This is a genomic window from Blautia glucerasea (assembly GCF_020537505.1).
GTDB lineage: Bacteria > Bacillota > Clostridia > Lachnospirales > Lachnospiraceae > Blautia_A.
The window spans coordinates 230685-288355 of the sequence record NZ_JAJBMO010000001.1 but is presented as its reverse complement, the minus strand read 5'-3'; the positions used below and the strand labels follow the sequence as shown (position 1 = coordinate 288355).

The following is a 57671-nucleotide window of genomic DNA, read 5'->3' as shown; positions in this document are numbered from 1 at the left end:
TGGAGAATGAATCACCCCTTGCTTCCCGTCTTCGTCCCACAAAGCTGGAGGAAGTGGTAGGGCAGCAGCACATTGTTGGAAAAGATAAATTGCTCTATAGAGCTATCAAGGCAGATAAACTGACCTCTGTTATTTTCTACGGCCCGCCCGGTACAGGCAAGACCACCCTTGCCAAAGTGATTGCCAATACTACAAGTGCAAATTTTACCCAGATCAATGCAACAGTGGCAGGTAAGAAGGATATGGAAGAGGTAGTAAAGCAGGCTCAGGATTCCCTTGGAATGTATGGGAAAAAGACCATTCTGTTTATTGACGAGATCCATCGCTTTAACAAAGGACAACAGGATTATCTGCTGCCTTTTGTGGAAGATGGAACCATTATCCTCATTGGTGCCACTACAGAGAACCCTTATTTTGAGGTAAATGGCGCGCTTTTATCCCGTTCTATTGTTTTTGAGCTGAAAGCGTTGGAGATCCCAGAAATCAAGGAGCTGATCCTGCGTGCAGTAAACGATAAGGAAAAGGGTATGGGAAGCTATGACGCTGTTCTGGATGAGGATGCCCTGGATTTCCTGGCTGATATGGCAGGAGGGGACGCCAGAAGCGCTTTAAACGCCATTGAGTTGGGTATTCTCACCACGCCCAGAGATTCTGACGGCAAGATCCATATTACCCTGGAAGTAGCTTCTGAGTGTATTCAGAAGCGCGTGGTGCGCTATGATAAGAATGGAGATAACCATTACGATATTATTTCTGCATTTATCAAGAGTATGCGTGGCTCCGATCCAGATGCCGCAGTGTACTATCTGGCGAAGATGCTTTACGCTGGGGAAGATGTGAAGTTTATTGCAAGGCGTATGATGATCCTGGCTTCTGAGGACATTGGAAATGCAGATCCCCAGGCACTTGTAGTTGCCACAGCAGCAGCCCAGGCGGTAGAGCGTGTAGGAATGCCGGAATCCCAGATCATTCTTTCACAGGCAGCAGCTTATATGGCATGTGCGCCGAAGAGCAATGCTGCAGTGAATGCGATTTTTGCAGCAATGGACAGTGTGAAGCGGACCAGGACCACGGTGCCAGCTCATCTCCAGGATGCCCACTATGGCGGTCATGAGAAGCTGGGACACGGAATCGGCTATAAGTATGCCCACAGCTATCCCAACCATTACGTGAAGCAGCAGTATCTTCCGGATGAAATTCAAGGAGAAACATTCTATGAGCTGTCAGATATGGGATATGAGAAGAAGCTGAAGGAGCATATGGAATTTATCCGAAGCCATGTGGAAGATGGGGAATAAACGAAAAAATTGGAGGAGCTTTATAAAAGCCCCTCCATTATTTTGTCATAAATTTCTTCGTATTTCTTCGGCCACTGCTTGCATATGGCTTTTGCAGCAGAAAGTGATGGCGCTGCAAGGGAAAGATCGATCACAGATGAGCCTTTCTGCAAAAGCTGAAGATGAACCACATATTCCCCCTGATTATTGATGTAATAATCGGCGGGAGCTTTCACCTGATTTCTTGTGGAAGCACCACGGACTGCCAGGTACTGAAGTACCTCGGTGCGGATGTCCTGGGAAATATCATTCTCGAAGTAGGTGAGGGTATTTTTGCCATCCTCAGTCAGAGAGTAATAGGAAGTATTGGAAATGGTACGCTTCTCAATCAGCTCTGTTTCCTCCAGCTCAGAAAGAGCCTGCTGCAGATGGAAATAATTGGTGTACTCGCGATCCAGAATAAATTCCGAAATCTCCGAATTGGTGATGGGGGACGAAGAATTCCGAAGCATATATAAGATGATCAGTTTGTAAACGGTAAATGGTGTAGCCATTTTCCAGCCTCCCTTCTGGTGAAAATGTGATAAACATATTATAGAATGGTAGGAGTGTCAAAAGGTCTTTTGCCACTGGTATCATAGAATGGCTTTTCAATATGTTTCAGGGGTTTCCCTGATCAGAGCCTTTCCTTGAAAACTATGGCGCTCTTTCAAACGATGGTGTAGCAGGTTTAGGACCTCTCTTTTCCGGCTTGCCCATAAAGGTGCGATCAAAAGATCCTTCGGACCATCGCCGGTAACCCGGTGGATCACAATGGAAGGATCCAGATGTTCCAGGCAATCTGCCACAAGATCAATATATTCTTCCCGTTCCAGCACCTTGAATTTACCGGCAAGATAATCATATGCAAGATCAGTGCCTTTCAGAACGTGGAGCAACTGAAGTTTGATGCCCCGAATGTCCTGGGCACTTAAATAATCCATGGTTGCCAGCATGTCCGCCCTGGTTTCCCTTGGAAGACCCAGGATCGTGTGAACCACCACTTCCAGACCTGCCTGGCGAAGTCTTTTAAGGGAATCTTCGAAACAGGACAGGGGATATCCCCTTCGGATGTAAGCGGCAGTAGATTCATGGATGGTCTGAAGTCCCAGCTCCACCCAGACCGGTTTGATTCTATTTAGACGGGAGAGAAGTTCCACCACGTCATCTCCCAGACAATCCGGTCTTGTGCCAATGGAAAGGGCGACAATTCCCGGATGGGAAATAGCCTCCTGAAAAATTTTTTCCAGATATGGCACTGGGGCATAAGTATTGGTATACGCCTGGAAATAGGCGATATATTTGTGGATTGGACGTTTAGCAGAGAGCATAGCGATCTGACTGTCAATTTGTTCCGCAATGGAAAGCGCCGCGCTTGCGGCAAAATCGCCGCTGCCTCCCTCGCTGCAGAAGATACAGCCGCCGTGTCCAATGGTGCCGTCACGGTTCGGGCAGCTCATACCGCCGTTTAAGGTGACTTTGTAAACTTTTTCCCCGAAGCGCTCTTTCAACATGTAGTCAAGAGAGTGGTAGGGTTTTCCATTCCAATTGGTGATCATAAATTCTTGTTGTCGGAATCAAGGCTGTGGTCTACTACGCTGTCCGGATTTGGTTCAGAAGTTTCTTCTGGAATGTATTTGTCAAAAACTTTTACAAAGAAGAAGGAATTGATGTATGCAATTCCGGAAAATCCGATGAGTACCAGCAGCAGTAAAACCATGGACTGTACCTGGGCACTTGGAATAAAGAATACAAGAACCGGGGCAGCAGTGATAAGGATCATAAGTGCTGTATACGGAAGATGACGGATGGACATCAAAAATGCGTTGGTAAAAGTATTCTTGATGGTATTGTAAAACTTGGCAAGTACCGGGTAGATGTACAGGAAGATCATCAGGTAAACTACCAGGATCATCATAAATAATACCATGAGAACCTTTCCGATGATGCCAGGAGTATTGCGGCAGATACTGATGTCAAAGTATAACAAAATTGCAGCCACAAGCATGATCAGGTTGATTACAATACCCTGCTTCAGGTTCTGTTTGAAGGATTTAAAAAATCCGCGGACGATGTAAGACTCTTCATTGCGCACCATTTTCAATGTAACATAGAACATGGCTGCGATGGAAGGTCCAATGGTGATCACCGGAATACAGCAGACAATGCACAGCAGATTCAGAATGATAAGATCTGCAACCCTGCTCATAAAGGTGAAAAATTTGTTATCCATGTTGAAAAAACGATCCATTCAAAATTTCCTCTTTTCTATTTGGTGTATAGCATCAATGAGCTTATCAATTAGTATAACGAATCTGTGAAAAAAAAGCAATTTGAAAATAGAAAACTACGTAAAAACTATAAATTCTTCACAAAAAAGAAAATGCCTGCAGCACTTTTACAGGAAAAATATTTCCAGAAAGTCCTTGCTTATCACACGTTAGCGTGTTAAAATAATAATTATTGAAAACAGAATAGAGAACATTAAATATAGAAAAAAGGAGTAGCGAAATGAGTAAAAATATCAGAACTGAGGCAGTTGACCATCTTTTTGAGGCCATACTTTGTCTGAAGGATAAGGAAGAATGCTACACTTTCTTTGAGGATGTGTGTACCATTAACGAGCTTCTTTCTTTATCTCAGAGATTTGAGGTTGCCAAGATGTTAATGGATAAGAGAACTTATCTTGACATTTCTGAGAAGACAGGTGCTTCCACAGCGACAATCAGCCGTGTAAACCGTTCTCTGAATTATGGTAATGACGGTTATGATATGGTATTTAAGAGAATGGAAGAGAAGAAGGAACAGAACCGTCCACTGGATCGGAAGGACGAGTAAGGATCTGGGAATCTGAGTTGAAAATAGAATGAAATGCACGAAAGAAGACCCGCGGAATTGTGATTGATTCCGCGGGTTTTATGGTGCATATGTGGCAATTATGCGGGCAGATAGTTCTTACACTATTTCTGCAATTGACATGTTTCCACCTGTTCATGCGTATTTTCTAAAACTGTATGAAAAAAAACCTCCGGCAGAACTATATATAACCGGAGGTCTGTACTATTTGTTTTTATTTTTCTTATGGTTATCTTCTGCCGGGGAAATATCGTCGATCATTTTCTCGATGATCATCTTCTTAATATAGACATCGAAACTCATCAGGCAGATAAAGCTGAACCGCTTAAGAAATTCCTGGTCTTCCTCATCTGCGTCCTGGAAGGTGGCGCTGGAGAAACGGTAATCCTTCAGAAGATTCTTGATCAGCTGGTCGATCTTGCGGTTCTCCATTCCGAAAACTTCATTGTATACATAGGTCATATCCTTACCAGGCTCGCCCTTAAAATATTTCTCTGTGATGGGGCCGAGAAGCTTCTGGATGTCTGTAATGGACAGAATATTTTTAAAATAATAGATGAAGATCAGCATGAGAAGATGATCCTTGGAATAACGCTTCTTCTCAGGGGATGGGAGAAGGTTATTCTTAGCGTAGTTGTTGATCATGGTCTTGGTCAGGATTTTGTCATCATCGTGGCGCTTGGTGGATGCAAGCTGATCCTCCATAAATGTGGTGACCTGATCCATGTACAGGTCGATGTTTGGAAGATCTTCTGGTTTTATATAATCCATTCCGGAAATGTGATCCAGAATGCCTTTTAATATGGATTTATCATCAGCTGTCATTTTTTATCACCTCTGCTCTCTATTATATAGTTTTTAAAACTACTTGTAAACTGTTTTTTTTAGTTTCTGTGAAAAAGGGAAAATCAAAGGCTACTGCTCATTCCGTTTACAGAAAACACCTCGCGGAAGGTGGTTCGTGACAGCAACAAAAACCGAATCTATGTTTGGGTTTTTGTAGTTCGGGGTTGTGGCAGACAGAGATTTCATGTATAATGAAATTTACCTATCTGAGAAGAGATTGATGACAAAAGGAGAACATAAATGAGCATATATGATAGATTAAATCCCCCTCAGCGCGAGGCGGTTGCACAGACTGAAGGACCGGTGCTAATCCTTGCGGGAGCTGGTTCTGGCAAGACCAGGGTGCTGACCCACAGGATTGCATACCTGATGGATGAGGTGGGCGTAAATCCCTGGAATATTCTTGCCATTACGTTTACCAACAAGGCTGCCCAGGAAATGAGAGAGCGTGTGGACAAGCTGATTGGATTTGGCTCAGAGAGCATCTGGGTGTCTACCTTTCACTCTGCCTGTGTGCGGATCCTGCGGAGACACATTGATAATCTTGGATATGACACAAATTTTACCATCTATGATACAGACGACCAGAAGTCTCTTATGAAGGATGTGTGCAGGAAGCTGAATATTGACACCAAGGTTTACAAGGAACGTTCCCTTCTTGCCCAGATTTCCCATGCCAAGGACGAGCTGCTTACGCCAGATGATATGGAGATGAAAGCGGCAGGGGATTATAATATGAAGAAAGTGGCATCTGTTTACCGGGAATACCAGGCTGCCCTTCGCAAGAATAATGCACTGGACTTTGATGACTTGATCGTGAAAACGGTGGAGCTTTTTCAGAACTGCGGTGCGGTGCTGGAGTATTATCAGGAGCGCTTCAAATATATTATGGTGGATGAGTACCAGGATACCAATACAGCTCAGTTTAAGTTTATTAGCCTTCTGGCACAGAGATATCAGAATCTTTGTGTGGTAGGTGATGATGACCAGTCCATTTACAAATTCCGTGGGGCAAATATTGGAAACATTCTTGGCTTTGAGCGGGTTTTCCCAGACGCAAGGGTAATCCGCCTGGAGCAGAATTACCGTTCTACCAGGAATATTCTGAATGCGGCGAACCAGGTGATTGCCAATAATACAGAACGTAAGGCGAAGACGCTATGGACAGAGAACGAAGAAGGAAGCAAGGTACATTTCCGCCAGTTTTTCAATGCCTATGAAGAAGCTGAGTATGTGGCTGGGGAGATTAGCAAGCTGAAGAGAGAGGGACTTGGAAGCTATCGGGATTGTGCCATCCTTTACCGAACCAATGCCCAGTCCCGTATTTTTGAGGAGAAATTTATTGCGGCGAATATCCCTTATAAGCTGGTTGGCGGGGTAAATTTCTATGCCCGTAAGGAGATCAAGGATCTTCTGTGTTATTTGAAAACGATTGACAATGCCAGAGATGATCTGGCTGTACAGAGGATCATCAATGTGCCAAAGCGGGGAATCGGTGCCACTACGCTGGGACGTGTCCAGGATTATGCAGATAATATGGGAATCAGTCTGTATGAGGCACTTCGTGTGGCAGAAGAAGTTCCTTCTATTGGAAGAAGTCTGTCTAAGATTGAAGGATTTGTTACTTTTATCCAGACCTTGAAGAGCAAGGCTGCAGTTTTGACTGTGGAGGAGATTCTCGGGGAGGTAATCGATTCTACAGGCTATGTGGCAGAGCTGGAAGCAGAGGACACAGAGGAATCAAGAGCCCGAATTGAGAATATTGACGAGTTGATTTCCAAGACCGCGGCTTATCAGGAGGCTATGGAAGAACAGAATCAGCCGGCCACTCTATCTGGTTTCCTGGAGGAAGTTGCGCTGGTTGCAGATATTGATACTGTGGATCCAGACCAGGATTATGTTCTTCTTATGACGCTACATAGCGCTAAGGGACTGGAGTTTCCCAGGGTGTTTATGGTAGGAATGGAAGACGGTATTTTCCCAAGCCATATGACTATCAGCTATGGGGATGATGGGGAACTGGAGGAAGAACGCAGACTTTGTTATGTGGGAATCACGCGTGCCATGAAGGAGCTGACACTGACCTGCGCCCAGCAGAGGATGATCCGCGGGGAGACCCAGTATAATAAGGTTTCCCGTTTCGTAAGAGAGATTCCGCGGGAGCTGGTAGATCTGGGACATACCATTCAGGAGAAGAAGCCGAAGGCAGAGGATTTGATCCCTACGCCGACGAAATATTCCAAGATGAAAGAAATTCTCCAGGGCAGAAATTACAAGCCAAGGGAATTTAAGGTGACGAAAGTCAATTCCCTGGACTACGAGGTTGGGGACACAGTCCGTCATATTAAGTTTGGAGTTGGCATTGTGAAAGAAATCGTGGAAGGCGGCCGTGATTATGAGGTTACTGTGGAGTTTGATAAAGTCGGTGTGAAGAAGATGTTTGCAAGTTTTGCGAAGCTGAAGAAGATCTGAGCAGAGCGAAAACCCTGTATATTCCGCGAAGGATACATGAACTAAGGTTACAGTTCACTCCGTGACCAGTAACGATTGTTTATAAAAAATTTGAAATTACCATATTAGCTATGGTAAAATAGTCGCAAAAGTGGTATAATAAGTAAACCTAATGAGTAGTAGTATGATATACTCATTCAGGCAAGAGTTGCTGGGCATGAAGTTAGCAGCAACATGAAAGCAGAACACAGCTACCAGATATTTTGCAGTATGATAGATCTGCAGGCTGTATGAAAGAGAGGATGGTATCACATGAACATTAAAATGGATAAGCTCGAGGAATTATTATCATTACTTAAGAAAAAAGAAGATGAGAAGCAGAAGAATACAGTCCTCTGGGTACTGGCTATTATTGGTGCTGTAGCTGCTGTTGCAGGAATCGCATTTGCAGTATACCGCTTCTTCGCACCAGATTATCTTGAGGACTTCGAGGAAGACTTCGACGATGATTATGATGATTATTTCGAGGATGAAGAGAAATAATTGAGGTGTTCAGCGAATTGTCCGCAGGCAGATATGCAAGGGCATGGGCTTTATGTGGATAATTTCAGAGATTTTTAATAAGTGAGTGAATATTGAATAAGAAGGTATACGGGCATATAGCAGTTATGCTCCCCCGTATACCTTATTTTTGATTTACGCGATAGGCGGGCAAAAGTTTGTGCCTGCATGAAAACTTGGCGACTGCCATGATAACGGGGGAAAATCGCAGAGGGTGTTTTATCCCGTTTATGTTTTTATTATGGAGGATTTATGAAAAAAGGTGAGATTTACGAAGGGATTATCGAGAAAGTTGAATTTCCTAATAAGGGATATGTGAATATAGATGGTGAAAAAGTTATTGTAAAAAACGGCATTCCGGGACAGAAGGTGCGCTTCATGATTAATAAGAAGCGCTCTGGCAGGGCTGAAGGCAGACTTTTGGAAGTTTTGGAGAAATCCCCACTTGAGATCCGAAAGCCTGTATGTAAGATTTTCCCAGCCTGCGGCGGTTGCATGTATCAGACCATGTCCTACGAAGAACAGCTTAAAATGAAAGAAACTCAGGTGAAGGGACTCCTTCAGGATGCAGTTGGCGCTGATGTAGACCTTTACTGGGAAGGAATTCACGGAAGCCCTATTGAATTTGGATACCGTAATAAAATGGAGTTTTCTTTCGGAGACGAATACAAAGGCGGTCCCCTTTCCCTTGGTCTGCACAAGAAAGGCAGCACTTATGACGTATTGACCGCTGCTGATTGTAAGCTGGTGCACCCGGACATGACAGCTATTCTTTCCTGTGTGCGGGACTTTTTCACAGAGCTTGGAGCAGTCCATTATAAGAAAATGCAGCATACTGGCTATCTGCGACATCTGCTTCTAAGAAGAGGTGTGACCTCTGGAGAAATTCTGGTGCATGTGATTACCACAAGCCAGGCAGAGTACGACTATGCGCCGCTTGTATCCCGACTTCTTGCCCTTCCGCTGGAAGGAAAAATCGTAGGAATTATGCACATTATCAACGATTCCTTGTCAGACGTAGTCCGAAGTGATGAGACCAGACTGCTATATGGACAGGATTATTTCTATGAAACGCTGCTGGGGCTGCGCTTCAAAATCAGTACCTTCTCCTTCTTCCAGCCTAATTCACTGGCAGCGGAGGTACTTTACGCCATTGTCCGTGATTACATCGGCGATACCAAGGAGAAAGAGGTATTCGATCTCTACAGCGGCACCGGAACCATTGCCCAGCTTCTTGCTTCCGTAGCGAAAGAAGTGATTGGCGTGGAAATTGTGGAAGAAGCCGTAGAAGCTGCCAAAGTAAACGCCGCCCTGAACGGCCTCACCAACTGCCGTTTCATCGCCGGTGACGTCCTGAAAGTCTTGGACGACATCACTGAGAAGCCCGACATGATCATTCTGGATCCCCCACGCGATGGAATCCACCCCAAAGCCCTGCCAAAGATCCTTGCTTATGGAGTAGAAAACATCGTCTACATCTCCTGCAAACCCACCAGCCTGGCAAGAGATTTGCCGGCGTTTCTGGCAGCAGGGTATGAGATCAGGCGGAGTTGTAGTGTGGACCAGTTTTGTGAGACGGTGCACGTTGAGACAGTTGTTCTTTTGTCCCAACAAAAACCAGATGACACGATAGAGATCGACTTAGACCTGGACGAGCTGGATGCCACCAGTGCCGAGTTGAAAGCAACCTATCAGGAAATCAAAGATTATGTGCTGAAAGAATTTGGCTTGAAGGTTTCAAGTTTATATATTTCTCAGGTAAAACGCAAATGTGGAATTGAAGTGGGAGAAAACTATAATCTTCCAAAATCAGAAAATGCAAGAGTTCCACAATGCCCGAAAGAGAAGGAAGAAGCTATCAAGGCTGCCCTGGAATATTTTGCGATGATCTAAGGGCATCGCTGATTTCAAGGAGGAATAACACATGAAAAGCACATTTGAAAAAATGGGTGGAACCTACACACTTGGCGCAGACGGAATTTACTATCCGAATCTTGTCAGTACAGATGAAGAACCGTATTATGGAAAATATGGAATGATACGAAAAACGTATTTGAAAGAGCATCGTCCGGCAATATATTCACTGTATATATTGGAGGACAGACTGGTGGAACATCTGAATGCTGTGGACGATGAAGCACAGGAGAGGATGGATATTCTGGTGTGTCAGATGATGAAGAGGCAAGGTATTACAGAAGAAACGAAAGCCTGTGACCAGATGGCTTGGGTAGGAACGGTAAATAATATCCGAAATGCGGCGGAAGAGATTGTGTTGAAAGAATTGATTTACAGGTAGACAAAGAGCTGAACAGGTAGGACGAAAAATCCTATTTGTTCAGCTCTTTGTGTTTGTACGGGTTCAAAGAAGAATCAAATTACAATTCTATATCATGTGATTTTTTCTTAGTTCGGACAGGCTGATTTCGTCGCATCTCTTGTTTTCTCTGATATTCAAGTTCCCAGGCACGATGGGAGAAAACATCAGGATCTTCAACATTGAGATAATCTACTTCATTAGCTGCAATATCACGACGGTGATAGTCATAATATTCACCAAAAGTACCTTTGAGCTGCTCAATCAGTTTATCTCGGAAAGTAGGTCGTATCTGGATTCTGGCATCCAGTAATTCAGTGTATTGCTCCGGGTCAGGACGGAATTTTTCCTCTTGGAAAGCGACAGCATCTTTTTTAAGCTGCCCTTTGAGAGACATATCTTGAGAATCGAGAATATCCAGATTCTTATCCATCTGGTCGTATTTTCTGGAAAGGCTCGCCATATCTTTCTCTGTGGAGCATTCAGCCTGAAACAGCAGCTGTTCTTTGACAGATTTCAGTTCCTCGATTTCTTCTGTTACGGTTGTAAGCTGCTGATTTAACTTTATATGCTGGAATGGATTTAGAATACTGGTTTTACTTTTTTGCACATTTAGTTCTTTCTTTTCAGTAACTTTCGCTTTGAGCTTTTTCTTAATGGTATCATATTGATTCAGGATAGGACGAAAATGCTGCATCCAGTCATGGATCACTTCTTTTTGCATTTCATTATGAAGTAAATGATATTGTGTAAAAATCATATGATTTCGGATTGCTTCTAATGTTTCTGCAATTACCGGAATAGATTTTTCGACAGCTTGGGCAAATTTTTTCACCTGTGCTTTTAATTCCCGAAGCATTTTGTTATCTGCACGAATCTGACGGTTGATTTCACACCGGTCTGCTATCATGCCTTTCTTTTCCATATTCTGGGCAATGTAGCCCTCATGGATGGTTGGCTGTTCTGTGATTCCCTGAGCTGCAAAACTGCGGTGATCAATGGCGGCATTTATCTGATTAAGGGCAAGCATTTTATTTACGGCATCTGCCCAGTTTGCTCTCCAGAGGCAGAGCTGTTCCTCACTGTTCCATTGTTCGGAAATCGGGTTTTGTCTGCCATACCGGGTGCTTTTTGGATGTTTGTCGATACGTTCATAACCTTTCTCCTGTGCTGCCGAGGGAGTCAGATATACTTTCTTTTTCCCAGCTTTATAACGATACTGTTTTTCCCAGCCCTCTTTCTGAGCATCCTTAAATTCAGAAGCAGTAAATCCCTTTTCCTCTCCATCTTTGATGCATAGATATTCTTTTTCGGTTTTATACTGCCATGTTCCGTTTTCGTTTAATGGACGGACAGTAAGTAGAATGTGTGCATGGGGATTGTGACCATCTGTATCGTGAATGGCGAAATCGGCACACATTCCCATATCTACAAAATTCTTTTGAATAAAATTCTGAAGAAGAGAAATATTGCTGTCTTTATCCAACTCAATAGGGAGTGCGACAACAAATTCTCTTGCCAGTCGGCTGTCTTTTGTTTTTTCAGCAGCTTCTACAGCATTCCAGAGTTGCTCCCGGTTTTTCCATTTAGGCGGAGCCATAGGGGGAAGCATTACTTCCTGATAGATCAGTCCATGTTTTCGGGTGTAGTCATGCTGGATGCCATCGTAATCATTGTATATGCGGCTACAGCTCATATAAGCAGATGCAGCGACAGCAGACCGCCCGGAACCACGGCTGACGACCTTGGCTTGCATATGATAAATTGCCATATCTGGCACCTCCTTTCGATGTTGCCTGCAACAGCGGATAGCCCTCGGCAGAGCGCACGAGCCCCGTAGGGGATACCACCGCCCGATTTATCGGGTGGTGAGTAAGTGCGCCCTTTGGGAGTAGAACTTGTGTATTTACATTCCTCTTAGCCGGAGCATCAGCTCCCGCTTTAGGGTATCTAAATCCATTTCTTTAATATGTGGAGCAATGCTTTCCAGAATCGCTCCTTCTTGAATCAATCTGCGTGTTCTGGCATTACGTTCCTTTTTACGGTTTCTTGCTTCGATTTCTTCCAGTCTGTGTTTTGCCTGTAAAAGCACTTTTTCTTCTGGTGTCATAATTCTTTTATTTGCCATATCTGGCACCTCCTTTTTATGCCCGTATCCGGGCGATTTAGTTTTAAAATCTTGTGGTTTAGTACTATAGTTTTAGATAACTGACAGTGGCATGTCTCTGGTGATAAATAAGAAAAGAAAGTAGTACTACTGTCAGTGAAAAATAGTTATTGTGCGATGCTGCTTTGTTTCAACTCTGGTTTGAAGTGTGATTATCTAACAGAATTTTTTTCGTTTTTTTTAAATTAGCTGTTGCATTGTCCTGACGGATATTCCGGTTATTGATACGGATGGGAACACATCTCTCCAGAATCCGGTCATAAATTCGCTTGTGTGCGATATCAGCGGCGTTATTCAGCTCTGATAAAGTGAGATTGGTTGTTATGATCAGGGGCTTTTTACTGCGGTAACGGCTGTCAATCACATTGAATACCTGTTCCAGTGCAAAGTCAGAGTTCCGTTCAATTCCGAGGTCATCAATGATCAGAAGGCTGTAGCGGTTTAAGCTGTGGATGAACTGATTCCTGTCTTCAAAATGCATTCCGGTAAGGGTATTCAGAATCCGGGAAAAGTTGGTCATCAGTACCGGGACGCCTTTTTCCAGAAGGGCATTGGCAATGCAGCCTGCAAAGAAAGATTTTCCAGTACCGACATCGCCCCAGATGAGAAGTCCGGAAGCGTTTGCTTTCATCTCTTCCCAGTTACTTACATAATTGTGTGCAAGTTTCATTTCCGGATTGCTGCCGTTATCTTTGGCAAAGGTGTAGTCATAAAGTGATTTGTCCTGTAAGCCGCTGGTTTTGAGATGCTCTATTTCCATTTGCTTTTCATGAAGTTTTCTCTGGGCTTCCTCCTGTTCAAAGATCTCCTGCTGGCACTTACAGCGGATGGAAGGAATAAGAACCTTTCCCTGTAATTCATGCCTGCACTGTCTTGGCGTATTGCATTTGGAACAGTAGATCAGGTGATTTGTTTCGTTAAAATATTCATCAGACTGAAGCTCTCTGTTTGGTGTGATAGCTGTTGGTTTTTCTGTAAATGTTGTCATAATGTTTCGTATTCCTCACTTTCATAATTTCGTTGCCGGGAAACAGGATGATCCTGTCTTGCCCAACGGATGATGGTAGCTGCATGGTTTTGGTATTGCTTTCCGGTAGAAGCCATATAACCGGATAAGCGTTCCATATAGTCCTGCCAGTCAGGGATTGTCTGCCGGATATTTTCCAGCTCCGTCTCTGACAGAAAAACATTTTGAAATGTTCCATAGGGTGAGCGTGGCTCTTTACTCCCTCTTATTGTTAAATGGTTCTTTTTTATCTCTTTCTTATTACTGGACAGTTTTCTGTCTGTATCAGGGAAAGAATCCTGTCTGTCAATAGGACAGTTTTCTGTCTGTCTTGAGGAAAGAATTCTGTCTGTATTGCTGAGGGTTTCTTTCGGGATTTTTACATAGATCCGATTAGGGTGTCCGGGTCCCTGCCGTTTTCGGAAGATAAGCTCTTGTTTTTCCAGTACTGCCAGAGCAGTTTTCACCGTCATCTGGCTTTTGTGGAGAACTTCTGCCAGTGCTTCAATCGTAAAGTAGAGGAACACATGACCATTTGTATCTGACCAGCCCTCATTTTTCTGGGAAAGCCTTGCACGGTCGAGCAGGATCATATAAAGCATTTTGGCAGTTTCGTTTATTTCCATGTCCAGAAGAAAACGGGGAAACATCATATAAGATGGCAGGCTTGTGTCTGCTGTCAGAAAGTCCGTCATGTGTTCACCTCCAATCACAATGGTTTATTCTCCAAGAAAATCCCAGTCTATATCACGATCCGGCTGTTCTTTTTCAGGAGCTGGAAAGGGCATCCTGATGGGGGATTCCCTTTCCAACATGCCTGCAGTCAGCCCGGACAGAAAAATCGGCAATGACTGTTTCAGGCTGTGTTCTACTGCTTCTACAATCTGTTTCACAAAAAGTTCTTCCCGTTCCCTTGTTTCCAGATAGGGATCAGCCTGAGTGCGGTAGTAGCGGTCAAAATAATCGACCAGTGCAAGGGAGATTACCTGGCTGTAAGATTTAAAATTCTGTCTGTCCATCGTCTGTAAATATTCCCAGGCTCTCCGCTGCTGGTCTTTGTCCAGATTAAATCGCAGGTTTGTGTTGCGGATATGGTTCTGCATGGCTTATCCCCTCCTTTTCAGGCTCATATAAGCCAGAGATTCATAACCTTTGGCAGTGGCACAGATATCATCAAGGATGGTAACTCGTGATTTGTCATACGCTCCAAAGTTACGGATCAGGCATCCACCGCCTCCGACCACATACAGGCGCATCAGGCCAGGATTGTATTCATATTTGCGGAGCGTGGCAAAAATATCTGTGACATACTGTCTGGCAACAGCAGTAATACAATCCAGATAAGACGCTGAAATGTCAGCGGTTCCAAACCGCAGAATCTGCTCTACGGTAGATTCTTCAATCTTTACTCCGAAGTTGTCCAGAACAGCGTTTTTAGCGGCAATCATGCATTGGTTTACGCCAAACTTTTCTGTCCAGCACCGGCTTTCCTGTGCTTTCTTATTATTGATATACAGAATGTTCATGGTTCCGTTGCCGATATCTGCAAGAAGATTTGTCCCCTTGAAATCTCCAAGTCGGTTTACGATAGCCGGATATCCCTGCGGGTAAAGGCTGCATCCCACAAAACGGAGATGATACTCTTTGCTGTTAAATCGGTAATGGACTTCTGGATTCTGGAGCAGATAGGAACGGAAATCTTCTCTCTGGTTTCTGATCCATGTCAGAGGAAGCCCGGCAGCCAGATGAACGTCTGCTTCACGGATGGAAAAGACATTCAGTTCCCTTGCAATCGCCATGAGAGTTAGAAGATAATATTCTTCGTCCATAGCTTTATCTGGGATAAATTCTTTGTGTCCTTCGCCAATCCGGTAGTAAATGCCGTTATATTCCAGAATATTCCCGGTGAAGATGGGTTCTGTTTCATAGGCTTTGATTCCGGTTGGTGTGACGGTATTTGCTGTTTTCATGTTGCCGTAGCCGTGATCTACAGCAATGATTTTTGTGTTTCTGAGTTCTCGCATAAAAAACACCTCCATTTTCGTATTGATTAATTCAGCAGGCTGTACCGGTGTGGTACTGCTTTGCTGTGAGATAAGCATACGAAAGTTGGAGGAAAAAGACATTGAGGGAAAATTGAGTTGGAATTGAAAAATAGGATATAATTTTGTAAAATAGAGCAATTTCTTTAGTTTTTTATAGCCCTGCATTTTTTTGTTATAAACGTTCATTAAATGTTGACATGTTATTATATAAATGGTAAAATTGTACAATAAAACGTGGAAAGTTGGATGGAATTTATTGAATTATAATAAAACTAATCGTACTTAACTGGCGGCTTATGTATTTGTAGAACTTAGAATAATAGAAAATTTAAAATATTATCAATTTTTACAGCTGTTGCAATGCTTTCAGTAGGAACAACAGTTTTTGCAAGTCCTTAACTGTTGTTTGATAAGGAGTGTAGTTTTATACAAATAGTGATATTATTGCAAAAAACTAGGATTTTATAAAAATAAAAAAATCAAGTCTATAGCTGTTTGAAGTGAGGAGAAAAGCGTATGAGAAATGTGTTGGCAACGGACATAAAAAACAATATTCGAAGCATTCGCTTTATTTTGGGGATTTTTCTAATCGTTTCGGCTACCCTGATGTCTGAGCATGAGATGTTGCAGAAGATCATAAATGCAGGCGGATCTGCAGAAGGACCAGGCTGGTTCGTAGCATACACCTATTGTATGAACAGCGTTAATATGCTTCTGTTTGTTCCCATTGCTGTTGCTTTTGCGGGTGGAGAGAATACGGAGGCTGAGCTGCACAGTCGTTTTTTTCTGTTCAGTTATATCCGTTCAGGGAGAAAACAGTATCTCGTAGGAAAAGCAGCAGGATTGTTGGTCTCCGGAGGTTTGACAGCTTTTTTAGCCATGGTGTTCCTTCTTGTAATCTGTATACTGAGGTTCGGTCAGTATCCTTCTCTGATTGACGGAAATTATGAGATGGCAGTGCTTGTGGGCAGAACGGCGGTAAGCTTTCTGAGATTGTTTTTAAATGGCGCTTTTTGGGCGCTAATTGGCGGTACGTCGGCTGTCATAACAAAAAATCGCTATATGTCCTATGCCGTTCCTTTTATTCTTTATTATGTCCTGACCGTATTTCAGGAGCGTTACTATCAAAAAGCATTCTTTCTGAGTCCCCGCTATTGGGCGGCGTCTATTTACTACAATGATATCTTCTGCATTGCTATATTAGCGGTTGGAAGTTTTTTAACGGCACTGATCTTTATGTGCGCAATAGAAAGAAGGTTGCGGTATGCGTGATATTAAACAGGCTTTTTGGATTGCAGGCCAGAATTTCTATGGATGGAAAAAAAGTCCGAGGATCTGGATGACCTTTATTTTGGCAGCTATATTATGTCTGATGCTGTCGGATCAGATTATTTCCCATGCGATAAAATATGAGACAATCCTTCAGGTATTCGAGCCGTTTATTTGGACATATGGGGATGCATCCTCTGTTATGCTGTCCTCCCTGCTTTTAATCCTGCTCTTTGCGGACATGCCATTTATCAGTCAGGCAACTCCGTATTGGCTTGTACGCACAAAACGGAAGATATGGCTTGCGGGTCAGATTATCTATGTGATCCTGGCGACTGTGATCTATAATATTTTTTTGGCTGTGATGCTTGGAATTATGGGAGCTCCCTTTTCCTTTACGGGAAATGTGTGGAGCGAAACAGCGGCAATGTTGGGCTATGGCGGTGGGGAGAGCATAACCGTTCCTGTTTCCATAAAAACAATGGAAAGCTCAACTCCTTATATGTGCGCAGCAATAGTGTTTGGACTTGTACTTTTATATACTCTTTTTATCGCAGTTCTCATGTTGTTTTTAAATCTGGCTGCGGGAAATATGGCAGGGGTGATCGGTGCTTTTGCAGTCAGTCTGTATGGGCTCCTGCTGAACCCAGATGTTTTCCGGAAACTGTTTCATTTTACAGAAAGTCAGGAATATAGGGCGAACGTGTTCTGCGGCTGGCTGTCTCCGTTGAACCAAGCTACCTTTCCCATGCACAGCTTTGGTTATGATTACCTGCCAGGGATCGGGATGAGCATGTTCATATTTGCAATATTAATCATAGCGCTGATCGGCTTGTCAGCCGTCCGAATTAAGGGCTATAATTTCTCTTTTACGCAGACAAACGAATAAATGGAGGGCAAAATGGAATATGCAATCAGGTTGAAGGGACTGACAAAATCCTTTCAAAAAGAAAAAGTATTAAAGAACATTACCCATGATTTTGAAAAAGGGAAGATTCATGGGATTATGGGGTTTAACGGTTCAGGGAAAACCGTAATGTTTAAATGCATCTGTGGATTTTTACAACCTGAGAGCGGCACAGTGCTCGTAGGGGGAAAACAGATCGGGAAGGAGCTGGACTTTCCAGATTCCGTAGGCATTATCATTGAAAACCCTGGCTTCTTTCTGGATCTCAGCGGTTTTGCGAATTTAAAGAGACTGGCGTCTCTGAAACACCGTATTTCCGATGACGATGTGAGGGCGACGATGCGTGCCCTAGGGCTTGATCCTCTGTCTAAAAAGAAGGTAGGACAGTATTCTCTTGGAATGCGTGAACGTCTTGGTATCGCACAGGCAATCATGGAAGATCCGGAGCTTTTGATATTGGACGAGCCTTTTAATGGTCTGGACAAGCAGGGGGCAGGAGAGGTCTGCGAGCTTTTGCGGGGATTAAAGGAACGAGGGAAGACTATTCTTATCGCAGCACATAACATGCTGGAGATCGAATGGCTCTGCGATACGATCTGTGAGATGGATGCAGGTGTCCTGACGCAGATAAAATAAAAATACGGGGGAAAGAGTTTATAATTGAAGTTTCGTGAAAAAGCGACAATTCTATAAGATATATGGAGGAAAAATGAAAAAAAGTGTTTTAGCAATTATGGTAGGTGCGTTGTGTATTATTCTTTCCAGCTGTCAGGAAACACCAGAGGAGAGTTCGGTAGTCAGCAAAGTGGATGGGATTAGCGAGGCGGCTGTCTGTGAACCTCTTAAAAAAGGAGAAAAGAGAGAGACAAATGTTCCAACGCATTGGAAATTTGAAGAAAAGAAAAGCAACGACCGTGTGGTTATCCAGGCAGATATTAAGTTGGCCGAACAAAGCATTGGCAATCTTCCAGTCATAGAGATGCAAAATCACGAGTTAACGCAGGAAGAACTGAATGGATTGATTGATTATTTTACGGACGGTGAGGAACTATATATGCCACAGATGGTGACAAAGGATGCGTATCAGGAAGTGTTAGACAGGATTTCCAGCAAGGAAGGAAGTTACTTGCAATCAGCATATTCTACATCGATTGCAGGGATTCAAAACGCAACCCGAGAGGGGATGGAGCTTGCACCGGATGAAGCGTCTGCACCGGAAAAGATGGAGATAAAATTTCAAAAAAAAACAGAGGATCACGGTGTGGAAGCGGCACGGAGTTGGATGAGTACTGAATTGGAAAACACAGATACAGAGGATTATTTTACTGCAGATGTGGGCGAGGACAGGAAGGCATATATAGAAGCAGAGCGGTATAATCAGGAAATTGACAATGACAGTAGTTTTCTCTGGATGGAGGGTTCTAATTTTATAGAAGAAGAAACAATAGAAACTGAGGAAATGCAGAGTGAGTATTACAGTAGCTTTGGCATGGATACCAACGGCTATACAGAGAAATTTCATGAACTGGCAGATGCGTATCGAAAGTGCATGGACAAGATCACCTTTACAGAGGAAGATGGAAAGGAACAGGCAGAACAAGTTTTAGAGGATTTAGGTATCGATGGAATGGGCCTTGTAGATTCTGATCGTACCGTGTGGTTCCCGAATGGCGCATGTTCAGAGCGCAATGGTCTGGGACTTGGTAGTGATGCTTTGTGGCAGGGAGATCTGGATAGAGGATTACCGGGATATCTGTATTGTTTTTCGAAAAGTGTAGAGGGTATTACTTCAGTTCCTGATGGCGTGGTTGCGGAAGAAACAGTGGATAGTTATGTGCCTCCGTTCCAGGTAGAAACAATCTCTATTCTGATAACAGAGGAAGGAATTAAATATTTTAAATGGGATGGGATATCGGAAGAAGTCTGTACGGTGACGGAAAATACAAAGCTTCTGCCTTTTGAAAAAATACAGGCAAAGCTGACAGATCAGATTTTTTATTGGTATTCCGGAAAAGGCCAGTCTGCCAACGACACTACCGCACTGGAGTATGATGTGGTAAACGCAAAATTGCAGTATACTTATACCACAGCCTATCAGGAGCCGAAACACGCATGGTTGGTTCCAGCATGGATTTTTACTGTCAGGGAAAGTATTGGTGGAAATTCTCTACAGGAGCTTTCTTATGTGATCAATGCTTATGATGGCAGTGTGATTGGAGAAGCATATTAGGGTTCAGCGACACTTGAATTTTTATTGACCATAGAATTACAAGGTTTATCATGAGAATAATAAATATGCGATATTTGGCTTGGATATATAACAGGTAAGAATAGGAATAGTGCAAATGATTAAGCTCGCATTGATTGATAACGGTATACCTTATCATATGAGAAATAACAGGAATCAAAGGATTGTTCATAAATCTTTTTTGGCTTCTAAATGCGATCCAAGTGAGTATAAAGACGATAAATCATTCCATGGCGCTGTATGCGTCGGAATTATCACAAGCATATGTAGTGATATAGAATTATGGGACTTAGTCAGAACGGTTATTACGCAATAAATCTGCAGAAAAATCCTTTAGATGAAAATGTAATTCCTTTAGAATATTATGACGATTCCAATGAGTCATTGAACGATATCCTTTATACAGTATATATAGCTTATGAACCTGATATTATTCTTTTGAATCAAGAGGAAGAAATATTTGAAAGTAGTAAGGCATGCTAGATGAATATAGTACTGTCAGTGTTGTAGTAATAGACACGGTTGTAAATGCGTTATTATATATATTAAGTGGGCTTTTTATAATAAAAGGAGAATTCACTATAGGCGGAGCATTTGCTTTTATTACATATAGTGCATATGTTGTAAATCCAATTTCAGCATTGATAAACATTAAATATTATTTTGCGCAAATTGAGCCATCGGCAAAACGTCTTTTTGAGTTATGGGGACAACCGGAAGAATTGGAAATGAAATTATGTGAAATGAAACCTGAGAAAATTTATCAAGATAGGGATATGGTTTTTGAAGTAAAAAATCTTGTCTTTGGTTATGAACCAGGACACCCTATTTTAAATGGTATTTCACTATGTGTAAAAAAAGGGGAACGAATTGCGATCGTAGGAGAAAATGGAAGTGGCAAATCAACACTTTTGAACCTTTTGGCGGGATTCTACCGGCCACAAAAAGGAATAATAAAATTGTATGGAGCTCCTGTGGAATTGATGGATATACAAGATATGAGAAATAGAATTGCGGTTATAAGCCAAAGGCCATATCTATTCCAAGGGACTATAGAGGAGAATGTTAATATCGATGGAAAGGCGTCAAGAGATGCAGTTGTTGAAGCATGTAGAAAAAGTGGTGCTTTAGGTTTTATTGAAAAATTGGATCATGGATTTGGACAAAAAATTGGACAAGATGGTGCAAAACTTTCTGGAGGAGAAAGACAAAAGATAGCTGTAGCTAGGGCTCTGCTGAAAAATGCAGACATTTTACTTATGGATGAGGCTACAGAAGGATTTGATGTTGAATCAAATGAAGCTTTACGTGAGTTATTACATAGTGAATTAAAAAATAAGACTATCGTTTTTATTACGCATAAGTATAAAGAACTGGAAAGTGTTGATAAAGTATATCGCCTTTCAAAAGGAATTTTAGAATTGGTGCGGAGTTAGAGATATAAATTTCTAATAGAACTGAGCCACTATGCATTTGACATATTGTATCAAACAGTAGGTTGATGACGAGATGATTGTAATGTATCGCAGATTGAACAAGCAGAGGAGCATATTTACAAGTTCTCAGGCATTGATGAAGGCAATATACCTAGACTATAAAAAATTTGAGATAGGAGGAGCGAAAAGTGTCAAAAAAAGAAAAGTGATCCTTATGTAAACGCTCCATGTCTAAGAAAAAATGGAAATGGACAAGCGCCTAGTCTTGGAGTGTATCTCAAAACTAGGCGTTTACATTATTGAGGCAATATATTTTACAAGTGTTTGTAGGAACCGTTAGTGCTTGGTGAGAAGAATACTTTTTGCCAGAGCAATTCCAGCTTGTGGATACAATTCTTGAATTGCTTGATATTTTTCTTCAATCAATTCGGGTTCGTCTGCCCATATATCCTCATAAATTTTCAAGGCTTTTTTAAAATGGGTTTTCGCTTGCGAAATATTTGCAGTGATCAGGCAGATACTTCCAAGGGATTCCTGTACCTGGGCATAATCCAAACAGTGGTTTGAATTATATTCTTTGATAATCTGTGCTAATTTCTGAAGAGCAGACAGGGCAAGGTCAGGTTCTTGTATTTCAATTAAGAGGACAGCATAATTATTAATCTGGGGAATGCTGTCATTAGTATAAAGAAGCTGGTATTGTTCTAAAAGAGAGATACCCATTTTCATGTGTTTTTTAGCCAGATCAAGCTGTCCGTTTGTTCGGTAAAGTCCTCCAAGATTGGAATAGAGGTTGGAAACAAGGTGGGCATTTTCTTTTGTGATTTCTTTTATTTGAGCAAGTGCTTCTTTTTCTAATTTTATCGCTTTTTCTGTTTGGGGTTCCAGAGTTGCCTGATAATCCAATAGTAAGGCACGGTCAGAGGCAGTCCCGTAAGTACTTGCTTTTACAAAATGCTGTAGTTCTTGGACAATTTTTTTCATGCCCTTTTGATAGCGGTACTTCTCCATATATGGAAAAACATCTTCTAAAAATAACAGGTATTGGGGAATATCATCCTTTTCAATGAATTGGATGATATTTTCTGCTGTCTGAAATAATTTTTTATAATAGCTAACTTCAATGCCATGCATTAAACATATTTTTCGCAGAGAATCCAATAACGTGTGGCAGCTTGTAATAGAAGGTGCGGTCTCGGAAACGGCAATTTCCTGAATCAGTGGATGTAGAGAAATAGTATGCCGGAGACTTGACTGTACAAAACCTGTCTCAATCAGATCGTTGATATCATTTAAATTTCTTAATTGAAGCCATTCAGCCCAAAGCCGTGCAGAGATACCACCAGAAGGAAGAAAGCACAGATTACGCATGATTCCCCTTTGTTCCTGGGAGAGAGAATAGAGGGAAAATAGGGTGTGAATATGGTAATAGTAGGTTGCATTACTGCTCTGTCCGTCTTTGAAGGCTTTGATTTTGTCCTCATTTTCGAGAGAAGCCTTTTCTCTTTGAAGCTTTTCTAGTAATTGCTGCGGAGCTAAAATTCCGTTTTCCAGAAGCTTTGCTGCTAATTCTACGGCGAAAGTATGACGATGAACGGTTGCGATGATTTCATCTACAAGTGACCGATGTTCTTCGGCTTCCGAATAAAAGGAAGATACCAGTTGAAACAGGCTGGATGATTCTTTAATCTCTTTTAAGTGCAGGGTACAGTAACTATCGAATTTGCTTCTTGTTGTAAAAAGAATCCGGCAGCGGTATTTTAACATTACGGACAAAAAGGAGTCCTGTGTTGCGGTTGCATTGAAGTTGTCTATGATGATTAAAGTATCATCTTTCAAAGAACGAAGGAAACGGTTGTGTTTTCGGAAACGTTCTTCTTCGGCATCTTCAGGTAAATCATCAGCAAAATCCATATCCGTAACAGATTGATGTAAATCTCCGGCATATTCAAAATACAGGATGTTTGTGTAATGCTTTTTATAGTACTTTGCATAGGATTTTGCCAGTTCGCTTTTCCCGATTCCGGCAATTCCGTAAAGAAATACTTTGCTATTATCTTCCAGAAGGGAATGTAATTCTGTTGTTTCATCTTCTCTCCCTACAAAATGGCGGCATGGTCTTGGGACTTCACTATCCATAATATAATCCAGTACCATTGGTGAGAGGGAACCACCTGCGATCAATTTCTGGTTTTTGGTATCACGTTTAATAAACGGGCGTTCCATACCAAAAGAAATTAGCTTTGCCAGAAACAGCAGACGTAAATTGGCAGGTTTGTATAGAGAGGTAAGCTCTGCTTTTTTGGCCTCAGAAATTGAAGAATCATGGATAAATAAGGTATAAATATCCTGAAGTGCTTTGTCGCAGTCAGCCATTAAGGGGACAATATTTTGGTGTATAGTTTTCGCCAGTTTTTCCTGATTGCTTGGTCTTGCATAAAAAGAAGATATTTTGGGACTGATTTTCGCCTGGCCTGTCATCCAGCGGCAAACCAGACCATTATCCAAAGTAAATTCTTTGTTTTCAGGACTGTCTAAAAAATCTTCAAATATTTCATATAAAAATTCAGGCTGGCTCATCTGATTGCTTTCACTGATTTGGTTTTTTAAATATGTCATTATCGAACTAAAATCACAACGATCCAATAGGCATTTCCTCTTTTCTATAGATTAAATTAAGTGAACAGGTTTGAATAAGTATATCATACCACGAACATATATTCGGTTCAAGATAAATAGAGATTTTCGTTACATGATTTTCTCAATTTACGGTCAATTCCGGTTCAATGTTGTTTATGAAGAAATTCTGTAAAATAAGCTCAGATTAAAACAATGACAGGAGGAGCTTATGCAACAGAATATTGAATTTGAGCGGTGCATTGATTTTCTGGTACGGATGATTGATAAGTACGGCGATGAAGTCCTCCGGGAGTTGGAGGAAGAAAAACAGAATAAAGAAGAAAAAGAAGCGGCAGTTTCCTGAAATACTAAATGTAAATCAGACTGCCGCTTTTTATGTGTTTTCAGATGAATTTCAAAAGCTGATATAGAGTGTGAGGTTCATTGTTCTGGGAAGCGGTAATACGGGTATCAAATGGCTTGAAATGATTTTGTGTATAAAAGCTCAGAAGAAATTCATTATCTTCGCATTCAAGAAATTCCATAACGCCGCCTACGGAATATTTGAGACCGGATATGGTTTCCAGTGCAAATCCCAGCAGGATGTTTCCAGGGATTCGTTTTTCCTTTGGTAGAGAATAGTTCTTTCCTAACTGTGCAATCAGGTAAGCTGCTGTGTTGTAAGACTGTGTTTCTTCATCCAGAATACTGACACGGGACAGCTTCTTTGCCATCGTCTTACTGATATTTGAAGCCCGGACAGATATTGGCTTTACTGTAAGAGAAAAATAGCCGACCAGTGAAGCATCTTCGGCATCGAATACCAGATAAGTGATAGATTGATCTTTTTTGGTAAACTCAACCGCATTATGTAATAAAAAGTATTCCACATCGGGATTTTGGGGACAAGAAAAATCGGAGAGCAAGTCGTAAAGACTTTCCTCTCCGATATATGTCGGTTCGTCTTTATCCAAATATGCCCGAATATTAACGGTAAAATATTTATCAGACATGTTTTTTCTTCCTTTTTGACATTAAAGCTAAGATTTCCTGTGGGTTTGTTAACTGACGTCCGGGAAGTGCCTGCTTTGGTGTGCGGTCACGATCGGCTTCGTCAATCGCTGCGACAAAACGCTTTACACTATTTGGATTGGATACGACAAAATTATGAGTAATACTTGAAGTAGCCATACTAACACCTCCTCTATTTCTGGCTTTTTGTGTATTTATAGTATATGCAATGTGTGATGAAAACACAATATCAAAAACTGAAATAATTTCTAAATAATTTTCAAGCCGGATATTTATTAGATGCTTCCGGTAAGTGGACGATATTTTGATAACAGATATTCTCTATATCTAATTTAATTATACAAGTGACAGAGAAATGCGTCAACATGGAAAATAAGTATTGAAAAGAATTGGAATAAGTACTAAAATAAAGTTGGGACAATAAAGCGGAGTTACTATATAGAGGAAAAGACTATGAAGAATATAAAAATTAAATGTAATATCTATACCAGAGTATCCACAACCATGCAGGTAGATGGATACAGTCTGGATGCTCAGAAAGAAAAATTAAGGCGTTATGCAGAATTTCAAAATATGGAAATCGTAAATGAGTATTCAGATGAAGGTAAATCTGGAAAAAGCGTGGAGGGAAGACCTGAATTTCAGAGAATGCTGGATAATATAGAGAATGGCACAGATGAGATACAGTTTGTACTGGTATTCAAACTTTCCAGATTTGGCCGTAATGCGGCAGATGTGTTAAACTCTCTGCAAAGAATGCAGGATTTTGGAGTGAATCTGATTTGTGTTGAGGATGGGATTGACAGCTCCAAAGATAGTGGAAAGCTGATGATTTCCGTTCTGTCTGCGGTGGCAGAGATTGAAAGGGAAAATATCCTTGTCCAGACAATGGAGGGACGTAAACAGAAAGCCAGAGAAGGGAAATGGAACGGTGGATTTGCTCCATATGGCTATGAACTGGTAAATGGAGAATTACAGATTGCAGAGGATGAAGCAGAGGTCATACGTCTGATTTATGATAAATTTATTCATACGAATATGGGAATTGCTGCGATCGCCATATGGCTGAATCAGCATGGATATAAAAAGAAAAAGAGACAGAATAATACACTGGATGCATTTGCCGCTTCTTTTATAAAAGGTGTTTTGGACAATCCGGTTTACTGTGGAAAACTGGCTTACGGACGAAGAAAGAATGAAAAGGTTGCTGGAACACGAAATGAATACCGTATTGTAAAACAGGAGAATTATATGTTATATGATGGTATTCATGAAGGGATTATCTCAGAGACAGATTGGGAACTGGCACATCAGAAAAGGGTAAAAAATGGAGTGAAATATGAGAAAATCCATAGCTTAGATCATGAACATATTTTATCCGGAATCTTGAAATGTCCGCTATGTGGAAGTGGAATGTATGGAAATGTGAACCGAAAGAAAAAGAAAGATGGAACTTTGTATAAGGATTATTTTTATTATGCCTGCAAACACCGTCGTTTAATGAATGGTCACAGATGTGATTACCATAAGCAATGGAGCGAGGATAAGGTCAATAATGCAGTTGAAGAGGTTATCCGGAAACTGGTACAGAATCCCAAATTTGAAGAAGCGATCCGAAAAAAAATCGGTTCAAGGATTGACACAGATGAAATTGAAAGAGAAATCGAAAATTTGGAAAAACAGCATAGGCAGTTGACAGGAGCAAAGGCAAGGCTAGGCCAACAGATGGATAACCTGGATATCATGGACAAATTTTATGAAAAGAAATATCAGGATATGGAGACAAGGTTATATCGGCTGTATGATGAAATTGAAGGCGTGGAAAATAGCATAGAAGAAGTTAAAAAGCGTTTGCTGAATATCCAGCAGCAGAAAATATCAGAAGAAAACGTCTATCAATTCCTTTTATATTTTGATAAACTATATGATAAGTTCACCGACTTGGAGAAGAAAGAATTTCTCAACAGCTTTGTAGAACGTGTGGACATTTACGATCAGGAGCAGCCGGATGGCAGATTCCTGAAGCACATAAAGTTCCGTTTTCCGGTGTATTTTGGAGACAGGGAAACACAGGAACTTTGTTGGGACAACGAAAGTACCGTTGAGACGGTAGTACTGCTTTCCCACAAAAAGCCAGACGGACATATCAACGTAAAAGTTGAGTTTGGCGAGGGTGAGGGAAAAGTTCCACTTGATAATATTGCTAAAAGAGCGGAAAGCTATAAGCCCAAAGAACGAGTGACCTACAAAATGATAAAGGAGTACATAGAAGCTAAATACGGCTTCAAAGTACATACCGCATATATCGCAGAGGTAAAGAGAGATTTAGGCTTGCCGATGTACGATGCTCCTAATGCGGTAGAGGAATTGAAACAGCCGAGGAAGCATCCGACAGTGGAGAAAGTGGAAGCGATAAAGGATGCGTTGAAGCATTTTGAAGTGATTTAATGAGGATAGGCGTATCATTAGAAATAGTGGTACGCTTATTTTTGTCCTTTTTCGCAGATTTGTCCTTTCCCCTGCTTTCCAATATAATGAAGCTAAAGAAGTGGAGGTGTGCTTATGAGAGAGAAATTTAATCATCTGTATTTGGATAGCCACGAAAGAAAACTTTTGATACATAGCCTTGTAGAGTTAAAAAATCAACTTATTCAGCAAGACAGATATACGGATTGCATTGACGAGCTTATTTTTAAGGTCACAAATGCACCGACCAAGAGAATGAAAATTGAATATGTCTAAGGCAGATTACAAAGCCGCTTATTCTTATTGATTTTAAGAGTAGGCGGCTTTTTTGCGTTCTCTGGTACTGTTTACATAGCCACCTTGACAAAGTGGCTAAATCTATGCGAAAGGAGGACGCATTTATGTCAAATTGCAAAGTGATTGCTCTGACTAACCAGAAAGGCGGTGTCGGAAAAACAACAACAGCGGTCAATCTGGGCGTAAGTCTGGTGCAGCAGGGTAAAAAAGTCCTGTTGATTGATGCCGATGCACAGGCAAATCTCACGATGGCTCTGGGTTATAACAGACCAGACGATATTCCCATAACGCTCTCTACTGTGATGCAGAACATCATAGACGATACAACGCTTGATGTTTCACAGGGTATTATCCACCACAGAGAGGGCGTTGACCTGCTTCCGTCAAACATTGAGCTGTCGGGCTTTGAGGTAAGGCTAATCAATGCAATGAGCCGTGAGCGTGTGCTGAAAACCTATGTCAAGAACAGATGTCATGACGAGGTCTATCCTAATCAAAAAGCAGTTCTCGCCATGACAGAAGAGGAAGTAAACGGAAGAGTACCTAAAGAATTACTGCCGAAATGTCCAAAATGCGGTGGAGATATGGAAGTAAATTGGGGTGAGATGTCCTCGTTTACAGAAACGAAAAATTGGAAGGAAAAGGCTGCCCGCTATCAAGAATTTATTCAGAATTTACATGGAAAGAAGCTGGTAATTCTGGAATTTGGCATTGGTTGGAGAAATCAGATGATTAAAGCTCCTTTGATGCAGCTAGCAGCAGTAGAACCACAGGCAAGATATATCACATTTAACAAGGGCGAAATTTACATTCCAGAGGAAATCAAAGAAAAATCCATCGGTGTGGATGGTAATCTTACGGTAGCGTTAAAGGAAATCAGAAAGGAAATCTAAGGAAAATGACAAGAGAAGAAAAAGCAGTATATTACAAACATAATGGATTTAATTGCTGTCAGTCGGTTATCAAGGCAATGCTTGATTTATCAGATTCTGATAGGGAAATACTGACGAATGCTGCATCCGGATTCGCGGTAGGTATGGGAGGTATGGAAGCAACTTGTGGTGCATTGATTGGAGCAACCATGATGGCGGGAATTGTAAAGCCGGGGAAGAAAAGTGCGATAACGGCACGGGAGATATTAAACAAATTTCAGGAATATTCAGGTGCAACCATATGTAAAGACCTAAAGGGAAAGGATACAGGTGTTGTACTCTGTGAATGTGATGATTGCATTCGCAATGCAATACGGGCTTTTGACGAGGTGTTGCCGATGGAATCAGAAAGGGAAGGATAGACTAAGTAAGGTGGTTAAAGATATTACAGTTGTGAGATAGGAGAATGAAAAAATGAGCTGTTATGAAAATTTGGTAATGAAAACACAAATGAACTATTCCAGACACTATAGTACCTATGCATCCGGCGGTACTGCTGTAGTGTTGAGCAAACAAAAACCACTTTCTTATGAGGAACAGATTCAGGAATTTGTTCGCAGAGTGCAGGAGGCAGAGTGTATCATAGTAGGCGGAGCATCCGGTTTATCAGCAGCTGGAGGAGGTGACTTTTATTATAGTGATACCCCTTCTTTTCGTGAACATTTTGGAAAATTTGCAGATAAGTATGATTTGCAGAAAGCAAAAGAGGAAAGTGCATTTGTATAGGATACTTGTTCTTGATATTCCACTTGATGGAGAAACATTAGAATATTGATTGATACAAAACTGCACTCAGGGATATTGAGTTTTCCAAAATTATCACAAAATGTTTCCTGCCTATTTCTCCTGTCATATAATGTTTTGCAAATTATTTTGCATGGATGTTCGCTGATAATAGGTATTTATGATATCCTGTAAAGTAATCGTATTCATTTTTCCTTCAGCAGTTTTTTGGATTTCATCATAGAATCCCTGCAAAGACAACTGAATATTAATGCCAATGCCGCAATCAGGGTTGGTATGAGTATCTAAATGAAGCAGAGGGTTCTCGCCTTCAACTGCTTTATAAATATCCAGCAATGTGATCTGGTCTGCTGGTTTTGAAAGAGAAGGACGGGCATGTCCGGCTACACTGGTCATAAGTCCGGCTTTTTTTAGTTTTAACATAAGCTGGCGTACAAAGCCGGGATTTGTATGGACACTTTCTGCAATTGAGGCACTGGAGAGAGATTTTTCCTGGTTGATAGCAATCAGAACCATCACATGAACAGCATCGCTTAATTTCGTTGAGTATTTCATGATAAGAAACTCCTTGTAGAATGATATAATGATTTTGTTTTCACATTTTTGAGACAAAATATTTCTGATTTGTCAAAAACATCTCAAGTTCTCAACAGTTCTTTTTAATGTGTTGAGAACTTGTACATATTTTTTATTTTGACGATTGTAAATAATATAATTACAACTATAATGAAATTTGAAGGAAAAGTCAACACAGGAATGAAACCTACGGAGGATTATCTAATATGTTGATCGTAGGCATGCAGGCTTAAAAATAAGAAATGGCCATGTCCAACATGTCCGAATTGCTGTTTCCGAGGAAAAGATTATGAAACCATGACTGAGGTAATGAATTTTGTCCAGGAATGGATAAAAGAGAATCCGGACAAAGCCAGATTTATGAAATCACCAAATTCTTGCATAAACATTGATTATTATATGATGCGATAAAATATTCACAAAGGAGAATTTATGGAATATAAAAATCAAACAGAAAATCGTGCATTTCGGGAAATGCTGCAGGCAGCAGTAAAACGGCTGCAAAATCGTTCTGGAGAGGATCTTGCTGCAAAAAGTGGGGCTGTTTTTCACAGCAGCCGAAATATGCTTGAGGTACCGAGTTTTCACGAAGTGATTGAAATTCAACTTCCTGAGTTTTATATTAACTCAAATATGGATGAATGGCATTATCTGACATTGCTGCATTATCTGGATATGGCCGATGGCACAGAAGGCTCACATAAGCTCATTACTTTTGGTAACCTGAAAGATGGATTGATTCGAGGAACCAAGTTTGACCGGACTGCAGAGCAGAAACTGGAAAAGCTTTTGCAGGATAAAGATCCTGAGAAAATTCAGAAAGCATGTAAAAACCTGGGTGCAGAATTCGCAGAGACAAAGGCGGATCTGTGTGCTGTTTTTCCAGTTCTGCCAAGATATCCGGTAACTTTAAAGATATGGTTTGCGGATGAAGAATTTCCTGCATCGGGAAAACTATTTCTTCAAGATCATGCCGATCATTATCTGAGTGTAGAAGATGCAGTAACAGTCGGAGAAATCTTGCTACAAAAATTATCGGAAGCATTTTCTTCTCTCTGATCATGAATCAGAAAACTTTCCAGCCCGGCTTTGATAAAACTGTCGATTACTGTCTGAATCTGTTTCCAGTCATTACAGTGATTGCGGAGCATCAGCCTGTTGATGGAAAGGCAGCCATTCATTTGAAAATAAAAAACCGATTCTGCCTGCTCAAAGGTCAGGAGGCTGTGTGACATAAGCCAGGTCACATAGCCTTCTTTTGTATTTGCTGCTATTTTTTCCAAAAGAATGGGAGCGATTGTGTCATCCAGAAACAGAGATCTATATTTTGTTTCCATTTGAATCTTTTGGCAGAAGGGATAGGAACAGCTTTTCTGGTTTGGGCAAAATAAATGTTCTACCGTTGTTTTCATATCCTGTGCTATATCATTTAAAATATCTTCCAACACGTCATGGATATCGTAATAATGCAGATAAAAAGTACCTCGGTTTATTTCAGAAATTTTACAGATTTCAGTGACCGTGATTTTTGTGAAATTTTTCTGCTTTAATAATTCTAAAAAAGTTTCTTTTATAGTTTGCCTGGTATATCTGGTACGGCGGTCCTGCTTTCTTGCTTTTTCCGACATAATGTCCTCCATTGAATGTATGCTTTACAATGTATCATTTCTCAACAGTTTTTGGGATGTGTTGAGGAACAGAACAGATTTCATAGATTGATTATTGTAATTTATATAGTGACAACTATAATGAGGCTTAAAGAAAAAGTCAACAGATTGTTCAGAATTTCAGGAGGAAAAAACATGGGACATGTAATTGCAGTATCAGGAAAAGGCGGCGTAGGAAAAACTACACTTTGTGGATTATTGATCCAGTATTTGTGTGAAAGTGGGAAATGTCCGGTTCTGGCCGTGGATGCAGATGCGAATGCCAATTTAAATGAAGTGCTTGGTGTGGAGCCGGAGATCACACTTGGAGAGCTGAGAGAAGAAATTGAGCGGGCAGGCGTAGACCCACGATATCAGATCCCATCCGGTATGACGAAGCAGGCATATCTGGAAATGCGTCTTTCTGATGCGATTGCGGAAGAAGATGATTATGATCTGATGGTAATGGGACGAACCCAGGGACAGGGCTGTTATTGCTTTGTAAATGGTCTTGTACAGACCCAGGTTCAGAAACTGCAAAGCCATTATCCATATATTGTAGTTGATAACTAAGCAGGCATGGAACATATCAGCAGGGGAATCCTGCCAATGATGGAAGTTGCGATTCTTGTAAGTGACTATTCCAGAAGAGGTGTTCAGGCAGCCGGACGTATTGCAAAGCTGATGAATGAATTAAACTTTAAACCACAGAAAACTGGATTAATCGTGAATCGTGTTCCAGATGGAAAACTGGATGCCGGAACTCTGGAAGAAATCCGAAATCAGGGACTGGAGCTGCTGGGTGTGGTGCCTCATGATAATCAGGTTTATCAGTATGACTGCGATGGAAAGCCAATTATACAGCTTCCGAAAGATTCTCCTGTAAGAAGTGCACTGGGAGAAATTGTAAAGAAGTTAGGATTGTGAGTTGGAGGATTGAAGGCATGAAGATTACAGTATGTGGAAAAGGTGGCTGTGGAAAAAGTACAGTATCAGCACTGCTTGCCAAAGAATTTGAACGAATGGGAAAGACTGTCCTTGTAGCTGATTCTGATGAATCAAATTATGGGCTGCATCGCCAACTGGGAGTAAAACTTCCAAGAGACTTTACAGAGTATTTTGGCGGTAAGGAGAAAGCTTTTAAAACAATGATGGCAGGTGAGATTTTTGATACTGTGAAGTTGTCTGCATTTGCAAAAAAGTTCAAATCGGAACCATTTACATTGAATGAGATACCTGAAGAATATATTTCACGAAACAATGGTGTGATGCTTATTTCAAGCGGAAAAATACACCAGGCAAATGAAGGCTGTGCCTGCACGATGAATAGTATTTTAAAGCAATTTATCAAACATCTGATGGTAGGAAATAATGAAATTGTATTGCTGGATATGGAAGCTGGTGTAGAGCATTTTGGACGTGGCGTAGATAATAGTGTAGATTTGATCTTAATGATCGTAGATCCTTCTTTTGAATCATTGAAGCTGACGAAAAAAATCCAACAGCTTGGGGAAAGCATTGGAAAAACTGTATTTTTTGTGTTAAATAAAGTGAACGGACAGATTTTACCAACAATGTTGGAGTCCATTGACGATCAGAGTAAGGTACTGGCAGTTATTTCAGAAGATACAGAAATTGCAAGAAAGGGACTGCTTGGAAATGAACTAATGATGGAAATTCCGGAAATTCATACGCTTGCGAGGAAAATTTTGAAACAATAAATGAGAGAAAGTAATAAGAAATGAAAATAGCCGTAACAGGAAAAGATGGTGTAGGAAAGACTAATCTGACAAGAAAATCCTTTGAATATTACTTGAAAGAATATTTTCTCCAACAATTTTCCGCTGGCTTTTTCGGCAGAAGATATTGCATATGTAGGTGATATTGTTATAGATTATATGAAAAAAGTATGGGAGCAGGTGAAAAAATGAGTTTTTTTTCAGGATGTCAGGATGCACGAAATATGATTTCAATCGTAGAAATTAAGTGCCCAAAATGCGGTGCTGATATAGAAGTGTTTGTTCGGGACGGGAAAACGGTTGGAGACAGTGTTTGTGATCAATGTGGTTATACAATAAAAGAGAATCAGAATATTTAGATATGATTTATAACATTGTATCTACTTGAAGTGTAGAAACTCTAATGACATGCCACAAGAATGTTATTTATAAAATAATAACTGCAGTCATCCAGCGGCAAACCAGACCGTTATCCATTGAAAAATCCTGATTTGCTGGATCATCCATAAAATCTTCAAATAGCACGAACATATATTCGATTTAAGAAAATGCGGATATTTTTAAATTGTTTGTGTCAATTTACAATCAATTTCTATTCAATGTGGTTTTCCGGCAGGTTCCTGAAATACAAAATGTAAATCAGACTGTCGCTTTTTGGTGAAATTATTCGGCTGCGTTATCTTTTACTTCTGCAAGCTAAAGGGCATATTTATTTTTACGCTTAAATACAATATAATTTAAGCACAAAAGCAAATATTAAGGATAAGGAGGACAACTATGTCAACATCAGATATTTTGGAATCGCTAATTGAAAAAGACAAGTGATTGTGAGCTTCAGGAGACCTTCCTTCCAGACGTTTGGCAGTAAGAAAACTTTCTGCATCGTCAAGTGTAAGATCAGAAACATTTTTTCCAATCCAACGAAGGAAGTAGCTGACATCAGAGCAATACAGTTGAATAGTTCTTTCACGCAGGTTACGTTTTTCCGCTTCATTGCGGATAGATACATAATAAAACCTCCAGAATAAGTAGTGTTAATAATTACATCTACCTATTCGGAGGTGCATTAGCGTCATAATTCCGATTGCGGAAAAGACTGGAAAATGTTATTCTTATCATAGGCAGTGGAGCTTTCTTAGTTCAGTTGTTTCGTGTGGTAACTTAACAATAACGGATTATGGAAAGTAACTCCACTGTTATTTTAATAAAAATAAAACTGCGCCACAGCCTTGGCAGGCCATCGCGCAGCGATTTTGTTCAATCGGGAGTTGTGGAGGAAATTTTTTTATGAATATTACAGTTTATCTTGGTGCAAACGAAGGAAATGACCCATGCTTACGAAATGCAGTTGAGGAATTGGGAATATGGATTGGAAACAGCGGAAACGCACTAATCTATGGTGGCTCCAAATCTGGACTGATGGGTGCAATTGCGGAAAGTGTTTTGAAAGCTGGAGGCAAAGTAACAGGTGTAGAGCCAAATTTTTTTATCGAAAACGAATTTCAGCATGACGGGTTAACCAAGCTAATCGTGACCAAGGATATGGCAGAGCGAAAAAAGAAAATGATTGAGTTGGGGGAAGCCTTTATTGCCTTCCCAGGTGGCACTGGAACATTGGAGGAAATTACAGAAGTAATGTCGAAGGTGTCTTTGAAACATCTGGATGCACCATGTATTCTCTATAATCTGAATGGTTACTACAATGATTTGAAAGCACTTCTGAATCATATGGTTGAAAAAGGACTGTCTTCCAACGAGCGGCAAGAGGGAATCTATTTTGCTGAAAATCTGGATGATATAAAACGAATCCTGAAACTTAATCGTTTTGTAGGAATGATGACAGGACATTTTGATAACAAGGAGCAGTTTGATATGATGCAGAAGGCTGGAAAAATATATCCTTATGCAGAACATGTAAATACCATATGTAATGATAAAATAAAAAATATACCTAAGGACTTTAATGGCAAATTTGTTGTTGAAGAAAGTTATTATGAAACCAATGGAAAACGTCATGCATCACCGCATCTTTTCCTTATTACAGAAACTGAGGACGGAATTCTTCTTTCCTCATATGAAATTCCGGCAGGAGAAGATAAGAATACATTTTCATATAATTCTATGAAGAAAGTTGATTATACTGAACTGAAAAAATCTGAAAAGTTTACACCGGCACTTTACCATGAAAGGAATGGAATCTGGGAAGGAGGTAGTACAAGCCAGTTTTCTCCTGTAATGATATTTAAGCTTTGGGAAAAGTTTTCCGATAGCTGCCTGGAAGTATCGGAAAGCATGGAGGTTAATGGAAAGAGAACTTTTGGATATGATGAACCAATTATTTATAAGCGGGTATAAACAGGGAGAAGAGCCGTCTGAGCTGTTGCAGTAGCAAATATTTTTTTGCACTTTCTGGTAAACACCATTTCCATGGCGTCCGTTAGTTGCTTCTTCAAAGACTTCCAGGAAAATGGCAGGTACAAAGTTTCCACCCCCGGAGCATCTCATCTGCAAACTCTTCATCAATCAGAGCGGCCTTCCTCCCCTGCCCACCACAGACTTGACAAATCCGGCAGTTTGTGCTATCATTCACCAATATGTAAAATGCATTGATAGAGACAGTACAGAAGAACATCTGGTATAACAGAGAGAAGGTTCATCGGCTGAAAGGCCTTCCGAAGGAATCTTTTGGAAATTCACTCTTGAGCAGCCTGTGCGAAAGGAAATCTAGTAGTGCAGGACGGGGAGTCCCGTTATAGGCGTTAGAGTGCCGCAATTATGCGGAATCTGGGTGGTACCACGGAGAGTCAGCTTCGTCCCAATTGGGATGGGGCTTTTTTTAATCCCTTTTCCCATACTGATAGACATATAATGATACCCGAAAGAATGAGGTGGACTATGGAAGAAAAGATCAAGGCTTTGAAAGAGCAGATGGAAGCTGCTCTCGGCCATGTGGAGTCCAAGGAACAGCTTGGTGATTTCTGGCAGAACTTCCTTGGAAAGAAAGGCAGTATTGCGAACCTGATGAAAGGTCTTGGAAGCGTTCCGAAGGAGGAACGTCCGAACGTTGGTAAGACGATCAACGAGTTTAAGAATCAGGTAGAAACACGTTACCAGGAAATGAAAAATAAGATGGATGAATTAGAGCTTGCAGCCCGCAACAAGAGTGAGCAGGTCGATATCACTATGCCTGCAAAGGTGCGTCCGGCAGGAGGTCTTCATCCGCTTACTGTAACAGAGAACGAGATGATCGATGTCTTCGCAGGAATGGGCTTTGAGATCTTTGACGGCCCTGAGATCGAGGATGACGACCACAATTTTACAAGATTAAATGTAGCAAAGAACCATCCGGCAAGAGATATGCAGGATACCTTTTATGTAGCGGAGGATATCTTACTTCGTACCCATACAAGCCCGGGACAGATCCGTGTTATGGATGCAAAGAATCCGCCAATTAAGATGCTGGCACCGGGACGTGTATTCCGTTCTGACAGTGATGCCACACATTCCCCGATGTTCCATCAGATGGAAGGTCTTGTTGTGGATAAGAAGATTACACTCTGTGACCTTCAGGGTATGCTGGAAAAGTTTGTCCAGGCAATTTTTGGAAGCGATGTTAAGACACGTCTTCGTCCAAGCTATTTCCCGTTCACAGAACCAAGTGTTGAGGTGGATGTAAGCTGCTTCGAGTGCGGCGGAAAAGGCTGCCCGCTCTGCAAACATACTGGCTGGATCGAGGTTCTCGGCGGCGGTATCGTACACCATAAGGTACTGGAGAACTGCGGCATTGATCCCAATGAGTATTCTGGTCTTGCTTTCGGTATCGGTATCGAGCGTATCGCCATGTTAAAATACGGTATTAACAATATCAACCTGCTTTATGAGAATGATCTTCGTTTCCTGAAGCAGTTTAAAGGCTAATAAGGGAGGGAGAAGATCATGAAAGTACCATTTAGTTGGCTGAAAGAATATGTTGACATTGATGTGACAGCCCAGGAGTTAAGCGATAAGCTTTTCAGCTGTGGGTTTGAGGTAGAGGAACTGATCGACCTCTCCGCTGAGATCGACCGTGTTGTTGTGGGGGTTGTAAAAGAATGCACACCGGTAGAAGGAACACACCTTTTCAACTGTAAAGTAGATTGCGGCGAGTACGGAAACGATATCCAGATCGTAACAGGCGCGCCGAACGTATACGCTGGCATGCACACACCAGCAGCCCTTGACAATTCTTCCCTTCCAGGAGGAATCAGGATCAAGGCAAAACCTATGCGCGGCATTGAATCTAACGGTATGCTTTGCTCAGGCGAAGAACTTGGCTTAAACGATGACCTGTATCCAGGTGCTGAAGTTTACGGCCTTTTAGACCTTCCGAAAGACACCGTTCCAGGAACTGATATTGCAAAAGTTGTTGGCTTAGACGATTACATTTTCGACATTTCTGTAACAGCAAACCGTGCGGACTGCCAGTCTGTGTTAGGTATCGCAAGAGAGGTTGCTGCTGTTCTTGACAAGCCGCTTAAGATGCCGGCTCTCGATTACAAACAGAGCGATTATAAATATGAAAACCTTGATATCAAAGTAGAGGCACAGGATCTCTGCCCGCGTTACTTAGGCCATGGCGTCAGAAACATCACTCCGGGCCAGTCCCCGAGATGGATGCGCCGTCAGTTGGCTCTTTGCGGACTTCGAAGCATCAGCAGCGTGGTCGATATCACAAACTATGTTATGCTGGAGATCGGACAGCCGATGCATGCGTTTGATATGAGTACCTTAGAGAGCTCCCAGATCATTGTCCGCCGCGCAAAGAATGAGGAGATGATCCAGACTCTTGACGGAAAAGAGTTTAAATTAAACGAGAATAACCTTGTAATCTGTGATGGCAGCAAGCCTGTAGCCCTTGCTGGTATTATGGGAGGCATGAACAGCGAGATCACAGAGAACACAACACAGCTTCTTTTCGAGTCTGCGAAATTCATGCGTGATAACATCCGTAAGACTGCAAGAAGTCTGGGACAGAATACAGATGCGTCCAGCCATTATGAGAAAGGTATCGCGGAGTACACGGTAGAAATTGGTATGGCGCGTGCCCTTCATTTGATCGAAGAGCTTGGATGCGGTGAAATCACAGCAAGTGCATTTGATGTGAGCGCAGGTGCACCACGAGAAGGAAAGAAATTTACTGCAACACTTAGTGGAATTAACAAGATCCTCGGTATCGAGGTTCCAGCAGAGAACGTTCTTGACATTCTCCGCAGACTTTGCTTCGAAGTGGAGCGTGATGGCGATGTTCTTACAGTTACAGCACCGCGTTACCGTGAAGACATCGAAGTAGGAGAGCCGGATCTTGCTGAGGAAGTGATCCGCGAGTATGGCTACGAGCACATTGTTCCTACCTTCTTAAAGAATTCGGCAGTTACAAACGGTGGATTAAACCCAACACAGAAGAGAAGAACAAAATTAAAACAGGTGATGGTATCCCAGGGATATTTTGAGGTTTCTACACTTGCATTCTATTCCGATGCTGACCTTGACGCCCTCCATATTGCAGAGGATGCAAAAGAGCGTAACGTGATCCGTCTGTTAAACCCGATCACCACAAATCTTTCTATCATGCGTACAACACTGGCTCCGTCCATGTTAAATACCGTTGTTGAGAACGTGAAGAAAGGCAACACAGCAGGACGTTTCTTTGAGTATGCAAACGTATATTATCCGAAGGCACTCCCGCTTACAGAGCTCCCGAATGAGATCCCACATGTTGGCTTTGCAGCCTTTGGCGAGGGAGAGGATTTCTTCACACTGAAGGGAACCATGGAAGAACTTGCAGCTTCCTTTGGTGTAAGCTTCGATTATGAGAGAGCAGAAGATGTTCCGTATCTCCATCCGGGAATTTCTGCATATGTGGTCTGCGACGGCGAGCGTGTAGGTTCCTTCGGTAAGCTTGCAAACAGCATCGCTGGTGAGTTAAAGCTTCCGAAAGACAGCAAGGCAAATAACCAGATCTATCTTGGTGAGGTTGACTTTGCAGCACTTTCCGCACACATGCCGGAAGGTCTGCGCTATAAACCGATTTCCGAGTACGATATTGTGACCCGTGATCTTGCTGTGGTTGTTGATGAGAAGGTAAGCTGCGGCAGCCTGACCAACGAGATCAAGAAGGCGTGCAAGCAGGTAGGTGACGTAGAGCTCTTCGATATCTACCGCAGCGAGCAGCTGGGCAAAGGAAAGAAGAGTATGGCATTCAAGATTTCCTTCATACCGGATGACAAGGCTCTTGAGCCGAAGGATATTGAGAGATTCGTAAAGAAGATCCTTGGAAATCTGAAATTTAAGCTTGGTGCGGATATTCGATAGGCATTCAAAATTAAATAAATGTTGAAAAAGCCTGGGACGGATAAACTTCCCGGGCTTTTTATGTGAAAATAGAACAGGCGGCAGTTTGGACAGGCTGTGTATGTAGATATCATATGATCTGAAAATCTGTTGACTGTCTCTGATTGAGGAGAGAAAATTTTATGTTAAATCAGTTTTCAAGAACCCAGCTCCTTCTTGGAGAAGAGGGGATGAAGAAGCTTGCCGGTGCCAGAGTAGCAGTATTTGGAATTGGCGGTGTTGGCGGATATGTGTGTGAGGCCCTGGTGCGAAGCGGGGTAGGTGCTTTTGACCTGATCGATGATGACAAGGTCTGCCTTACCAATCTGAACCGACAGATCATTGCAACCCGAAAAACAGTGGGAAAATATAAGACCGATGTGATGAAAGAGCGTATGCTGGAAATCAATCCGGACGTGAAGGTGGAAACACATAAATGCTTTTTTTTGCCAGAAAATGCAGATGATTTCCCATTCGAGGAATATGACTATATTGTAGATGCTGTCGATACTGTTACGGCCAAAATTTCTCTGGTCATGAAAGCAAAGGAGAAAGGGGTTCCCATCATCAGTTCCATGGGTGCAGGCAATAAGCTGGATGCAAGCCAGTTCAAGGTGGCAGACATTTACAAGACAAAGGTATGCCCTCTTGCCAAGGTTATGCGCCGGGAACTGAAGAAGCGCGGTGTGCGCAAGCTGAAAGTAGTTTATTCTGAGGAAATCCCCACAAGACCAATTGAGGATATGTCCATCAGCTGCAGAACTCACTGTATCTGTCCGCCAGGGGCAAAGCATAAGTGCACAGAACGTCGCGATATCCCAGGCAGTGTGGCGTTTGTACCTTCTGTAGTGGGGCTGATCATAGCTGGAGAAGTTGTGAAGGATCTTTGCAAAGCCTGAAAGAAAGCCTTAAAAGAAAAAACTCATAACAGAGAATTGTAAAAGACGCTGTATATGAAGTAAATCGCAGCTAAAATTGAACTAATTTTGTATGTGAATTTAGAATTGTTTAAGAAATTCATCACAATTTTCTCACAATTGAAACACAATCCCATCACAATTTAAGATTATATTAATAACCGTTTTAGAGGTGATGGAAAAAGATTTCCAATATGCCTCATAAAAATGCCAGATAGGTGTTTAATATTTGAAAGGATGTGTGTTTCAATGAAACGTAAATATGCAGCAATCGTATTAAGTATGGCAATGGTTTTATCACCAGTAGGTGTGCTCGCAGCTGATAATACTGCAGAGGCGACAGAGACAGAGGCCGCTGCTGCTGACGATGAAGAGGAGACAGAAGTTTCAGAATACATAATCGGTCAGGTAACCAAAGTTTCCGATACTTCTATTGAGGTAAAAACAGGTGAAGTTCTGAAAGAGGCAAGTGAAGATAAGACAGAAGAAAATAAAGATGGGGAGAAGGAAGCTGAGGAGAAATCTGAGAGCATGTCTCTGCAGCTGAAGGATGAAACCCAGTCTTATGATATAAGCGAGGATACGCCACTGTATTCTGCAACTGGACATAACAAGCTTGAGGTTCTGGAAGCTGCCAAAGAAGCAGATGATGCTGCAGCTGCAGATGAGAGTACCGATGATGCCGAAGCCACAGATGCGACAACAGATGATGCAGAGGCAGCAGACGAGAAAACAGATGATGCCGAAGCTACAGATGGGGCAACCGATGATGCCGAAGCAGCAGACGAGAAAACGGATGATGCAGAAGCTACAGACGAGAATGCGGATGACGCTGCAGCAGATGAAACAACAGAAGATACAGATGCCGCAGCTGCTGAGGATGAAAAAGCAGATGATGTCTATACAATGGTAGTTGGTGAAGATGCTCAGATTTCTACGATCAAGGCAGCTGACATCAAGGAAGGCGATGTTATCATCCTGAAACTTGATAAAGACGGAAAAGTTGAGTCAGCAACTGTTCTTGCAGAGGATAGCAAGGATGCAGAAGAAGGTCAGACCGATTCAGAAGCAGAAGCTTCTGATGCAGGTGATGCTTCCGACACAGAGTCTAAAGATAGTACAGCAGAGGAGACAACAGATTCCACTTCTGATGATACAGCAGCTGAGTCTGAAGATTCTGCCAACTAAAAATTCATGACCATTCAGCATTCCTGGAGAGTCATAATATAAAATAGAACAGCCGCAGCAGGCAAAATCCACGAAAAAATGGACCTGCTGCGGTATTTTTTATATTTCAGATAGTTAATCCTTACTTGACGAGTGCTTTTTTTAGTGCTATATTTTTATCAGAAAACTATTATAGATGTATGGAAATTTCAAAAGTATGAAGGGAAAAGTTGGGAAAGGCTCTGCAGAAGCTTCAAAAATTGAGGATTATGCTCGAAAACGTGACGATTATGCAGATTTTTCCAAAAGATGGAATTTTCTGTTATAATAAAAAAGTAAAGTACAAGGAGGCTTTGGGAGAGCTTTGGTAAACAAAATTGCCATATGTGATGACGTGGAAGTTGAGCGGTTTGTGCTGAAGCGTCAGTTAATGGTGTACTTTCAGAAAAATGGTGGGGAGGCCCAGATCCAGGAGTATGAGTCTGGAGAGAGCCTCCTTGCAGACATCGAAGACGGCTATCTATGGCCGGACTTGATTTTTCTTGATATTTATATGGGAGCGCTGAACGGAATGGACACCGCCAGGAAGCTGCGGGAGCTGGGAGTAAAGGCGCCGATCGTATTTCTGACTGCTTCGCCTGATTTTGCTCTGGAGAGCTATGAGGTGGAGGCATCTGGTTATCTGTTGAAGCCTGCGGAGGAAGAGCAGACGACTGCACTTTTGCATAGACTGCTGAAGCCGGAGCTTCGCAAACGTATTTCTGTGAAATGCCGAAGACAGTACCGTTATCCATTTGTGGATGAAATTTTATATCTGGAAAGTGATCGCCATACGGTAACCTTACATATGCTGGACGGTTCGGAGATTGAGACCACGGAGAAGCTGGGGGATCTGGAGAAACAGATAGATGACCCTCGTTTTTGTCGTTGTCATCAAAGTTATCTGGTAAACATGGAGCACATTACAGATGTGCAGGAGGATTTTATTCTTCGAAATGGAGCCCAGGTTCCCATCAGGGTAAGAGGACGTAAGGATGTACTGGATAGCTATAATGACTATTTTAAAAAACAGTCCGCAGAGGGCTGAGAGATTCGCTGCAATATAAGTCGGATAGAGAACTGGATAAAGTAAAAATTAAGATCCCCCCTAAGCGGATAAGGAATTCTGCTTAAGGGGGATTGTTTGTGCAACAGGCGGGCCAAAGTCCATGTTTGCATGAAATCTTGGCGATTGATGCAATCATATATATTGGGAAATTCAAAACATAGCTGCCTTAATCCCGGGCAAACAAATCCCTTGTATACACCTTCTCCTTCACATCATCCAGAACCCGGTCATACCGGTTTGCCAGAATGCACTGGCTTTTTTCTTTAAATTCCTTCAGATCATTTACCACCTTGCTTCCGAAAAAGGTAGAGCCGTTTTCCAAAGTAGGCTCATAGATAATAACAGTGGCTCCTTTTGCCTTGATCCGCTTCATAACCCCCTGGATGCTGCTCTGACGGAAGTTGTCAGAATTGCTTTTCATGGTCAGCCGGTAGACGCCGATCACCACCTCTTTTTCCATGGCAGACTGGTACAGATTGTCCTCATTATAGCTGTAATAGCCAGTTCTCTGAAGCACCTGGTCTGCAATAAAATCCTTGCGGGTGCGGTTGCTCTCCACAATGGCGGACATCATATTCTGTGGGACATCATCATAGTTAGCGAGCAGCTGCTTGGTGTCTTTGGGCAGACAATAGCCGCCATATCCGAAAGAGGGATTGTTGTAATGGGTTCCGATCCTGGGATCCAGACACACGCCGTTTATAATATCACGGGTGTTCAGCCCCTTCATTTCTGCATAAGTATCCAACTCATTAAAATAAGAAACGCGAAGGGCCAGATAGGTGTTGGCAAAAAGCTTTACCGCTTCCGCTTCTGTGAAGCCCATAAATAAGGTATCAATGTTTTCCTTCAAAGCGCCCTCTTTTAGAAGATCAGCGAAAGTATGGGCAGCTTCGGCAGTCTTCTCATCGCAGGAAACAATGATCCTGCTGGGATAAAGATTGTCATAAAGCGCCTTGGATTCCCGGAGAAATTCCGGGCTGAAAATAATATTAGGGTTATGGAATTTCTGGCGTACAGATTTGGTATATCCAACGGGAATTGTGGATTTGATCACAATAACGGCAGAAGGATTTACCTTTGTAACCAGGTCAATGACTGCTTCCACGGAGGAAGTGTCGAAATAATTTTTCCGGCTGTCATAGTTGGTGGGAGTCGCCACGATTACAAAGTCAGCCGACTGATAGGCAGATGCGCCATCTGTGGTGGCAGTAAGGTCCAGCTCTTTTTCTGCCAGATATTTTTCAATATATTCGTCCTGGATGGTGGATTTGCGTTTGTTGATCAGAGCAACCTTCTCTGGAATTATGTCAACCGCAGTAACATGGTTATGCTGTGCAAGAAGAACAGAAAGGGAAAGCCCGACATAGCCAGTACCAGCGACTGCAATGGATTTATTCATAGGAACGTCCTTTCTTAAAAAAGTCTAAAATTATGAAAAAACAGTTTAAAATCGAAAATTATGTGTTACAATATATCCCACTAATTGAGAAAATAATAAAAATATTTGTCGCATATAGTTTTATCAATCATAACATGACGAGCGGCAAATTGCAATGCAGCCTGTTCGATGATTCAGGATGATCCGAGGAACGGTTTGCTAGTCACGGAGTGAACAGTAACGGGGATGGAAGGGGCTGGCCATTGTGAAGCGCAATTGCACAAAGGGCGAAAATAAGTGTAGGAGGAACCGATTATGTGTACAGCAGCAACCTATAAAACAAAGGATTTCTATTTTGGAAGAACACTGGATTATGAGATTTCTTATGGAGACCAGGTGGTGGTCACTCCCAGAAACTATGTGTTTGACCTGCGTCAGGGCGGTCGGCTGAAAAGTCACTATGCCATGATCGGAATGGCTTGTGTGATGCAGGATTACCCATTATATTATGATGCAGTCAATGAGAAGGGGCTTGGAATTGCCGGCCTTAATTTTGTTGGAAATGCCCATTACAAAAAGCCAGTGGAGGGAAAGGACAACATCACCCAGTTTGAGCTGATCCCCTGGATCCTTGGAAAGTGTGCAACTGTAAAAGAAGCGCGCAGGCTTCTTGCCAGAATGAACCTGATCGACACTCCATTTCTGGAAAATCTGCCAGTGGCCCAGCTGCACTGGATCATTGCAGATAAAGAAGAGTGCATCACCCTGGAATCTGTAGAAGAAGGCTTGAAGATTTATGAAAATCCGGTTGGTGTCCTTACCAACAATCCACCGTTTCAGTACCAGATGTTCAATCTGAACAATTATATGCACCTTGCTGTGGAAAACAGGGAGAATACGTTTTCAAAAGATCTGGACCTGAACCAGTATAGCCGTGGAATGGGAGGCCTGGGCCTTCCGGGAGATCTTTCTTCCCAGTCCAGATTTGTGAGAGTGGCTTTTGTGAAAATGAATTCTCTGTCTGGGAATTCTGAGGAAGAAAGCGTAAGCCAGTTTTTCCACATCCTTGGCAGCGTGGATCAGCAAAGAGGCTGCTGCAAGCTGGGAGAAGACAAGTATGAGATTACCCTGTATACCTCCTGCTGCAATGCAGATAAGGGAATCTACTATTACAATACCTACGACAATCATCAGATCAGTGCAGTAGATATGCACAAAACGAATCTGGACGGGGAAAACCTTTCCACTTTTGCGCTGGTAAAAGGGGAGCAGATTTATATGCAAAACTAAGGGAATGGCTGCTGCGATAACCAGCAAAATTTGCAGAGCGTGTTTTAGTTCGCTTTTTTATTGCAAAATCTAAATTTAGTGTTATAATGAACTATCATAGAATCTGATGGCGAATTCATATGAGTTCGCCATTTTCTATAAAATAACTCTGGCACTCATAATAAACGAGTGCTGATAATACAAGGAGGAAACATGTATGATCACAATACCAGTTTATGAACTTCTTCTTTTACCGGAAGTTACATTTTTCTTTAAAAAAGATATGTTTCCGGAAGGCAGGATCAAAGAACAGAATATAGGAGAAGAAATTCTCTTTGTTTTACAGAAAAAAGAGATGGCTCCAGAGGAAATTTCCATGGAAAATATTTTTCCAGTGGGAGTAATGGGAACCATTGAGAGCATAGATGAGGAAGGCAGCGTCAAGGTTACGACGAAAGGCAGGGTACAGGTAACGGCTGTAGAATATGTGGATGGAGTCGTGCAGGCAGAAGCCGTTGACCTTCCGGATATTCAGGACATTTCCCCGGAGGAAGAGAAGGCGAAGTTTGATAAGATCAAGAAAGAACTGATGGATTTTGCCAAAGGTTTCCAGTGGGGTGTCTGGGTACGGAGCATGATCTATCACTGGAAAAGCTATCCGGAGGCTGTCAGTGCCCTGGCTGGTTATATGAGCCTTTCCTGGGAAGAAAAATACCACATGATCGAGGTGGATTCCAGAAAAGAGCGTATGCGTCTGATGGAAGAGGCTGTCTATGAGCTGATGGAGATTTTCCGCGTCAGCGAGGAAGCAGAGACGGCCCAGAAGAATTCCAACGAAAAGGTTTACCGGGAGTCTGCCATCAAGAAGCAGATCGAATTTCTTCAGCAGCAGCTGGACGAAATGCATCCGGAGAATATTTCCGATGTGCGCCGTTTCCAGAAGAAGATCCAGGAATCTGGCATGAATGAGGAAGCCCGCAAGGAAGCGGAGAAGGTTCTGAACCGTATGAAACAGGAGGGAAAGGACAGCCACGAATATGGTATGCTGTACGATTATCTGGACTTTGCTACCAGTCTTTCCTGGAAAACAGAGGAACCTGCAGCCATTGATCTGAATGAGGCAGAAGAAATCCTGGACGAAGACCACTATGGTCTGAAAAAAGTAAAAGAGAGGATCATCCAGCAGCTTGCTGTGATGGCTCTTAATAAGAAGCAGTCCGGTTCCATCCTTTTGTTTGTAGGTGCCCCAGGTACCGGCAAGACCAGCATCGGACAGAGCATTGCCCGGGCGCTTCACCGCAAATATGTGCGGATCAGTCTTGGGGGAATCCGTGATGAAGCGGAGATCCGCGGACATAGAAGAACCTACATAGGTGCTATGCCTGGACGGATCATGGAAGGCATGAAACGAAGCGGCGCAGCCAACCCGGTTATGGTGCTGGATGAGGTTGACAAGCTTGCCAAGGATTACGGCGGTGATCCGGCCAGTGCCCTTCTGGAGGTGCTGGATCCGGAACAGAACGGAAGCTTTACGGATCATTACATGAATGTCCCTTATGATCTTTCCAATGTATTGTTTGTGTGCACCGCAAACTCTACAGATACCATTCCGGAGCCGCTTCTGAACCGTATGGAAGTGATCCAGTTCCCAGGCTACACAGCAGTGGAAAAATTCCAGATCGCCAGACGCCATCTTTTGCCCAAAGCTATGAAGAGCATGGGAATTAAGGCGCAGAATCTGAAAGTAACAGATGAAGCGATCCGCCGGATCATCGAGGAATATACTGCGGAGGCTGGAGTGCGCGGCTTGAAGAAGCAGATGGATGTGCTTTGCCGTTACGCAGCTGTGAAGCTGGTAAAGGGAGAACAGAAGAGCATTACCGTAAGCGGGAAGCGTGTGCCGGAATTCCTTGGACACGGAATCCATCACGAGAAAATCCTGGAAAATCCAGCTCCTGGTGTAGTGACTGGCCTTGCCTGGACAAGTGCAGGGGGCGAGATCCTTTTTATCGAGACCTCTTTTACAAAGGGAGATGGAAAAGTAATTATTACCGGACAGCTGGGAGACGTGATGAAGGAATCTGCCCAGATTGCCATTACCCTTGTAAAGTCCCTTTATCCGGACTTTGCGGATAAGTTTAAAGAAAATGACCTTCATATCCATGTTCCGGCCGGGGCTGTTCCTAAGGACGGACCATCAGCAGGTATTACACTGGTAACGGCTTTGTCTTCCCTAGTAACAGGTAAGCCTGCGCCATCTGAAATCGCCATGACAGGAGAAGTATCCCTTCGGGGCGGTGTTATGCCGATCGGTGGGCTTCCAGAGAAACTGATGGCTGCCCAGCGGGCTGGTGTAAAACATGTGTTTATACCTTATGAAAATGTGGATGACCTGGAGGATGTGGCAGAGGAAGTGAAAGAGAAACTGGAAATCATACCTGTGAAGACGGTTCAGGAGGTTTTGGACAAAGTACTGAAATAGTGGATGGTAATCTGGAATATGCGATAAAGTACCGATTGTCAAAGGACAAACATATTTTCGAAAAGTGGACCAAAACGATAATTAAAATTACAAATTTCAGAAAAAGTATGCTATAATGTATTTACCAATTGAGAAGATTTGCAAGCACAGATCTGAGTATAATCCAGACAGAAAGTTGGAGGAAATGTTATGAAGAAAGGTAAATTATTTGCTACGCTGCTTTGCAGCGCATCCATGGTTATGGGAAGCATGGTTCCGACAATTCCGGTGATGGCAGATGCCATGAAGGTTGTCACACTTGGAGCAGATCTTTCCGAGGATCAGAAGAACACCATGCTGAGATATTTTAAGGTTGATTCCAGCCAGGCACAGATCATCTACGTTACCAATCAGGATGAGAGAGATCATTTAAGTGCATACGTTCCGCTGGAGCAGATCGGTACCAGAACAGTCAGCTGCGCATATGTGAAGCCGACCACTTCCGGCGGCATCAAGGTCCGTACTGCGAACCTGAACTGGGTTACCTGCAATATGATCGCAAGTTCCCTTTCCACCTCTGGTGTGACCAACTGTGAGGTTGTAGCTGCCTGCCCGTTTGAGGTATCTGGTACAGGGGCTCTTACTGGTATCCAGATGGCTTATGAGACAGCCAGCGGTGAGAAGCTTGATGAGACGAAGAAGGAGCTTGCTACTGAGGAGATGGTAGTGACTGGTAATCTTGCTGACTCTGTAGGACAGAATGATGCCACCACCGTTATCAACCAGGCGAAGATGCAGGTTATTGCAGACAATATCCAGAATGCAGACGATATCTACAACATTGTCGTAAATATCTCCAATAATAATAATGTCTCTCTTTCTGATGATGAGATCAATACCATTGTGAACCTGCTGAAGCAGATCGCAGAGCAGAATTATGATTATTCTGAAATGCAGGAGACTCTGGAGCGTGTAAATGACAACGTAACAGGCCAGGCTGACGAGAGCGATGATTCTTCTGACGAGGAAGATACGGACAGCATTGTGGACAATGTAGATCAGGGTGCACTTGGCGACAATGTGATCGAGAGCTCCACAGAGGATCCGGGACTGGCAGAGGAGACAGGAGCAGACAGCTCTGATGATGAGCAGTGGGAAGAGTTCCCTACAGAGGATGGAACTGAGGATACAGAAGATGCAAGCACAGATGATACTGCAGAAGACGGCAGTGAAGAGAATACAGATGGAGACATCAGTGAAGTTGGCGGTGGTTCCGATACCACAGATGAGATCACAGACGTATCCCAGCTGGCTACAGACTTCTTAAGTGAGGATGCCAAGGCAAAATTCGACCAGGCGAAGACCTTCTGCAAGGGCGAGTACGAAGGGGACGAGGATGCTCTTTATGAGGCAATGGGAGCAGATGCTGCATCTACCGTTACATTGGATTCCGATACTGCGAATAAGCTTTCCATCAAGGTTCTTCAGAAATATCTTGGAATCCTTGGCAATGGAGCTGTTTCTTACGAGACAGATGGCACAGAGCAGTATGTGACTCCAGAGCTGAACATGCTGGATAAAGAGCTGAAGAAGCTTTTCGGCATTGATGTGATCGATGACGGCGCAACCTCCGAGGATATTGATGTTCTTGGTACTGCGGTTCCTTCTGAAGATAAAGAGACCTTATATAAAGATACCATGAAGTTCTTCGAGAAGCTGTATGGAGAAGTTACGGATACTTACGACGGCGCAGATGCTTCCGAGGATGTAACAATTGACGACAGCGCAGCAGATGAGGTTGGCGAGGACTCTTACGATGAGGCGATTGCTGAGGAGGATTACGAAGAATAATCTCAGGGATGCTGTAAATACAGGAACGATAAAAACGGTGAAAATGCTGAATCACTAAGAGAATCAGCAAATAAGTGAATTCCTGGTTGTTGCTTACAAATTTAAAAAGATAAGGGACAGAAATGAATCTATATTAAAAGATTTGTTTCTGTCCCTTTTTTGTAACGATCCAGCAGGTGCGATTTCGCAAAGAGTGTAACTGTGAGGATAGTGAACCCGCTGCTCCTTTTGCGCAGGTAGCACGTTAAACTGACCCTGTAAAAAACTTCAAAACTGTCCATTGAAGACATGTCAGTATATGGGTAAGATAAACGTTGATTAAAGGGAACCTTATTAAAGTTCCGGGAAAGAGAGAGAAACATATGAACAAACAGAATTCTACCGTTATGAAACTTGCGGAGACTGCACTTCTTGCAGCACTTTGCTACGTATCCTTCACATTTTTACAGATTAAGATTCCGGTACCGGGTGGAGATGCCACTTCCCTTCACATTGGAAATACCTTCTGCGTACTTGGTGCACTTCTTCTGGGCGGCTGGTACGGCGGTCTTGCAGGTTCCATTGGAATGACCATCGCAGACCTTATGGATCCGGTTTACATTACAGGAGCACCGAAAACATTCGTTTTGAAGCTTTGCATTGGCCTTATTACCGGTCTTGTAGCCCACAAGATTGCCAAGATCAATGAGACCAACGATAAGAAATACGTATTTAAATGGAGCCTGATCGCTTCCATCGCAGGTCTTGCATTTAACGTGATCGCAGATCCTATCGTTGGCTACTTCTACAAACAATACATTCTTGGACAGCCTCAGGAGGTTGCTAGCATTCTTGCAAAATTAAGCGCTGGTGCTACTTTTGTAAATGCAATCGTATCAACCATTCTGGTTGTGATCATTTACAATGCAGTCCGCCCGGCTTTAATTAAGGCAAACCTGATCGACGTACATGTTGCAGCAAATGCGAAATAAAGTGTAAAGAATTGAAAACTCTGGAATGTTTGAATGCATTCCGGAGCTTTTTTCGTTATAAATGGAAAAGAGACTTTATTTTAGGATGGGAAAGCCTATCTGCGGGCGTTTTATAAAATTTTAAGATTCATGAAATTTCTGTGACTTTTCCCCAGAACCCCTGGAAACACTGGTAAAACCAGGGATTGTGTGCTACAATACTATCTAAATCGCAAAAGCAAAGGAGAAGTGCTATGAGTCTGGCAGTAGTAACCCTGAAAAAGGGAGAAGGACGCCTTTTAAAATCCGGCGGAATGTGGATTTTTGATAATGAAGTGGCTTCTATTATGGGAAGCTTTGTAAATGGAGATATTGTACTGGTTCATGATTTTGATGGATATCCTCTGGGAAGAGGATTTATCAATACCAATTCCAAGATTTTGGTGCGTCTTCTTTCCAGAGATGAGAATACCATAATTGACGAGGGCTTTTTCGAGAAAAGAATTCGGGATGCATGGGAGTACCGTAAGAAGGTGACAGACACCTCCAGCTGCCGTGTGATCTTCGGAGAGGCAGATTTCCTGCCTGGATTTATTGTAGATAAGTTTTCTGATGTGCTGGTGGTACAGTCCCTTGCACTGGGGATTGACCGTTATAAAGAAATGTTGGTAGAACTTTTAAAAAAAGTTCTGGCAGAAGATGGGATTCAGATCCGCGGCGTGTACGAGCGAAGTGATGTGAAGGTCCGCAAGCAGGAGGGAATGGAGCCGTACAAGGGCTTTATCGGAGAAGAATTTCCTACCCTGGTTGAAATTGTGGAAAATGGAGTGAAGTACCAGGTTGATGTAAAAGATGGCCAGAAGACCGGATTTTTCCTGGATCAGAAATATAACCGTCTGGCTATCCAGAAGCTTTGCAAGAACGCCAGAGTTCTGGACTGCTTTACCCATACCGGATCTTTTGCCTTAAATGCAGGATATGCAGGAGCGAAAGAAGTGACAGGTGTGGATGCTTCACAGCTTGCAGTAGACCAGGCCACAGCCAATGCAGCCTTAAACGGACTTTCTGACTCAGTGAAATTTATCTGTGAGGATGTATTTGACCTTCTTCCAGAACTGGAAGAGAAGGGGGAGAAATACGACGTGGCAATTCTGGATCCCCCAGCGTTTACCAAGTCAAGAAGCTCCATCAAGAATGCGGTAAAGGGTTACCGTGAGATCAACTTACGTGCCATGAAGCTGGTAAAGGACGGCGGCTTTCTTGCCACCTGCTCCTGTTCACATTTTATGGACTATGAGCTTTTTACCCAGACCATTGGACAGGCTGCCAAGAATGTGCACAAGCGCCTCCGTCAGGTGGAATACCGCACCCAGGCACCGGATCATCCGATCCTGTGGTCAGCAGATGAGTCGTATTACTTGAAATTCTATATTTTCCAGGTTTGCAGCGACAGATAGGAAGCTGCCAGATGGTCATGGTTCGTTGTACAGGGTTAGGAATAGGGAGAAGTATATAGCGTTTCAAAAATCAGCCGCTTGCCTGTCAGCAGGTGAGCGCCAAAGAAAGAAGGCATTCTATTGAGAGAAAAATTTATGAGGTTTATGCAGGGACGTAATGGAGTGGATCAGTTTTCCAGATTTACTATGGGAGTGGCACTGGTTGCTATTGTGCTGACTCTGTTTACCGGAACCAGAAGTGGAATTGGAGCTTTCCTGGATCTGTTTGGTATGGTAGCAATTGTGTATACTTATTTCAGAATCTTTTCCAAAAATATTTCCAAGCGTTATCAGGAAAATCAGAAATATCTGCAGGCAACGGACAAATTAAGAGCCCGTTTCCAGAAAGAAAAGCGGATGATGAGCCAGCGCAAGGATTATCATATTTACAGCTGCCCGGGCTGCGGCCAGAAGATCCGTATTCCAAGAGGCGGTTTTAAGAAAGTGGAGATCGAATGTCCAAAGTGTCACACAAAATTTATAAAGAGGCGCTGATATGTTTGGATATATTGTGATGAACAAGCCGGAGACCAAGATGAAGGATTTTGACATGTACAGATCCTTTTATTGCGGTCTTTGCAGGGAATTGCGGGAAAAATACGGGATTTCCGGCCAGATTACACTGAGTTATGACATGACCTTTGTGATCATGCTACTTTCCGGGCTTTATGAGCCGAAGACCTATAAAGGAACAACCAGATGTGTGCTTCATCCGGTGAGAAAGCAGCCAGTGCGGAAGAATGTGATGACAGAGTACTGTGCAGACATGAACATTCTTCTTACTTATTATAAATGTCTGGATGACTGGAATGACGACCGAAAATATGTGAAGCTTGGCTATGCAAAGCTTCTGGAGGGGAAAAATAACCGTCTGTTAAAGCTTTATCCGGATAAGGCGAAGCGGATCGTGGAGCTTCTGGATGAGCTTTCCGCTTTGGAAAAAGAGGGAGAGACAGACATTGACAGAATGTCCGGAATTTTCGGGCATATTATGGAGGAGATCCTTGCCTACAGGCAGGATGAGTGGGAGAGAAGCCTTCGAAGAATAGGCTTTTATCTTGGAAAATTCATTTATCTTCTGGACGCATATGATGATGTGGAAGAGGATGTGAAAAATAAAGATTACAATCCTTTCGCAAAAAAATATACAATGGAAGGGTTTGAGGGGGAAGTACGCCAGATCCTCATGATGATGATGGCGGAAACCTGCAGAGAATTCGAGAAGCTTCCTATTATAAAATATGGGGATATTCTTCGGAACATTTTATATTCCGGTGTGTGGTGCCGCTTTGAGGAAGTGAGCAGGAAGCGCAGGGAAGAACGGGAGAAAGAACATGTTGGATCCATATAGCGTACTGGGAGTTTCCAGAAATGCGACAGATGAAGAAATTAAAAAGGCGTACAGAAAGCTGAGCCGGAAGTATCATCCGGACGCCAATATCAATAATCCGAACAAGAACCAGGCAGAAGAGAAGTTTAAAGAAGTGCAGCAGGCATACGAACAGATCATGAAAGAACGGGAGTATGGAAGCAGCGGCGGAGCTTCTGGTGGATACGGCGGTTATGGATATGGCGGCTTCGGAGGTTTCGGAGGACAGCAGCGCCAGAGTACCTACGAGGATGAAGAGAGCGTCCGCAGACGTGCGGCGGCAAATTTTGTCCAGAGCGGACATTATCAGGAGGCTATGAATGTGCTGAATTCCCTTTACCAGAAGAATGGAGAGTGGTATTACATTTCTTCCATGGCCAATATGGGAATGGGAAATAATGTAAAAGCCCTTGAGCATATCCGGGAAGCTGTGCGGTTGGAGCCGAATAACCAGCAGTATCGTATGCTTCTGAACCGGATGGAAGGCGGCGGAAGCTGGTATGAAACCCAGCAGGGGCCATTTGGCGGAATGCCAGTGGCTGGGGATGATATGTGCCTGAAGCTGTGTCTGGCAAATGCCCTTTGTGGAATGTGCTGCCCGGGAAGCGGCGTGCTGTGCTGCTAATTTTCTACAAAAAGCAATTGACAAGAAAACTCACACGTATTAAACTGTTAAAGCGTGAAATAGAGATAGATACCGCAGTCCGACCTGCTTTTTCAAAAGGTGATGCAGAGCATCCGGTATGCGGTGGTATAGGAGGAATCAGATAATGAGTATTCGTATTGGTATTCTGGGATATGGTAACTTAGGACGTGGCGTAGAGTGCGCCATCAAACACAATCCTGATATGGAACTGGTGGGTGTATTTACCCGTCGTGCTCCTGAAACGGTTAAGATCCTGACTGAGACAGCCAAGGTATATTCTGTAGATGACGCCGAGAAGATGAAAGATCAGATTGATGTTATGATCCTTTGCGGCGGAAGTGCTACGGATCTGCCAGAGCAGACACCGAAATATGCCCAGTGGTTTAATGTAGTAGACAGCTTTGACACTCATAAGAGAATTCCGGAGCATTTTGCTAATGTTGATAAAGCAGCTTCTGAGAATGGCCATGTTGGAATTATTTCTGTAGGCTGGGATCCGGGAATGTTCTCTCTGAACCGTATGTATGCAAATGCAATCCTGACCAATGGAAAGGATTATACATTCTGGGGCAAAGGCGTAAGCCAGGGACATTCTGATGCAATCCGCCGCATCAAAGGTGTAAAAGACGGCAAGCAGTACACAATCCCGGTTGAGTCTGCACTGGAAGCTGTAAGAAGCGGCAAGAACCCGGAGCTTACTACAAGAGAGAAACACACAAGAGAGTGTTTTGTGGTAGCTGAGGAAGGCGCTGATCTTGCAAGAATCGAGAACGAGATCAAGACCATGCCGAACTATTTTGATGAGTATGATACCACTGTGCATTTCATTTCTGAGGAAGAACTGAAACGTGACCACAGCGGAATTCCACACGGTGGATTTGTGATCCGTACTGGAAAGACTGGCTGGAATGATGAGAACAGCCATGTGATCGAGTATAGCCTGAAACTGGATTCCAACCCGGAATTTACTTCTTCTGTAATCGTAGCATATGCAAGAGCTGCATATCGCATGAACCAGGAAGGCCAGAAGGGATGCAAGACTGTATTTGATGTGGCACCAGCTTACTTAAGCGCTACAAGCGGGGAAGAATTAAGAAAACATTTGTTATAATCTATAACAGACATATTACAAAAGATAAAAAAGAGGACAGCTTCTGCAATTTTCGTGAGAGCTGTTCTTTTTTCGTATGTGGGAAAAAGATGTGATTGCATAAGAGCCTGGCAGCTGAGACCATAACGGGCAATTGGCCAAAGTCCCCTGTGATAGATGCTTTGCTTTACGCAGGTTATAGTACCTTCACAGTTACATGCTTTGCGATATACAGAAAGGCGAGCCTTCTTGTGATAAGCACGGGAAGCACCTGCTGAATACTTGCAAAATTATACAGAAATGTTGTGCAAATCTTACAGAGTTTTACTTTCATGTTGACGGTAAGCAGAATCTGTAATATAATGAGCTACATAAAGATGTAACAACTTTGTAAAACTTGTGATAAAAATATCAAAGTGATTTAAAAAAGGAAGGTAAGTATGCAAAGTAAACGCAAAAAATTCAGACTGTGGAGTATCCTGCTGCTTATGATGGTCATGGCAGCTGGTTTTACATGTCATGCATCCTCTGTAGAGGTACAGGCTGCGAAGAAGAATGGATTCCGTACAGTAAGTGGAAAAACATACTACTACAAGAATGGCAAGAAAGTCAAAGGCTGGTTAACACTGAACGGCAAGAAATACTACTTTAAGAAATCCAACGGTGTTCAGGTGAAAGGCTGGCTGAAAGACAGCAAGGGAAGAAAACGTTACTTCACAAGCAAAGCTGGTGTTATGGTAACAGGCTGGCTTTCCAATTCTAAAGGACAGAGACGTTATTTTGCCCCGTCTACCGGTTATATGAAGAAGAAATGGCTGAAGCTGGGAGGTAAGACCTATTATCTCTATGCGAAGTCAGGAGTTGCAGCCACTGGCTTTGTAAAGGACAGCAAGGGAAATACCCGATATTTCTCCAAGACCGGAATTATGGCAAGAGGCTGGCTGACAAGCTCTTCTGGTGTGAAGCGCTATTTCCAGAGTACTTCCTCCACCTCCACCAACGGTATTATGGCGGTTGGCTTTAAGAAGATCAATAATGTTACATATTATTTCTACAGCGGTACAGGCGCCATGGCCACGGGCTGGGTAGAGAATAAGGATAAAGGAACCAAGTACTACTTTGATAAGACATCAGGCGCCATGTATACTGGTATCCAGACCATTGATGGCGTAAAATATGAATTTTCAAGTGCGGGTATTTGCCTGGGCGAGAAAAAGAATGAACCGACTCCAAGTACCAATACAGGTACCAAGACCATTAAGAACTATCTGCTTGGCGCATTGCAGCCTGTTGGAAAAGCCCTTTATGTATGGGGCGGCGGCTGGAATGATTCCACAAGAAAAGGTCTGAGCCAGACAATGACAGACTGGTATAACAAATGGTCTTCCAATCCATCTGCCTATAATTACAATAATTATCGTGATCTTTCTACTTCGAATAGAGCGAAGGGATTTGACTGTTCCGGATTTGTAGGATGGGCTGCTTATCAGGTAATGCAGACACAGTCAAATGTAGGATATGGATATACGGTTGTATCCGGTGAAATCGGAAGCTACTATTCAGGCAAAGGCTGGGGAAGCATTGTAAATCAGAGCTATCTGTCCCAGAATGGATGGACACTGAAGCCTGGCGATATTGGATATAACTCCGGACATACCTGGATCGTAATTGGACAGTGCAGTGACAAGAGTGTTGTAATCGTACATTCTACCCCACAGGCTGGTGTTCAGATTTCTGGAACCACCACTCCTACAGGTGATTATTCCAGCCAGGCAGTTGCATTGGCGAAGAAGTACATGTCCATGTATGCTGGATATAACATTTTCAGCTATCATCCTTCAGTTGGAAATTACATCCGTAATGGTAATTTCTTAAGATGGAACAGCAGTGTCCTTTCTGATCCGGATGGTTATGGAAACATGACAGCAGACCAGATCCTGTATGATCTGTTTGGCAAGTAATAAGAATTAATAAGATATTTTATAGAAGGAAATCAGTGAAGACGCTGGTTTCCTTCTTTTTTACAAACAACAAGCTGGAGATTGCATAAGAATTCGGCGGCTGCCGCGATAACAAGCCGGATTCACAGAATGTGGTTGACTTGTTTAAAACAAATATATTACG

General features: G+C 42.5%; 52 protein-coding genes, 2 pseudogenes and 1 other annotated feature (1 of these 55 only partly in view). Of the genes and pseudogenes, 37 read left to right on the top strand and 17 right to left on the bottom strand.

Annotated elements, in window-relative coordinates:
* On the top strand, positions 1–1298 hold the 3' portion of the coding sequence (locus LIQ05_RS01230; protein WP_226818005.1) for a replication-associated recombination protein A. 34 nt of this gene lie to the left of the window's left edge; only the last 1298 of its 1332 coding nucleotides appear in the window; its start codon lies beyond the left edge, outside the window; the stop codon is at positions 1296–1298.
* Positions 1299–1318: 20 nt separating this feature from the next.
* Here the strand turns inward: LIQ05_RS01230 and LIQ05_RS01225 are convergent, their stop codons facing one another.
* From LIQ05_RS01225 to LIQ05_RS01215, 3 genes are all read right to left on the bottom strand, one after another.
* Entirely contained in the window at positions 1319–1831 is a 513-nt protein-coding gene (locus tag LIQ05_RS01225) for a DUF4364 family protein (protein ID WP_226818004.1), read from the bottom strand.
* A gap of 96 nt (positions 1832–1927) precedes the next feature.
* On the bottom strand, positions 1928–2875 hold the full coding sequence (locus LIQ05_RS01220) for a TIGR01212 family radical SAM protein (protein WP_264292689.1): 948 nt from the start codon (positions 2873–2875) through the stop codon (positions 1928–1930).
* On the bottom strand, positions 2872–3567 hold the full coding sequence (locus tag LIQ05_RS01215; protein WP_226818003.1) for a YesL family protein: 696 nt from the start codon (positions 3565–3567) through the stop codon (positions 2872–2874). The genes LIQ05_RS01220 and LIQ05_RS01215 overlap by 4 nt, the downstream gene beginning before the upstream one ends.
* Positions 3568–3827: 260 nt before the next feature.
* On the opposite strand from LIQ05_RS01215, the gene LIQ05_RS01210 reads away from it, so the two are divergent.
* Positions 3828–4154: a YerC/YecD family TrpR-related protein gene (locus tag LIQ05_RS01210; RefSeq protein WP_226818002.1), complete on the top strand. Its 327-nt coding sequence runs from the start codon at positions 3828–3830 to the stop codon at positions 4152–4154.
* Between the two features lie 222 nt (positions 4155–4376).
* Here the strand turns inward: LIQ05_RS01210 and LIQ05_RS01205 are convergent, their stop codons facing one another.
* A complete protein-coding gene (locus tag LIQ05_RS01205) occupies positions 4377–4997 on the bottom strand; it encodes a DUF1836 domain-containing protein (protein ID WP_226818001.1) in 621 nt (206 codons plus the stop codon).
* A gap of 261 nt (positions 4998–5258) precedes the next feature.
* Here LIQ05_RS01205 and pcrA point away from each other — a divergent pair, with 261 nt between their 5' ends.
* The 4 genes from pcrA to LIQ05_RS01185 all read left to right on the top strand — a co-directional run bounded on the left by pcrA (position 5259) and on the right by LIQ05_RS01185 (position 10326).
* On the top strand, positions 5259–7490 hold the full coding sequence (gene pcrA, locus LIQ05_RS01200; RefSeq protein ID WP_226818000.1) for a DNA helicase PcrA: 2232 nt from the start codon (positions 5259–5261) through the stop codon (positions 7488–7490).
* A 291-nt stretch (positions 7491–7781) separates the two neighbouring features.
* On the top strand, positions 7782–8012 hold the full coding sequence (locus LIQ05_RS01195) for a hypothetical protein (RefSeq protein ID WP_173716615.1): 231 nt from the start codon (positions 7782–7784) through the stop codon (positions 8010–8012).
* A gap of 270 nt (positions 8013–8282) precedes the next feature.
* Complete coding sequence (gene rlmD, locus LIQ05_RS01190) at positions 8283–9923, top strand: 23S rRNA (uracil(1939)-C(5))-methyltransferase RlmD (protein WP_226817999.1); 1641 nt, start codon at positions 8283–8285, stop codon at positions 9921–9923.
* A gap of 31 nt (positions 9924–9954) precedes the next feature.
* Positions 9955–10326 (top strand): TnpV protein, encoded by a 372-nt coding sequence (locus LIQ05_RS01185; protein WP_117636582.1) that lies wholly within the window; start codon positions 9955–9957, stop codon positions 10324–10326.
* A 79-nt stretch (positions 10327–10405) separates the two neighbouring features.
* On the opposite strand, the gene mobQ is transcribed toward LIQ05_RS01185, so the two are convergent.
* From mobQ to LIQ05_RS01155, 6 genes are all read right to left on the bottom strand, one after another.
* Complete coding sequence (mobQ, locus tag LIQ05_RS01180) at positions 10406–12115, bottom strand: MobQ family relaxase (RefSeq protein ID WP_117996605.1); 1710 nt, start codon at positions 12113–12115, stop codon at positions 10406–10408.
* A gap of 135 nt (positions 12116–12250) precedes the next feature.
* Positions 12251–12472 (bottom strand): hypothetical protein, encoded by a 222-nt coding sequence (locus tag LIQ05_RS01175; protein ID WP_005428277.1) that lies wholly within the window; start codon positions 12470–12472, stop codon positions 12251–12253.
* A 169-nt stretch (positions 12473–12641) separates the two neighbouring features.
* Positions 12642–13499, bottom strand: a complete 858-nt coding sequence (locus tag LIQ05_RS01170) for an ATP-binding protein (RefSeq protein WP_005428275.1) — start codon at positions 13497–13499, stop codon at positions 12642–12644.
* Positions 13496–14212 carry a replication initiator protein A gene (locus tag LIQ05_RS01165; protein WP_005428274.1) on the bottom strand — a complete coding sequence of 239 codons (717 nt, stop codon included), beginning with the start codon at positions 14210–14212 and terminating at the stop codon, positions 13496–13498. The genes LIQ05_RS01170 and LIQ05_RS01165 overlap by 4 nt, the downstream gene beginning before the upstream one ends.
* A gap of 24 nt (positions 14213–14236) precedes the next feature.
* On the bottom strand, positions 14237–14620 hold the full coding sequence (locus LIQ05_RS01160) for a hypothetical protein (RefSeq protein ID WP_005428271.1): 384 nt from the start codon (positions 14618–14620) through the stop codon (positions 14237–14239).
* A 3-nt stretch (positions 14621–14623) separates the two neighbouring features.
* A complete protein-coding gene (locus LIQ05_RS01155; RefSeq protein WP_009245410.1) occupies positions 14624–15541 on the bottom strand; it encodes a ParM/StbA family protein in 918 nt (305 codons plus the stop codon).
* A 537-nt stretch (positions 15542–16078) separates the two neighbouring features.
* Here LIQ05_RS01155 and LIQ05_RS01150 point away from each other — a divergent pair.
* The 5 genes from LIQ05_RS01150 to LIQ05_RS01130 all read left to right on the top strand — a co-directional run bounded on the left by LIQ05_RS01150 (position 16079) and on the right by LIQ05_RS01130 (position 21422).
* Entirely contained in the window at positions 16079–16834 is a 756-nt protein-coding gene (locus tag LIQ05_RS01150; protein WP_005428267.1) for a hypothetical protein, read from the top strand.
* The gene (locus LIQ05_RS01145) at positions 16827–17720 is read left to right on the top strand and encodes a hypothetical protein (RefSeq protein ID WP_005428264.1); all 894 of its coding nucleotides are present in this window, start codon (positions 16827–16829) and stop codon (positions 17718–17720) included. The genes LIQ05_RS01150 and LIQ05_RS01145 overlap by 8 nt, the downstream gene beginning before the upstream one ends.
* A 12-nt stretch (positions 17721–17732) precedes the next feature.
* Positions 17733–18374 (top strand): ABC transporter ATP-binding protein, encoded by a 642-nt coding sequence (locus tag LIQ05_RS01140; protein ID WP_009245407.1) that lies wholly within the window; start codon positions 17733–17735, stop codon positions 18372–18374.
* 73 nt (positions 18375–18447) lie between these two features.
* Positions 18448–19968 (top strand): DUF6034 family protein, encoded by a 1521-nt coding sequence (locus LIQ05_RS01135; protein ID WP_117636856.1) that lies wholly within the window; start codon positions 18448–18450, stop codon positions 19966–19968.
* A gap of 494 nt (positions 19969–20462) precedes the next feature.
* Positions 20463–21422, top strand: a complete 960-nt coding sequence (locus tag LIQ05_RS01130; RefSeq protein WP_226817998.1) for an ATP-binding cassette domain-containing protein — start codon at positions 20463–20465, stop codon at positions 21420–21422.
* A 336-nt stretch (positions 21423–21758) separates the two neighbouring features.
* On the opposite strand, the gene LIQ05_RS01125 is transcribed toward LIQ05_RS01130, so the two are convergent.
* On the bottom strand, positions 21759–24002 hold the full coding sequence (locus LIQ05_RS01125) for a tetratricopeptide repeat protein (protein ID WP_147598263.1): 2244 nt from the start codon (positions 24000–24002) through the stop codon (positions 21759–21761).
* A 268-nt stretch (positions 24003–24270) separates the two neighbouring features.
* On the opposite strand from LIQ05_RS01125, the gene LIQ05_RS19615 reads away from it, so the two are divergent.
* Entirely contained in the window at positions 24271–24405 is a 135-nt protein-coding gene (locus LIQ05_RS19615) for a hypothetical protein (RefSeq protein ID WP_255646893.1), read from the top strand.
* Between the two features lie 40 nt (positions 24406–24445).
* On the opposite strand, the gene LIQ05_RS01120 is transcribed toward LIQ05_RS19615, so the two are convergent.
* Positions 24446–25054, bottom strand: a complete 609-nt coding sequence (locus tag LIQ05_RS01120) for a GNAT family acetyltransferase (RefSeq protein WP_117636858.1) — start codon at positions 25052–25054, stop codon at positions 24446–24448.
* Positions 25047–25232: a hypothetical protein gene (locus LIQ05_RS01115; RefSeq protein ID WP_117636859.1), complete on the bottom strand. Its 186-nt coding sequence runs from the start codon at positions 25230–25232 to the stop codon at positions 25047–25049. The genes LIQ05_RS01120 and LIQ05_RS01115 overlap by 8 nt, the downstream gene beginning before the upstream one ends.
* Positions 25233–25526: 294 nt before the next feature.
* On the opposite strand from LIQ05_RS01115, the gene LIQ05_RS01110 reads away from it, so the two are divergent.
* The 5 genes from LIQ05_RS01110 (at position 25527) to LIQ05_RS01090 (ending at position 29494) form a co-directional block, all read left to right on the top strand.
* On the top strand, positions 25527–27521 hold the full coding sequence (locus LIQ05_RS01110) for a recombinase family protein (protein ID WP_226817997.1): 1995 nt from the start codon (positions 25527–25529) through the stop codon (positions 27519–27521).
* A gap of 114 nt (positions 27522–27635) precedes the next feature.
* Entirely contained in the window at positions 27636–27815 is a 180-nt protein-coding gene (locus tag LIQ05_RS01105; protein ID WP_055199999.1) for a hypothetical protein, read from the top strand.
* Positions 27816–27940: 125 nt separating this feature from the next.
* Entirely contained in the window at positions 27941–28729 is a 789-nt protein-coding gene (locus LIQ05_RS01100; RefSeq protein WP_226817996.1) for a ParA family protein, read from the top strand.
* 5 nt (positions 28730–28734) lie between these two features.
* Positions 28735–29130 (top strand): C-GCAxxG-C-C family protein, encoded by a 396-nt coding sequence (locus tag LIQ05_RS01095; RefSeq protein WP_226817995.1) that lies wholly within the window; start codon positions 28735–28737, stop codon positions 29128–29130.
* A gap of 52 nt (positions 29131–29182) precedes the next feature.
* Positions 29183–29494 (top strand): hypothetical protein, encoded by a 312-nt coding sequence (locus LIQ05_RS01090; protein WP_226817994.1) that lies wholly within the window; start codon positions 29183–29185, stop codon positions 29492–29494.
* Between the two features lie 123 nt (positions 29495–29617).
* Here LIQ05_RS01090 and LIQ05_RS01085 read toward each other — a convergent pair whose 3' ends face one another.
* A complete protein-coding gene (locus LIQ05_RS01085) occupies positions 29618–30067 on the bottom strand; it encodes an Rrf2 family transcriptional regulator (protein WP_226817993.1) in 450 nt (149 codons plus the stop codon).
* 453 nt (positions 30068–30520) lie between these two features.
* Between LIQ05_RS01085 and LIQ05_RS01080 the strand changes: the two genes are divergently transcribed.
* Positions 30521–31147 carry a DUF3786 domain-containing protein gene (locus tag LIQ05_RS01080; RefSeq protein WP_226817992.1) on the top strand — a complete coding sequence of 209 codons (627 nt, stop codon included), beginning with the start codon at positions 30521–30523 and terminating at the stop codon, positions 31145–31147.
* On the opposite strand, the gene LIQ05_RS01075 is transcribed toward LIQ05_RS01080, so the two are convergent.
* Positions 31069–31716, bottom strand: a complete 648-nt coding sequence (locus tag LIQ05_RS01075; RefSeq protein WP_226817991.1) for a TetR/AcrR family transcriptional regulator — start codon at positions 31714–31716, stop codon at positions 31069–31071. The two genes, LIQ05_RS01080 and LIQ05_RS01075, sit on opposite strands and share 79 nt — an antisense overlap.
* Before the next feature lie 174 nt (positions 31717–31890).
* On the opposite strand from LIQ05_RS01075, the pseudogene LIQ05_RS20235 reads away from it, so the two are divergent.
* Together LIQ05_RS20235 and LIQ05_RS01065 are read left to right on the top strand one after the other, a co-directional pair.
* A pseudogene (locus LIQ05_RS20235) lies at positions 31891–32661 on the top strand (AAA family ATPase).
* Between the two features lie 17 nt (positions 32662–32678).
* Positions 32679–33455 (top strand): P-loop NTPase, encoded by a 777-nt coding sequence (locus LIQ05_RS01065; protein ID WP_226817990.1) that lies wholly within the window; start codon positions 32679–32681, stop codon positions 33453–33455.
* 755 nt (positions 33456–34210) lie between these two features.
* Here LIQ05_RS01065 and LIQ05_RS01060 read toward each other — a convergent pair.
* Entirely contained in the window at positions 34211–34474 is a 264-nt protein-coding gene (locus LIQ05_RS01060; protein ID WP_226818056.1) for a phage integrase N-terminal SAM-like domain-containing protein, read from the bottom strand.
* Between the two features lie 286 nt (positions 34475–34760).
* Between LIQ05_RS01060 and LIQ05_RS20190 the strand changes: the two are divergent.
* The 7 genes and pseudogenes from LIQ05_RS20190 to LIQ05_RS01025 form a co-directional block, all read left to right on the top strand.
* A pseudogene (locus LIQ05_RS20190) lies at positions 34761–35264 on the top strand (TIGR00730 family Rossman fold protein); the annotation flags it as partial.
* A gap of 15 nt (positions 35265–35279) precedes the next feature.
* Positions 35280–35828: a hypothetical protein gene (locus LIQ05_RS20185; protein WP_226818055.1), complete on the top strand. Its 549-nt coding sequence runs from the start codon at positions 35280–35282 to the stop codon at positions 35826–35828.
* A gap of 242 nt (positions 35829–36070) precedes the next feature.
* Positions 36071–36294, top strand: a binding site (T-box leader).
* Positions 36295–36368: 74 nt separating this feature from the next.
* Complete coding sequence (gene pheS, locus LIQ05_RS01045; protein ID WP_226817989.1) at positions 36369–37391, top strand: phenylalanine--tRNA ligase subunit alpha; 1023 nt, start codon at positions 36369–36371, stop codon at positions 37389–37391.
* A gap of 18 nt (positions 37392–37409) precedes the next feature.
* Positions 37410–39824, top strand: coding sequence for a phenylalanine--tRNA ligase subunit beta (gene pheT, locus LIQ05_RS01040; protein WP_226817988.1), 2415 nt, complete (start codon positions 37410–37412; stop codon positions 39822–39824).
* 161 nt (positions 39825–39985) lie between these two features.
* Positions 39986–40741, top strand: a complete 756-nt coding sequence (locus LIQ05_RS01035; protein ID WP_226817987.1) for a ThiF family adenylyltransferase — start codon at positions 39986–39988, stop codon at positions 40739–40741.
* A 267-nt stretch (positions 40742–41008) separates the two neighbouring features.
* Complete coding sequence (locus tag LIQ05_RS01030) at positions 41009–41947, top strand: hypothetical protein (RefSeq protein ID WP_226817986.1); 939 nt, start codon at positions 41009–41011, stop codon at positions 41945–41947.
* 343 nt (positions 41948–42290) lie between these two features.
* The gene (locus LIQ05_RS01025) at positions 42291–43013 is read left to right on the top strand and encodes a LytR/AlgR family response regulator transcription factor (RefSeq protein ID WP_226817985.1); all 723 of its coding nucleotides are present in this window, start codon (positions 42291–42293) and stop codon (positions 43011–43013) included.
* Between the two features lie 187 nt (positions 43014–43200).
* On the opposite strand, the gene LIQ05_RS01020 is transcribed toward LIQ05_RS01025, so the two are convergent.
* Positions 43201–44436, bottom strand: a complete 1236-nt coding sequence (locus tag LIQ05_RS01020) for a nucleotide sugar dehydrogenase (RefSeq protein ID WP_226817984.1) — start codon at positions 44434–44436, stop codon at positions 43201–43203.
* A 294-nt stretch (positions 44437–44730) separates the two neighbouring features.
* On the opposite strand from LIQ05_RS01020, the gene bsh reads away from it, so the two are divergent.
* The 10 genes from bsh (at position 44731) to LIQ05_RS00970 (ending at position 57508) form a co-directional block, all read left to right on the top strand.
* The gene (bsh, locus tag LIQ05_RS01015; RefSeq protein WP_226817983.1) at positions 44731–45705 is read left to right on the top strand and encodes a choloylglycine hydrolase; all 975 of its coding nucleotides are present in this window, start codon (positions 44731–44733) and stop codon (positions 45703–45705) included.
* Between the two features lie 196 nt (positions 45706–45901).
* On the top strand, positions 45902–48166 hold the full coding sequence (gene lon / locus LIQ05_RS01010) for an endopeptidase La (protein WP_226817982.1): 2265 nt from the start codon (positions 45902–45904) through the stop codon (positions 48164–48166).
* A 189-nt stretch (positions 48167–48355) separates the two neighbouring features.
* Entirely contained in the window at positions 48356–49996 is a 1641-nt protein-coding gene (locus tag LIQ05_RS01005) for a DUF1002 domain-containing protein (protein ID WP_226817981.1), read from the top strand.
* A 362-nt stretch (positions 49997–50358) separates the two neighbouring features.
* The gene (locus tag LIQ05_RS01000; protein ID WP_226817980.1) at positions 50359–50967 is read left to right on the top strand and encodes an ECF transporter S component; all 609 of its coding nucleotides are present in this window, start codon (positions 50359–50361) and stop codon (positions 50965–50967) included.
* 233 nt (positions 50968–51200) lie between these two features.
* Positions 51201–52403: a class I SAM-dependent rRNA methyltransferase gene (locus tag LIQ05_RS00995; RefSeq protein ID WP_226817979.1), complete on the top strand. Its 1203-nt coding sequence runs from the start codon at positions 51201–51203 to the stop codon at positions 52401–52403.
* Between the two features lie 120 nt (positions 52404–52523).
* Positions 52524–52937: a hypothetical protein gene (locus LIQ05_RS00990; RefSeq protein ID WP_226817978.1), complete on the top strand. Its 414-nt coding sequence runs from the start codon at positions 52524–52526 to the stop codon at positions 52935–52937.
* 1 nt (position 52938) lies between these two features.
* Positions 52939–53793 carry a DUF5685 family protein gene (locus LIQ05_RS00985; protein WP_226817977.1) on the top strand — a complete coding sequence of 285 codons (855 nt, stop codon included), beginning with the start codon at positions 52939–52941 and terminating at the stop codon, positions 53791–53793.
* A complete protein-coding gene (locus LIQ05_RS00980) occupies positions 53777–54436 on the top strand; it encodes a J domain-containing protein (protein WP_226817976.1) in 660 nt (219 codons plus the stop codon). Before LIQ05_RS00985 ends, LIQ05_RS00980 begins: the two co-directional genes overlap by 17 nt.
* A gap of 145 nt (positions 54437–54581) precedes the next feature.
* Complete coding sequence (locus LIQ05_RS00975) at positions 54582–55568, top strand: diaminopimelate dehydrogenase (RefSeq protein ID WP_226817975.1); 987 nt, start codon at positions 54582–54584, stop codon at positions 55566–55568.
* A 419-nt stretch (positions 55569–55987) separates the two neighbouring features.
* The gene (locus LIQ05_RS00970; RefSeq protein ID WP_226817974.1) at positions 55988–57508 is read left to right on the top strand and encodes an N-acetylmuramoyl-L-alanine amidase family protein; all 1521 of its coding nucleotides are present in this window, start codon (positions 55988–55990) and stop codon (positions 57506–57508) included.
* The last annotated feature ends 163 nt before the right edge of the window (positions 57509–57671 follow it).

Coding starts and splice junctions, on each gene's coding strand:
- LIQ05_RS01225 (WP_226818004.1), bottom strand. CDS start 1,831: ATGGCTACACCATTTACCGTTTACAAACTGATCATCTTATATATGCTT.
- LIQ05_RS01220 (WP_264292689.1), bottom strand. CDS start 2,875: ATGATCACCAATTGGAATGGAAAACCCTACCACTCTCTTGACTACATG.
- LIQ05_RS01215 (WP_226818003.1), bottom strand. CDS start 3,567: ATGGATCGTTTTTTCAACATGGATAACAAATTTTTCACCTTTATGAGC.
- LIQ05_RS01210 (WP_226818002.1), top strand. CDS start 3,828: ATGAGTAAAAATATCAGAACTGAGGCAGTTGACCATCTTTTTGAGGCC.
- LIQ05_RS01205 (WP_226818001.1), bottom strand. CDS start 4,997: ATGACAGCTGATGATAAATCCATATTAAAAGGCATTCTGGATCACATT.
- pcrA (WP_226818000.1), top strand. CDS start 5,259: ATGAGCATATATGATAGATTAAATCCCCCTCAGCGCGAGGCGGTTGCA.
- LIQ05_RS01195 (WP_173716615.1), top strand. CDS start 7,782: ATGAACATTAAAATGGATAAGCTCGAGGAATTATTATCATTACTTAAG.
- rlmD (WP_226817999.1), top strand. CDS start 8,283: ATGAAAAAAGGTGAGATTTACGAAGGGATTATCGAGAAAGTTGAATTT.
- LIQ05_RS01185 (WP_117636582.1), top strand. CDS start 9,955: ATGAAAAGCACATTTGAAAAAATGGGTGGAACCTACACACTTGGCGCA.
- mobQ (WP_117996605.1), bottom strand. CDS start 12,115: ATGGCAATTTATCATATGCAAGCCAAGGTCGTCAGCCGTGGTTCCGGG.
- LIQ05_RS01175 (WP_005428277.1), bottom strand. CDS start 12,472: ATGGCAAATAAAAGAATTATGACACCAGAAGAAAAAGTGCTTTTACAG.
- LIQ05_RS01170 (WP_005428275.1), bottom strand. CDS start 13,499: ATGACAACATTTACAGAAAAACCAACAGCTATCACACCAAACAGAGAG.
- LIQ05_RS01165 (WP_005428274.1), bottom strand. CDS start 14,212: ATGACGGACTTTCTGACAGCAGACACAAGCCTGCCATCTTATATGATG.
- LIQ05_RS01160 (WP_005428271.1), bottom strand. CDS start 14,620: ATGCAGAACCATATCCGCAACACAAACCTGCGATTTAATCTGGACAAA.
- LIQ05_RS01155 (WP_009245410.1), bottom strand. CDS start 15,541: ATGCGAGAACTCAGAAACACAAAAATCATTGCTGTAGATCACGGCTAC.
- LIQ05_RS01150 (WP_005428267.1), top strand. CDS start 16,079: ATGAGAAATGTGTTGGCAACGGACATAAAAAACAATATTCGAAGCATT.
- LIQ05_RS01145 (WP_005428264.1), top strand. CDS start 16,827: ATGCGTGATATTAAACAGGCTTTTTGGATTGCAGGCCAGAATTTCTAT.
- LIQ05_RS01140 (WP_009245407.1), top strand. CDS start 17,733: ATGGAATATGCAATCAGGTTGAAGGGACTGACAAAATCCTTTCAAAAA.
- LIQ05_RS01135 (WP_117636856.1), top strand. CDS start 18,448: ATGAAAAAAAGTGTTTTAGCAATTATGGTAGGTGCGTTGTGTATTATT.
- LIQ05_RS01130 (WP_226817998.1), top strand. CDS start 20,463: ATGCTAGATGAATATAGTACTGTCAGTGTTGTAGTAATAGACACGGTT.
- LIQ05_RS01125 (WP_147598263.1), bottom strand. CDS start 24,002: ATGAGCCAGCCTGAATTTTTATATGAAATATTTGAAGATTTTTTAGAC.
- LIQ05_RS19615 (WP_255646893.1), top strand. CDS start 24,271: ATGCAACAGAATATTGAATTTGAGCGGTGCATTGATTTTCTGGTACGG.
- LIQ05_RS01120 (WP_117636858.1), bottom strand. CDS start 25,054: ATGTCTGATAAATATTTTACCGTTAATATTCGGGCATATTTGGATAAA.
- LIQ05_RS01115 (WP_117636859.1), bottom strand. CDS start 25,232: ATGGCTACTTCAAGTATTACTCATAATTTTGTCGTATCCAATCCAAAT.
- LIQ05_RS01110 (WP_226817997.1), top strand. CDS start 25,527: ATGAAGAATATAAAAATTAAATGTAATATCTATACCAGAGTATCCACA.
- LIQ05_RS01105 (WP_055199999.1), top strand. CDS start 27,636: ATGAGAGAGAAATTTAATCATCTGTATTTGGATAGCCACGAAAGAAAA.
- LIQ05_RS01100 (WP_226817996.1), top strand. CDS start 27,941: ATGTCAAATTGCAAAGTGATTGCTCTGACTAACCAGAAAGGCGGTGTC.
- LIQ05_RS01095 (WP_226817995.1), top strand. CDS start 28,735: ATGACAAGAGAAGAAAAAGCAGTATATTACAAACATAATGGATTTAAT.
- LIQ05_RS01090 (WP_226817994.1), top strand. CDS start 29,183: ATGAGCTGTTATGAAAATTTGGTAATGAAAACACAAATGAACTATTCC.
- LIQ05_RS01085 (WP_226817993.1), bottom strand. CDS start 30,067: ATGAAATACTCAACGAAATTAAGCGATGCTGTTCATGTGATGGTTCTG.
- LIQ05_RS01080 (WP_226817992.1), top strand. CDS start 30,521: ATGGAATATAAAAATCAAACAGAAAATCGTGCATTTCGGGAAATGCTG.
- LIQ05_RS01075 (WP_226817991.1), bottom strand. CDS start 31,716: ATGTCGGAAAAAGCAAGAAAGCAGGACCGCCGTACCAGATATACCAGG.
- LIQ05_RS01065 (WP_226817990.1), top strand. CDS start 32,679: ATGAAGATTACAGTATGTGGAAAAGGTGGCTGTGGAAAAAGTACAGTA.
- pheS (WP_226817989.1), top strand. CDS start 36,369: ATGGAAGAAAAGATCAAGGCTTTGAAAGAGCAGATGGAAGCTGCTCTC.
- pheT (WP_226817988.1), top strand. CDS start 37,410: ATGAAAGTACCATTTAGTTGGCTGAAAGAATATGTTGACATTGATGTG.
- LIQ05_RS01035 (WP_226817987.1), top strand. CDS start 39,986: ATGTTAAATCAGTTTTCAAGAACCCAGCTCCTTCTTGGAGAAGAGGGG.
- LIQ05_RS01030 (WP_226817986.1), top strand. CDS start 41,009: ATGAAACGTAAATATGCAGCAATCGTATTAAGTATGGCAATGGTTTTA.
- LIQ05_RS01020 (WP_226817984.1), bottom strand. CDS start 44,436: ATGAATAAATCCATTGCAGTCGCTGGTACTGGCTATGTCGGGCTTTCC.
- bsh (WP_226817983.1), top strand. CDS start 44,731: ATGTGTACAGCAGCAACCTATAAAACAAAGGATTTCTATTTTGGAAGA.
- lon (WP_226817982.1), top strand. CDS start 45,902: ATGATCACAATACCAGTTTATGAACTTCTTCTTTTACCGGAAGTTACA.
- LIQ05_RS01005 (WP_226817981.1), top strand. CDS start 48,356: ATGAAGAAAGGTAAATTATTTGCTACGCTGCTTTGCAGCGCATCCATG.
- LIQ05_RS01000 (WP_226817980.1), top strand. CDS start 50,359: ATGAACAAACAGAATTCTACCGTTATGAAACTTGCGGAGACTGCACTT.
- LIQ05_RS00995 (WP_226817979.1), top strand. CDS start 51,201: ATGAGTCTGGCAGTAGTAACCCTGAAAAAGGGAGAAGGACGCCTTTTA.
- LIQ05_RS00985 (WP_226817977.1), top strand. CDS start 52,939: ATGTTTGGATATATTGTGATGAACAAGCCGGAGACCAAGATGAAGGAT.
- LIQ05_RS00980 (WP_226817976.1), top strand. CDS start 53,777: ATGTTGGATCCATATAGCGTACTGGGAGTTTCCAGAAATGCGACAGAT.
- LIQ05_RS00975 (WP_226817975.1), top strand. CDS start 54,582: ATGAGTATTCGTATTGGTATTCTGGGATATGGTAACTTAGGACGTGGC.
- LIQ05_RS00970 (WP_226817974.1), top strand. CDS start 55,988: ATGCAAAGTAAACGCAAAAAATTCAGACTGTGGAGTATCCTGCTGCTT.